The following is a 43009-nucleotide window of genomic DNA, read 5'->3' on the forward strand; positions in this document are numbered from 1 at the left end:
GCCGGAAAGTCCAGTCCCAGATGAAATTTTCAAAGAACGAGCCTGGAAATTTCGAGGCCGTTTTCCATCCCCCTCAGGGGATGGAAACTAACCTATAAGAGCTTTCAAAAGATACTATACGAGGAGGTTAAAGTATGTTAAGGAAGAGTACGAATTCAGGTAGAAGGTCTGCGGTAATTACGGGGGTGTTATTAATAGCCGGGTTGGTTACAGGCATGTTTAGTGTTGTTCCTGTTATAGATGGAGCAGACTACCTTGTCAAGGCTTCTACAAATGAAAATCAGGTACTGATAGGAGCGTTTTTCCAGTTGTTAATGGTTGTTGCTTATGTTGGTATTCCTATTGTCATGTATCCGATTTTAAGTAAGCATAATCAAAGTTTAGCCCGTGGATCTGTTGCTTTCGGCATGATTGCGGGTGTGTTCATTATTATTGGTGTCATCATTCTTCTGTCGCTATTGACATTAAGCCACGAATTTGCAAAAGTTGCAACTCTGAATGGTTCGTATGTTCAGACTCTGGGCGGATTGTTGCGGGAAGGACGAGATTTGACGAATCATGTGGCAACGACACTCGCATTTGTTTTGGCTATGTTCTTATATAACTGCATATTTTATCAAACCAAATTAGTCCCACGTTGGTTGTCCGTTTCGGGTCTTATTGGGTCTATATTGTCCATATTGGCGAGCTTATTATTTATGATTCGCTTCATCGGTCTGGATGCAACCTACATGATGTTGAACATTCCAATTGCCTTTCAACAATTGATTCTGGCTATTTGGCTTATCATCGAAGGATTCAACCGGACGAAACAGGATTTTGTATCCAATTAAGATCGATGCCTTAGAAAAGAAGGTGTAACTGAAATGAATAAATCAGAACGTTTTTGGGACAAAACGGCAAGCAAATATGATCGATTAGAGATGAAGGATGAACAGACTTACATCAATATCATAAAAAGGACGAAAACGCATCTCAAAATAAGCGATATGGTTTTGGATTACGGCTGCGGGACTGGATTGATATCCAATGAAATTGCAGAATATGTGAAAGGGATTCATGCGGTTGATATATCTTCTTCTATGATAGCAATTGCGGAAAAAAAGGCAACGGAACGAAATATTGCAAATATAAATTATGCTCACTCGACCATTTTTGATGAAAGGTATAAGAAAGGCTCATTTGATGTCATCCTGGTCTTTCATGTGCTGCATTTGTTGGAAGATGAACATATCGTTCTACGAAGAATGAATGAACTGTTGAAACCCGGAGGATTATTGATTTCTGCGACACCATGCGTAGGAGAAAAAATATTTCTAAGAAACTTGTTACTCTTTGCAGGTAGAGTTGGTCTAGTACCGATTATAAGATCATTTAAAATACGCAATTTAATCGATACCATTGAGGAAGGCAATTTTTCAATTGTCGAGTCGGATTGCTTGAAGAAAAGTTCTCAGGAATATTTCATTGTTGCTAGGAAGATTTGAGGACTTGCTTCTATGAAAAAAAGCAGCTGGTCCTCTTGGCCGGCTGCTTTCAAGCTTGTTGAACTACTAACTAGATATCCTTGGACGGATTGATGAGGGCTAGCACCTGATGATCTTCCCACACCCCGTTAATCTTAACGTTGCTGCGCGCAATACCTTCTTTATGGAAGCCGGCATTCTCCAGAACGCGGATAGATCCGGGATTCCGAGGAGAAACTTCCCCGACGATCCGGTGAAACTTCAGCTCTTCGAAGGCATAGCGAACGACCTGCTTCACTGCCTCCGTCATATAACCCTTGCCGTTATAAGCCTGGTCTAAGTTGTATCCGATCATGCAGCTCTGAAGCGATCCCCGCACCACAAAGGACAGATCAACGTTGCCTATAATTTGGTCGTTCTCCTTGTGGCATATCACGAAGGAATATCTCCGATCCGATTCCCTGTCAGACTGACTCTTCATTATTGCTTGGAGCTGGTGCTCCTCCGTATAAAACTCTTCCGGGTTTTCTGGTGAAAACTTCCCGAAGAACTCCCTGTTGCGCTTGTACATCGCTGCCAATTCTGCGGCGTCCGCATCGTCAAGGAACCGGATGTATATTTGCTGCTCAGACATCTTACACCATCCCAGTTCATTTAATGATATTGTTTCTCGCTCTCTCTATTATGATTTTGGGCAGATCTTTGAATCAGTTTATATGATTTAAATAGAGGACACCCCCGCTCTCTTGAAACGGATGTCCGTCATATGGTGTGAAACGCTTTGGTTTCCACTTACAGTATAGATTCCCGGAGACTCCTGGGAAGATTTTTGACAACCAGATCGTAAGAATGGTCGATCATGTCGAAGATCTCCGACATTGGCAAGGAACCATCGATCGTAATGGTGTTCCAGTGGTTCTTGTTCATATGGTACCCTGGCCGAATAGCCTCATATTGCTCTCTCAAGTTTTCGGCAATCACCGGGTCGCATTTTAGGCTTATGTCAAAAGAATCCCCTTTGTCAGAAATAAGAGCGAACATCTTGCCGGCAACTTTGATCACCAATGGTTCGGGTCCGAAGGGATAATCCTTACTCGCTCCTTTCTTTCGCAAACAGTAATCGATGATACTTCTTTCCAAATCGGCACCTCTCCTTCGCAGATGACAAAGTATTTCACTATCAGGTTTACTTCTTTCGTTCATTCTACTCATAAATCGTAGATTTTTCCAGTACTAGTTTTGCGGCAACGAAAACGGGTTAAACCAAGCTTAACTCTCGTTGTATTATTACAACAACTCCTCTTCAATTTTACCCGAACCAGCACCCGTATGTTGTGATCGTCCGGCGGACGGTAACGGGTTAGGTTAAACTCAGGCGGCATAGGAAAGCGCTCTTCCAACACGGCAAGCTCCGTCATCCGCGACAATCGGAAATGGCGGATACCCCCGCTGCAATAACGTCTACTCGTCCGCTCCGATATTCACGAAAGCTCCCTGCACTCTAGGTTCACCGTCAATATCGCAATCTCCGATTATCGCCCTATCCGTGTATCCTGCATCAATTGCAGGAGATGTCGGCTTCAAGTGGAAATCATTGCCCGTTTCATTGGCAAATTGAGGATCAACGAACAACGAATGCGCATCATTTCCCGTAGCAGATTGATAGGAGGCGAATCCGGTGCGAAGCTTGTTTTTCCACTTCCACAAGCTGCCCGCGCTGCCGGCCGGCCCGAAATACAGGTTATAATCGACCACGTTGCCCCTATTCTTGGTGTACTCGTTATAGATCAGGTAATTGGAGAAGGATGCAACCATAATATTGTTTTTGATCACATTGTTTTTCGTATTGTACTGGAGCAGCAACTGTCCGCCGGTTAACCCTACGATATCATTTTTATACAACGTGTTATTAACGATCTTGCTATTCACAGTGGAACCCAGGCCTGTTTCATACCCGCCCATCGCAATACCGGTATAACGATTCTTATATATGATATTATTGCGAACAGTGATATTGCTGGTTGAGCGATTCTTGTGCTCCGAAGCGATTTCTACGCCAATATCGTTGTTATAGCTGTAGTTCCGCTCAATGACGGTATCTTTACCGCCATCGACGTAGATTCCGCCAGCAGAATTACTATCGTTTGGAAGTTTTATGCCGTACGACGGATTGTTGTTGGATGATATGTTATATATGATATTTCCTTTAATAAGTCCGTTGCGCGCCTGATCGTAGGCCGCGCTGGGCGCTGTGTTTTCAAAGCCGATCACATCGATGCCGATATTATCGTTGTCGTGAATCCGGTTGTTCGTAATGGCAAACGTATCTATGTTGCCGTTCACGACAAGCGATTCGCTGGAGCCGAGCACGAGATTGTACAGTTCATTGCCGTCGATCGTAATGTTGTTGATCGATCTGTTTTCGGTGCCGTACACGGCGATGCCGTGCGCATCCCGTCCCAGCAGTTCCTTGCCCGATGGGGTTGCCGTGTTTTTGATGTTATGCACCTTATTGTTCAAGATGCTGATGTTGCTGCCGCTCCCTTCGACGTAAATGCCGACAGGCACCTTATTGCTAGTCGACGTCGTAAAGTTTCGGATCTCGAAGCCTTTGATCGTAATATAGCCGGCATTGATAATTTGCACGAGTCCTTCCTGGCCGGTGACGGACAGACCGGTACCGTCAATGACCGGCAGCTCCGAAGCATAATTCGTGAATGTAATCGGGCCTGCGGCAGCCGAGCCTGAGCGCGTAATGCTCAGCTTCTTGTTATATGTACCTCCGCGCACATAGACCGTACTTCCCGGCATGGCTACGTCGGCAGCGTGCTGCATCGTTTTCCAAGGAGATTCGAGCGTTCCGGCATTCGAATCGTTGCCGTTCGGAGATACATAATACTCTGCTCCTGACGTCGAAGCATCCGACGGGGCCGCATTTCCAAGGGCAAGCCCTAAAGTGGCGACGCCCAAGGCAATCAACATGAGTCTGCCCAATTTCAACACTAACTATCAACTCCTTCGAATTTTTAAAACAATTGTTTCAACATCCGCCTCCAAAATAATAATTAAATGTAACATATGACCGTGGCGAATACAATTCCTGCAAAAGAGTCGATTTCATCAATACCGCCGGCGGCTGACGACCCGTCGAGTAGGCTATACGAAACGTAAACACGCTAATCGCCTGTAAATCACCTTTTAGCTGGTGTAACGAAACTGAAACAACCTAATGAGGGGAAAAAACCGGTAAAACGGCCGATTTCCAAGGAATAACGATAAGTACTTTCGTTAGGATGGGAACGACTTCATTTTGAATCCAATAAGGATTGTCGGTTTCGTTAGCGCCAAACTAAGCAGCGTAGATCCGAGCGGATCGCCCCATGTGAATCAGGCCCCCCCTTTTTTTGTATTCATCGTCGTATCAATGTTATTCGTTTCAGGATCGAAACGGAAAAATACGTCCCTATCCTCCGTTTCCGTATAAAAGATCAATTTGCCGTTTTCCCAGAAACGAACGTGCACCGCCTGAGGTGCAATCCCTTGAATTTGCCGGGATAATATTGTTTTTTGTCCACGATGCAAATGATAAACGACAGTATCCTTATTTCCGTTTATTTCCATATCAATCGCAACGTATTTTTGTTCGTCATCGATGATCATCATACTTGAACTTTGGGCTTCATGAAATGTATCTATTTCTTTAAATTGCTTTTCTTCAATATCGTAACTGAGCAAGCTAAGCGCAGTCACAGCGTCTTGTTTCCGTTTTAAGGTAAACCATAATGTTTCTGTAGATTCTTGATATACGATGTTGCAGATTTCCTCATCCGTCCATTTATCTTTCTTGGGCAAATCCTTCAGCTCCAGTAAAGGCTGCTGTTCTCTGACGCCATTTACAGTCTTGTATATGGCCTCTCCCCACATACTAATTTCGATATCGACTTTTTCTTCCATATTGTCAATCCTATACCCTTTCGGACCATCTGAAAGAAAATAACGCGTCTTGATAATTTGATAATAAGGGTCGGCATAAGATAAATAAGTTTCGGCATCAACAAATGTTTCTCCATCAAGCTTGCCGCTGTCTATCAGTTTGTACCCGATTTGCCGCGGGCTCGTTCCTTTTAAATATCCTGGATCATAGCTGAAAAAGGAATGCGCGTAATCTTCATCCCGATAAATAAGCGCTTGTATCGATCCTTTTACAATATCTTCCGGTTCCGGTTTCGCTGTTGTAAGTTCGAACCGCATCAGTTTCTTCCATACCTCATTCGTATGAAAAATTTTATACACAAACAAGGTCCGATCATCCCGGCTCCATGTCGGCTGTTCAAAAGTATATCGAGCCTGCTGCTTCCCTTCGATCATCTCGCCTGTCTGCCGGTCCCAAGCTTCAGCAAGCTGGTTCTCCGTCAGCTGTTTTTTTGTTTTAAAATTCGTATCCGCGATCCATACGTCTTCAAGCAATGGCTCGCCTTGCGATTTGACATAGGCCACATAAGAGCCGTCGTTGGAGACAGCAGGATATTTTCCGGCATCGAGCACAGTCTCCTCTCCGTTATTCAAATTTCTTGAAATGATCTTATTATTTCTTTCGAAAAACAGAGTATTTCGGCCTGACACGTAAGAGGGATACATTCCCTCCGCTATATAGTCGATCTCTCCCTTTTTTACGTCTAACTCCGCAATTAGGCCTGGGAGATTTTCCTCGTCATGTTCATTGAATTCCATCCTTTTGACAAAGGCAATTCGTGTTCCGTCCGGCGACCAAGAGGGCGTTTCATAGAAGCCCTGTTCCTTCCCTCCTTGAAGGAGAAGTCGGTTTGTCTTGAGATCGACCTCATACAAATACAAGCTTCCCTCCTGAACATATACTAACTGTTTTCCATTTGGAGATACGCGAACAAAACGGATATCCCCGTCCGCCAATTTATGAAAACCATGATTCCCGTATGCGTATAACCCTTTTTCTTGTAATGGAAAATAGATCGTTCCTTCATATTCTGCTACCCCTGCACTATTTTCTTTACCTAATTGTTCTATAAGAGAAAATTGATTGGATAATTGCAGGGAAGCTGCTTCTACTTTCGGTATACTCTGTTCTGACTGCCATACCGTATTCAACATAACAAGACAAAGTAATGCAGCCGCAATAACTGTCCAACGTAATAGGTATTTCTTCTTGCGATTACGCATAAACGAGTTACGAAGTTGTTCCTTCAATTCTTCGTTAACGGGAAGACCCTCTTTAAGCCGCTTAACCGTATCATTCCATTGTAAGTCGTTCATCTTTCACCCTCCATGCACTGGTTAATCCATAGAGCCATTTTTTGTCTAATTCGTTGCGATTTCATTTTTAACCATTGCTCCGCTTTGCCGACAATCTCACCTACTTCCGCATATTTCAGTCCGACAATATATTTCAGATTAATCAGTTCTCGCTCATCCGGAGTAAGGGAGAGCAATGATTCTTCTAAACAGCCGTTCCTCCTGTCCGTTTCTTGGAAAAACAGCGAAACCTGCGTATAGCCATATACCTCAGGATCATGTCCATAGGCTATTTCTTTTCTTTTCCGGTAATAATCAATCACCGTATAGCGGGAAATGGTTAGCAACCATGATTTCTGGTTAGATGCTTCTTTGTTTAGCATATGAAATTTCTGGAACGCTTTTCGGAATATTTCGCTAACGAGATCATCCGTATCCCATCGGTTCCCTGTTTTAAACAGTACAAAGCGATAAATATCATCAAAATATTGATCATACATCGCTACAAACTTTTCGTGCACAAAAAAATCCCCCCTTTCATGAACAATAAACGTTTTGCACCCATAAAAGGTATCACTCGCCGGGAAAATTACGCAAAAATTAATTTCTAGGACAATTCTCGAGTCGAATCAGGAAGATCCGAAGAAGAACGGCCGGATGTAAGTCATTTCGAAGAATTTATAAGAAATAAAACGGAAGAGCAGCCCTTGTTATAGGACTGCTCTTCCTTTAGCTGATCTTTCCAATTCATTTCTTTCCGCTGTGTCTAACGGCCTTCATTCGCTCGGTCCATAATCTCCTGAACGATCGCAGTTTTGGCATCCGCGTAATGCTGCACGTGCCGCCATACACGCTGGGCCAGGTCACGCTTGGCGCGTGCGTAGTGATCCCGGTCGGTGTCGTTTGACCGCAGCCAATCGCGGAAGCGCAGCATTCGTTCGATCTCAGTCGCGCCCGCACTGAACACGTGAAGATTGAGGTCGGTATCGGGACCCTTAAACATACGGTGCTCGAACCACTCGGGCTCCCGCACCCGCAGCGTGTAACCGGCCGCTTCCAGAGCCGGGACATAGGCCGTCTCGTCGGCGGAGTCCGCTACGACGAGCAGCATGTCGATGATCGGCTTGGCACAGAGCCCCGGCACAGAGGTCGAGCCGACATGCTCGATCCGTAATGCCTTATTGCCGAGCGCGGAACGAACACGGTCAGCCTCCCGTTCGAACAGTTCAGGCCAGCGCGGGTCGTACTCGACGAGAGTGATCGTCGCGTTATGAGGTTTCCGTTCTCCCACCGTGATCTTCTGAAGATCCTCATCGCTGATCGGCGCTGCATTGGAACCGTCTTGCATCGATGGCATCTAAATCCACCCCCTCGTTATCCATTTTCGGTAAACATAATCGTGCAATCTTCGAAATTGCTAAGCCTTTCATTATACCATGTCAGAATAATTGTAACAATAGCCAATTTTCACACGCATCTATGCCGGATTTGACCACTCATATAATTAGCCGTTTACAGCCGGAATAATGCATTCCTTAATCAAGTTCCACCGATCGCGCGGATTCATGATGAATTCCGATGCAATGGCTATGACCAGGTCCTGTCCCGGAATGCAACAAATGATGTTCCCGCCATCGCCTAGCGCCAAGTATGCGGAAACTCCATCCTCTTCGCGCAACCACCATAGATAGCCGTAATGATTCGGGTTCATAGCTACGGATTCGTCAACCCACGTTCCCGGAATTACCTGATGATTGTCCCAATTGCCGCGGTGTAGATATAGAAGCCCAAAGCGCGCCATATCGCGGGGAGTCAGCGTAAGCCCCCATCCTCCTGTGGAGTTGCCGTTCGGATCATGAACCCATCCTTTCACGTTTTTTCCGAACAGATCGTCAAACCCAAACGATTGCATTGTAACATCCGGGATTTCTTTCATGCCGATGGGCGAAAATAAGCGTTCGTTGGCAAACTCGCGTGCGCTCTGCCCGGTGCTGCGCGTAATAATGGCTGATAGCAGGTGCGCGCCTGCGGTGGAATATTTGAAGGCTCCCAGATTGCCTCCTTGCCCCAGCATATCCAGCGTATACCGAACCCAATCAGGCTGCATGCACATCTTGTCCAACGGTTCGCGCCAATCCTCAAACGGATAAGGAGCCGTCATCGTAAGAAGATGGCGCACGGTGATTGCTCGTTTCTGCCGATCGGCGGCATCGGAAGCATATTCGGGGAAAAAATCCAGCACCTTTTGATCTGCATTTTGAATATACCCTGCATCGATAGCAATGCCAATGAGAGCGGATAGGATACTTTTCGTGACGGATGCGACATGATGCGTATCATCCGGGCCATGGCCGCGATAATATTTTTCATAAGCGATAAATCCGTTTCTCACTATAACAACAGCACTAATATTGCTGTAATCGGACTGGATCGCAGGCTCAAGCTTTGACAGCTTGTCTGCGTCCATTCGCAAGCTTGCCGGGTCGGCGGATTGCCAATCTGTCGTTGGCCAATCGTTTCTAACCATGATCGACACCTCTCTATAGACTTTTTTTGGATTTACTTTGCCAGCGTAAAGATAATTGTTATTTTTTCTTCACCGGAAAATACACTTCGGTAACAATCTCCTCTGCAGCCGCAGCTTGGTCGGGATTGGTTGCATATACTTCATAGGGTGAATTGATCAGTTCGTATCCTTCGTTTTCTACCCATTCCCGTAGCTTGGCATATACCGACGATAATCCCGAATAAGAACCATGAAACACAGACTTGGCACAAAGGCTGCCGGGCAAATCTCTCGTTCCCTTGACATACTCCTGAATCGGGATGGCAAACTCCGTGTCGTTGCCGGCCGGATTGTATTCAGCGCTGTGATATATCGTCATCGGCGTGCCAAGCAAGGTGAGTTGTTCCGTCGCAATCTTCTCATATAGCTTGCCGATATGCTTTCCATATCCGAGAGCATAATCGTCCTTGCTCATCATCTTGCGTATGGATAGGATATTCATTGGCCGGGTCTCAACCAGTTGCACTTCGATATGATCCAGGAATGACATCATGGGTATCCCCTGCTCCAAATTTACAAGATCACCGCTCAACTGGTTCAGGGTAGATTCAAGCGCATGCAGCTTTTCCTGTATCTCTTTTCTCTTGCGATGAAGAGCGGAACAAAGCTTCTCCTCCGACTGATCCTCCTCCCATTCCAGCATGGCTTTAATTTCTTCCAGAGAAAAATGATACGATTTCAAACGGTTGATGTAGAGCATTGTTTTCAGTTGCCGGATGGAATAATATCGATAACCGTTCTCAGGATGAATCTCGTCGGGATGAATTAATCCGATTTCGTCATAATATCGCAGTGTTTTGGCAGATACTTCGCATATCTTCGAGAATTCTCCAATCGAAAGCAAGGGGTCGCCTCCATTCTACATTTTTAAAATCTCCTCATACGCTGATCGTTTGCTAGCTTCCATTCCACTGTACATCTTCCCCTTAGGGTAAAGTCAACGGCATTTCTATTCAGAAAAAAAAGCCGACCATTTTGGACGACTTTTCATCATAGACAGTTTTTACTCTTGGGAGGCTTCCTCCGGCAGCGGCATGCCTGCTTCGACCAGTCGCTTGTTGCCGATGAAAAAGGCGGTCATTACGAGCATGAACAGTCCGGTACCGATCAGCAGCCATTCGATCTTGATCATATCGGCCAGCGGTCCGAATATCAACATCCCGATCGGCATCATGGAAGTCGAGATCATCCCGAAGACGCCGAATATGCGCCCTAAATAATTGGCGTCCACCTTCTCCTGGAGCAAGACGGTCGTCGGCGTATTGAAAATCGGCATCGCGAATCCGAACACAGCCATCACGGCCAAATAAATCCAGAAGACATGCATCATGCCGAGCAAGAATGTGCACACGCCCATAATAAGGCTGGCGAACGTCATCGTGTACACTTTATTTTTGAAACCGCCCCACGACGCGATGATGCCCCCGCCCGCCATCATGCCGACGGAAAACGCAATCTCGATAGCGGTCAGACGCCATACCTCCTCCCCGAAGCTGCGCGTCACTTGCAATGGAGTCAAAAAGGCGGCAGGCGCCATGAACACGAAGAAAAAGGCGAAGAAGATAAAAAATGTTTTTAAAAAGGCATGCTGTCTAATATAGGCCAGACCCTGTTTGAAATCGTCCAGGTAGCCCGTCGTTTGCGTATCGGCCGCCTTTTCATGCAACGGAATGTTGAGGAAGAAAAATAAAGTAAAGATCGCGATCGCCGCTGTAACGACGTCGATGAAAAAAATCATCTCGATCGTCGCCATCGTAAGCAGCGCCGCGCTGACGATGGGTGCAACAAACATGATGAGCGCTTGAAGGCTGCCGTTGATGCCGTTTACTTTCGTTAGCTTGTCTTGCGGCACGATTTGCGGCAAAATCGCCCCGACCGCTGGCGTCTGAATGCCTGCCCCTAGCGCGCGTACCGCAGCGATAATGAACAGCAGCCAGGTCGCTTGGTAGCCGAGCAAAAACGTAACGGCCAATATAAGCGTAACAACGGCAATCATGGCATCCGCAATGATGATGAGCGATTTGCGGTTGAACCGGTCCGCCCAAACGCCCGCGAACGGCGATAACAAGAACGTCGGAATGAATCCGCAAATAATATACAACGTCATCATGATGCCTGACTGCGTAGTTAGCGTAATATACCACATAATGGCATATTGCACCAGGGAAGAACCAAACAACGAGAGCGTCTGGCTGCTTAGAAAGAGAATGATGTTCCTTTTCCAATGCATCTTCTTGTAATCTTCGGTTTGTGACATCGTTTCTGACCCCTTTTGTGCCGATTACCCGAAAGAAAAGGTTTATCGATCGGCCGATTCGTGATAAACTATCCCTTGATTTAGTTTTACCATAAAATGAAGCGGGCCATTTCTTCTCTATTGCTCAATATTTCTTCATCCCTTAATTCATCGGATTAATGATACCGTAAAGAACCATATCTTCAAAAGAGCCCTCTTTGCAAACATGCTCTTTTAGAGTGCCTTCGTATGTCATTCCGCACTTTTTCATTACATTTCCGGATGCGGGATTAGATTTAAAATGACGTGCATAAACGCGATGATAATTCTTTTCTTTGAAAACAAATTCAATTATTGCCTTGGCTGCTTCTGTCGCATATCCGTTTCCCCAGTGTTCTTCACCTATCCAGTAACCCATTTCGCCGTTATAGTCTTTTTTATGATTGGAAATACCAATGGCACCATATAACTGTCCGCTATTTTTGTCTGTTATCGCGAATTCATACATTCGGTCCAATTCAAAGTTCTGCTCATGATCGGCAATCCATGAAAGAGCGCATTCCAAAGGGTAGGGATATGGCAAACTCAATGTGCTTTTGCATACATTGTAATTATTACACAATATGGTGACATTTTTTGCATCGGATTCATTAAATAGACGCAGAAGCAATCGGTCCGTTACGATTGTTCTTTCAGTTTGACTATAAATCATGAGTTTCTCTCCATTCAAAAATAAATTAATTTTGCCCCTTGACGGGATACGCCATGGTTGACATAAGTGCGTTCTCCGCTTGCGTTGAATCCAATCGACTGTATTGAACAACGATGGGGATATTGCTTTGAATTTGCATGGCATAGGGGACGCCGACCGGGATCGACATGCCGCCTTTATGAAGTGAAGAGGTTCGGATATGCTTGGTGCGTCTTCCGGGGACAACGTAAGGAATTTCCGGGATCGGCTCTTGATCTTCGAAAAAAATGGTGATGTGCATCGTTGCTTCTTCAGAAGAGCAATTGACTACGCATATTGATTCATGGCTAGTTAATTTGCCGGAGCTGTCCGGCGGAATGAAACCGTCGGGAATGATCCACTGGGTTTCGCCTATCGCTTTATGCATCGATTTGGTGCCTCCTATCAATCTATGGTTTATTCAAACATATATAAATCTTTTTGATGACCTAATCCATCGCTTTTCGAATGTCATAATCGTTAAGATCGATATCAATAGGCATTCCTAGCGCCATCCTGGCGAGCTGGCTTCCGAGAAAGGGGCCCATCGTCAATCCGGACGCTCCGAGTCCGTTGGCAGCGATCAGGCCGTCCCAGCCGGGAACAGCGCCGAGTACCGGCAGAAAATCGGCTGTAAACGGGCGAAAGCCGACTCGTACCTCCTGAAAAGTACAATTTGCTAAACCAGGCGCATATTCCAATCCTTTATTCAGGATTTCCTGCATGCCGCCAGCTGTCACTCTTGTATCATAGCCTTCGATTTCATTTTCGTGAGTCGCCCCTATCACGATCTTTCGCCGATCAAACGCCAACAAATATTGATCGGACGGCGGCATCACTACCGGCCAATCGCCTGTATCCTCCCTATCGGGAATCTGTAAGTGCATGATTTGCGCTTTTTGATAACGAACCTGAAAATTGATGCCTAAAGGCTGCATCAGTTGATTGGCCCATGCACCCGCGCAAACGATGATAACGTGGGCCGCGAAGGTTTCCGTACCGACAGCGACTCCGGTTACACGGTTCGACTGAACTTGAAGCACGGCATCCCCGTCCCTAAGGACAGCCCTGTTTCTCTGCGCCGATCGCAGCAGCGCTTCGCGCAGAGCACGGCCGTCAACCCGGGCGGCTCCGCTAATATGAACGGAATGATAACCTTCCGCGAGCAGAGGAAACAACGTTCGGGTTTCTTTTTCATGAAGCCGCGTAATGTCGCCGATTTCCGGCGCATCCGCTTTTCGCAGGTTTGCCCTCTCCTCCATCTTATCGATTTTCTCCAAATCGTCATGAATGCTAAGAGCGCCCACTTGGGCATAGCCGGTTTCCGTTTCTCCTTCGCTTTGGAGCTCTTCGATCAAGCCGGGGTAAAAACGAGCGCCGGCCTTTGCCAGCCGGTACCAAGCCTGGTTGCGTCTTTGCGACAGCCAAGGGCATATGATGCCGGCGGCGGCATCCGTTGCCTGTCCGTTATCTTTTCGGTCTATGATCAGGACATCCGCCCCCATTTTTGCCAACTGGTATGCTGTCGATGCCCCGAGAATTCCCGCTCCGACGACAATGACTTTTTTCATCATTTCTTTCCTTTCATTCAATCGCTGTATTCATTATAATTTTTCCGGATCGGTTTCGGCTTGCCTCCCAGGATATTTTTCTAGGCTATTAGCGTGTATACGTTCGTTAGCCCGAATGACGGGTCGTCAGCCGCCCGCGGTATGACGAAATTGACTCATTACGTCAATCTTTTCTTGAGCAGCAACTCATCGTCTTTCTCATAATTGCAGCGCTCATACGTTTTGATCGCCGTCTCGTTATCCATGCCGGTCAATACTTTAATCTCCGCAACGCCGCGAGAAGCAAGATGTTCTTCCAAGCATGAAAGTATGGACGCGGCCGCTCCCTTTCTTCGCGCGGACGGTTCAATATACAATTCCGTTATTTCTCCTTGAAGCTCTTGGTAACAAAACGATTTGAAACTTTGCGCGCAACCAAACCCAACCACTTGGCCGCCCATCTCGGCGACGGCGATCAATTCATCGCTATTGCGCATACTGTCCGTAATTTCGGCTGCGCATCTTCTGTCTCCCCCGTTAAAATCTTGATTCAATCTCGCAAGCGCTCCCGCATCTTGTTCCGTTGCCAGCCTTACCTTGATTTCCAACTCTGAACACCTCTCCAGACCAACAAAATCTCGTTCATGAATACTCTAATTATAGGACATTTTGATTGCGAGCGGCAATTTGGCAGCGATATTTCCACCTGGTTAAAAACATGGCAACAGCCATCATGACGCAACCTGTTTTTGATTTGATTGAGAATGAAAGCGCTGCACATTACAATAAACTCAGTCGCCGGATGCGAATCATCCTTCCGGCCAATACTGAATATGGGGGTTCCAAATATGAGTAAACAGGCATCAGAACAAGCGGCTTCAGGCGGCGTCAAAGTTTCTGTGCAACGCTTCGGTCGGTTTCTCAGCGGAATGGTCATGCCGAATATCGGCGCCTTCATCGCGTGGGGACTTATTACCGCTTTATTCATCCCTACCGGCTGGATACCGAATGAAAGCCTAGCATCGCTGGTCGACCCGATGATTAAATATTTGCTGCCGCTTCTGATCGGTTATACCGGCGGCCAGATGATTCACGGCGTACGGGGAGGCGTCATCGGCGCAGTCGTGACGGTCGGCGTGATCGTCGGCGCTGGTATTCCGATGTTCCTCGGCGCCATGATCGTCGGTCCGTTCGCCGCTTGGGTATTGAAGAAGTTCGACAAATCGATCGAAGGCAAAATCCCTGCCGGCTTCGAAATGCTCATTAACAATTTCTCGTCGGGCATTATCGGCGGCGGATTGGCATTGCTCGCTTTCAAAGGAATCGGGCCCGTCGTCGAAGCGATCAGTAAAGTGCTCGCGAGCGGCGTTGATTTTCTGATCAACACCGGCCTGCTCCCTTTGGCCAACATTTTGATCGAGCCGGCGAAGGTATTGTTCCTGAACAATGCGATCAACCATGGCATTCTCGGGCCGCTCGCCCTTGAACAGGCGTCCAAAGCGGGCCAATCGATCATCTACATGCTGGAATCCAATCCCGGACCGGGACTCGGCATCCTGCTTGCTTACTGGCTCATCGGCAAAGGATCGGCGAAGCAATCGGCGCCGGGCGCCGCGATCATCCATTTCTTCGGCGGGATTCATGAAATTTACTTCCCGTACATTCTGATGAATCCGCGCCTTATTCTTGCGGCAATAGCAGGCGGCGTCGCGGGCACGTTCACCTTCTCAGTCTTGGGCGCAGGTCTTGTAGCCGCTCCATCGCCGGGAAGCATTATCGCCTACTTTACGATGACGCCCAGAGGCGGCCATTTTGCCATGCTGGCAGGCGTCGCGGTTGCCACGATCGTCTCCTTCTTCGTCGCCGCGCTGCTGCTCAAAACGAGCAAGCAAGCGGATAACGATAGCGACGGGCTGGAAGAAGCAACGAAGAGAATGAAAGAAATGAAAGCGACAGCGAAAGGCGAGGCTGCGCCCGCAGCTGAAGCGGCTGAAGCGGTACGGAAATCGAAAGATCAGGTGAGCAAAATTGTATTCTCCTGCGATGCGGGCATGGGTTCCAGCGCGATGGGCGCTTCCATCTTGCGCAAGAAGATTAACGCCGCAGGCCTTCCGATCACGGTCGTCAATACGGCGATCAACGATATTCCGGGCGATGCCGATATCGTCATCACCCATAAGACGCTGACTGACCGGGCCCGTCAGAAAGCGCCGAACGCAGAACATATATCGATTGACAATTTCCTGAAAAGTCCTGAGTACGACACGCTTCTGGAAAGACTAAAAGGCTGATCTATTTACGCCCTGCTTAACGCTGTCAGATATCTGTCGGCGTTAAGTTTATTTCTAGTCAAGGTGGTGATCTCGATCAAAGCGTCAACGAGGCAGCGCCGCATTATAGAACTGCTGCTTGATCGGAAACAGGAAATTACCGCGGCGGACATTGCCGCTATCGTCGGCACGAGCACAAGGACAATCCATCGCGAACTGCTCGAGATTGAGCCCATGCTCGAAGCCGGCGGTATCAAGCTTCACAAAATCGCCGGACTTGGCATTAAAGTCGAGGCCGATCCCGAGTCGCTGGCCAGCTTCAAGGCGGAAATCAACCGCAACGACCCGCTCGAATATTCGGCCGATGAGCGGAAAATTCTCATTCTTTGCCGCCTGCTCGATCATGACGAGCCGGTGAAACTGTTTGCGCTGGCGGCCGGGCTGCGCGTCACGATGCCTACCGTGACGCATGATCTGGATGAGCTGGAAGAGATGATTGCGAAACAAGGCTTGATTCTTGTCCGAAGAAGAGGCTACGGCGTCGAAATAACCGGACCCGAGACGGCTAAGCGCAGCCTGATCAGCTTGCTTGCACACAATTATTTGGACGATTCGGATGTGTTCGGACAATTCAAGGATCAAACGGTTGTCCATCCGGTTACGGCAGAGCTTTTGCGTATGGTCGGCAAAGCAAGTTTCATGAAGCTGGAACAAGCTTTGTGGGAGCTGAATGACGAGTGGCGAAGCACTTTATCCGAATCCGCTTATACCAGGCTGCTTATCAAGCTTTCGGTGGCGCTCACCCGCATCGGGCGCGGCTATCTGATTGCCTCGGGAAGCGACATTGGAGACGCTCCCCGCGATGACCGCTTTTTGAACCGGCTGCTTGCGGCATTGAAGCTGCAGCTTCCGGAGGAAGAGAAGCAATATTTCGCAAGCCTGATCGCTCAGGCGGAAGAACCGGACGATGCTCTTCTGATCTATCAGGGCGATATGCCCGTGATCGAGACCGTGACTTTGCTGATCCGTTATGTGCAAGAGCGAATCCATATGCCCTTGCTGCAGGACAGGTCGCTGGCCGAAGGGCTGATTCAGCATATCAAGCCGGCCTTCCAGCGCATTCGCGACGGCATTGCGATACGCAATCCGATGCTGGTGCCGATCAAGAAGGATTACGGACGTTTATTCTCGATCGTTCGCCAGGGCGTCAATGAACTCGTGCATCATCTCGAAGTGCCCGACGAGGAGATCGGCTATATCGTTATGCATTTCGGCGCCGCCTTGGAAAGATTAAAGCAATTTCCGAGAAAAATTCGCGCGGTTCTCGTCTGTACGAGCGGAATCGGCTCCTCCAAGCTGCTCGCCGTCCGCATTGCGAAGGAATTGCCCCAGATCGAACTGATCGGACATTACAGCTGGTATGAAGCGGCGAGACTGCCTTCAAGCCAATACGATTTGATCGTTTCGACCGTCGATCTGCCGTTGGAACCGGATCAATACATTAAGCTTAGCCCCCTTCTCACCCGGGAAGAAACGAGCAAGCTTCGTTCCCATATCGAAGGAACGACGCTCAAGAAGCTTGCTCCGGCGGACAACGGCGAAGGGGACACGGGCGAGCAAACGCCGCTCGACCGCCTCATGCTGCTGCAGTTGTACAGCGCGGAGATTTTGCGGCTTCTGGATGGGTTCCGCGTCCACGATTTGACTGTGAAACGGGACGAGACGAAGCTGGAGAGCCTGCTGCCGGAGATGATCGCGCTGCTCGGCCGGCAGGATACTTCGGAGAACGGCGATAAGATCGCGGCTCAACTGCTCGCCAGAGAGCGGCAAGGAAGCTTAGTTATCCCGGACACGGAATTGGCGCTTATTCATACCCGGAGCGAATGGATACGGGATCCGCTCCTGGCGCTGTACCGCTATAACGAGCCTCTTCTGATGAGCGAAGACGGATCGTCGGCCGCCAGACAGATTCTCATGATGCTCGGGCCGTTAAATCCGGGCAAATACGCTCTCGAGATTCTAAGCGAAATTAGCGCAATGCTGCTGCTGCCCGACACGGTTGAGGCGCTGACAAGCGGCGATACGTCAAGCATCAAAGCATTCATCTCCCACAAGCTGGAGCTATATATAAAAACAAAATTGGACTGGAGAGATTAAACCATGACGATGTTAGCCAAAGAAACGATTAGACTGAATGTGAACGTGAAGGATAAATACGAAGCGATCCGTTTTGCCGGACAACTGCTTGTCGATGCAGGACATGTGCCTGCGGAATATATCGATAAAATGATCGAGCGCGAAGAAGCTCTATCCACCTACATCGGCGGCGGCCTCGCCATGCCGCACGGCACTAACGATTCCAAGGCGATGATCCGTTCGACCGGCCTTGCGATTCTCGTCGTGCCGGACGGCGTCGAGTTCGGCGGCGACGAGCCCGCCCGGCTTATTATCGGTTTGGCGGCGGTCGGAGACGATCATTTGAATATTTTGACGAATGTCGCTATGCTTGTATCCGAAGAAGAAGATATGGAGCGAATTATGAACGCTTCTACGGAGGAAGAGCTTATCTCGATTTTCGCAGAGGGGATGCAAGGATGAGGGCCGTTCATTTCGGAGCCGGGAATATAGGTCGAGGGTTCATCGGTCTTCTCCTTCATCAATCGGGATACGAGATCTCATTCGTGGACGTCAATGACGCCCTCGTATCTCTCCTGCAGGAGAAAGGGCAATATACCGTCAAGCTGGCTAACGAACAGGCCGACACTTACCTCGTCGAGCATATTGCCGCCATTAACGGCAACAATATTCCGTCCGTCGCCGAAGCGATTGCCGATGCCGATCTCGTCACGACGGCAGTCGGCGTCTCGGTATTGAAGCATATAGCGGGCGCAATTGCCAAAGGAATTGAGCTGCGGCTCGCCGGAAGCAAACGCACGCAGCCTTTGCACATCATCGCATGCGAGAATGCGCTTGGCGGCAGCACGACGCTGAAGCGGCTCGTAGAAGAGCATCTTCCTGCGGAAGCGAAGGCGAAAGCCAAAGAGGTTGTCGCATTTCCGGATGCGGCCGTGGATCGCATCGTCCCCGTTCAGCAGCATGAAGACCCGCTGCTCGTTACGGTCGAGCCGTTCTACGAATGGACCGTAGACCGCTCCGCCGTTCTGCCGGGACACCGGGAAATCGCCGGCGTTCATTATGTCGACCGGCTTGAGCCCTATATCGAACGCAAGCTGTTTACCGTTAATACGGGACATTGTTGCGCCGCCTATCACGCTTATTTGAAAGGTTATACGACAATACAGGAAGCGATGAAAGATCCGTCCATTGTTACCGAAGTTAGAGGAGCCTTGCATGAATCGGGAACGGCACTTATTCAAACTTATCATTTCGATGAGGCGGCGCATGCCGCATATATCAAAACCATTCTGCATCGCTTTGTAAACCCTTATCTGATCGATGAAGTCGTGCGCGTCGGGCGATCTCCGATCCGCAAGCTCTCGCCGAACGACCGTCTCGTCCGCCCTGCCCTGCTGGCGCAGAAATGCGGAGTAGATGTCGCATATCTCGCCTCCGCGATGGCAGCCGCTCTTCGCTTCGATCCTGCGGACGACCCGGAAGCGGCGGAAATGCAGCAAACGATTCAAGAGCTTGGCGTACGGCAAGCGATAACGAAATATACGGGCCTCAGCGTTTCGAATCCTCTGCATCGGCAAATCGAGGACCAATACGAGAAGCTGGGACGGCTTCATTCGTAAACGGAAAGGAATGATCGAACGATGAAACAATCATTACAAGGCATTGGAGCGTCGCCGGGAATCGCGATCGCCCGCGCCTGCTTCCTCTCGTCCGAGCGGTACGTTCCGGAGAAGAGAACGATAACCGACGCAGCGCGGGAAGTTGGCCGATTTCGCGAAGCCATCGCCGTCGCGCAAGGGGAAATCGAAGCGGTCCGGGCTGCCGCCGAAGCGAAGCTAGGCGCCGAGAAGGCGGAAATTTTCGAAGGCCATCTGATGATATTGGAGGATCCGGACCTTGTCGATGCGATCATCGAGAAAATCGAAGGCGAATGCGTTAGCGCCGAGTTCGCTCTGTATGAAGTAGCGCAATCTTTCATAGAGTTGCTGCAGTCGATGGAAGACGAGTTGCTGCGCGGCCGCGCGGCAGATATCGAAGATGTATCCGGCCGCATTATGAGCCATTTGCGCGGCGTTCCGCATACGGATCTTGCAAATCTATCGGAGGAATGCATTATTATCGCGAGAGATTTGACGCCTTCGGATACGGCTCAGCTTAATCTAAACGTCGTTCGCGGCTTTATTACGGAAGTTGGCAGCCGTACGTCCCATGCCGCCATTATGGCCCGGTCTTTGGAAATTCCGGCTATTGTCGGCGCCGGCGCTTCCGTTCGCGCCATTCCGGAGCGTGCCGTCGTTGTCATGGACGCGAATGAAGGCATCGTCATTGCGGATCCTGCCGCCGAAGTGCTCGAACAATACCGGGAAAAGAAGCGAACGGACGACCTTCGCCGATCCGAATTGGAGAAGCTGAAGAATCGGCCTACCCTTTCGAAGGATGGCAAACAGGTAGAGCTCGCGGCCAATATCGGGAAGCTCGAAGACATTCAGCGGGCGATCGACAACGGCGCCGAAGGAATCGGGCTCTTCCGCACCGAATTCCTCTATATGGGCCGCAGTTCCTTGCCTTCGGAAGAAGAGCAATTTGCCAGCTATAAGTATGCGTTGGAGAAAATGAATCCGAAGCCGGTCGTCATCCGGACGCTCGACATCGGCGGCGATAAGGACCTTCCGTATATGGAACTGCCGAAGGAAACAAACCCGTTCCTCGGCCAGCGCGCGCTGCGCTTATGCCTGGAGCGGCAGGACCTGTTTCGCACACAGCTGCGGGCGCTGCTTCGCGCTAGCAGGTACGGCAATTTGAAAATTATGTTCCCGATGATCGCAGTACTCGAGGAACTTCTGGAAGCCAAGCGGCTGCTTGACGAGGAGCGCCGGAAGCTTCTTGCCGAAGGCGTGGAAGTGTCGGATACGATTGAAGTCGGCATGATGGTCGAAATTCCGGCCGCCGCCATATCCGCCGATTTGTTCGCCCCTGAGGTCGATTTTTTCAGTATCGGCACGAATGATTTGATACAATATACGATGGCGGCCGACCGCATGAACGAGACTGTCGCTTATCTATATCAGCCTTGGCACCCCTCCCTGCTGCGCTTAATTCGTCTTGTGATCCAAGCCGCGGCGAAGGAAGGCAAGCGGGTCGGCATGTGCGGCGAGATGGCGGGCGATTCAACCGCGATACCGCTTTTGCTCGGCCTCGGCCTGCATGAGTTCAGCATGAGTGCGGGTTCGATCCTCTCCTCGCGGGAACTGATCGGCCGGCTAAGCCGAGCGGAATGGTCCGATCATGCGAACAGGGCGCTCGGCATGCGCAGCTCAAAGGAAATTGCGCAATATGTAGAAACGATTAGAAACGGGGTGACCACATAATGGTTCGACAAACTTTCACGATGATCAATCCGACGGGCTTTCATGTCCGTCCGATCAAAACTTTCGTACAAACAGCCCTCTCCTTTCCTTGCAAGGTGAATGTCATCAACAAAGGCAAGCAGGTAAACGGCAAAAGCTCTTTAAGCATGCTGACGCTAGGAATCGCCGCGAATGAAGAAGTAACGCTCGAGATCGACGGCGAGCAAGAGGAGGAAGCGCTCGAAGCGCTCGGCAAATTGTTGACGGAAATTCACGAATAAGTTTTAAGGCGCCGGTACGATGCGGCGCCTATTTTCTTCTTTTGATATCAAAAAACGCCATTACGGCAGCGCATCATCTTATCTATCATTGCATCGTTCCAAATTTTCCGCAACGTACCTTCATCTCCGATTTTCCGCTTGCTTTCATTTGACGTATTTGTTACGATAAACTGACGAACGTTCGTTAAAATTAGGGGGTCGTTATTTTTGAAAAGCGATGAAATTAAAGAGGCGGCGCTCAAATATTTTACTATTCATGGTTATGAAGGAGCCTCCCTCTCTCAAATAGCCGAAGAAGTCGGAATGAAGAAACAATCCATATACGCCCATTTCAAAGGCAAGGACGATCTTTTTTTGCAGGTGCTGCGCGATGCGAAAGAGGCTGAATTAAATTCCAAGCTGCAATATTTCAGTCAAGTCGATTCGCAACATCCCGAGCAACATTTATACGGTTTTTTGCAATTGATCATCGATCTATTCCAAAAAAATGAGCAGTTGAAGTTTTGGCTGCGGATGTCTTTTTTCCCGCCGGCACATCTTGCGAAAGCGATCGGAGAGGAAGTTATCGATATCGATGCGAAGGTTCAGGCCGTACTGGAAAGCAAATTCCAGGAATGGATCGATGCCAAAGCGATATTCGGCGTTGCGGCGCAAACGCCCACCCTCGCCTTTCTAGGGGTAGTCGATTCCATCATGCTGGAGCTTGTATACGGAGACGATGAGAAACGGCTGCATCATAAATTAGAAGCCTCTTGGTCCGTATTTTGGAGAGGAATATCATACTCGTGATTTGTACAGAAAGAGATGTTGATCTATGAAGAAAACAATCAAAGAACAAAAAGCTGTCTTACTTATTCTACTAAGCAATATTTTCATTGCATTTCTAGGCATCGGTCTGATCATCCCCATTATGCCGTCTTTTATGAATATTATGCATTTGTCGGGAAAAACGATGGGCTATCTCGTCGCCGTCTTTGCGGTGTCTCAGCTGCTGATGTCGCCGATCGCCGGGCGTTGGGTCGACCGTTACGGCAGAAAGAAAATGATTATTATCGGCCTATTTTTATTTGGCGCTTCCGAGCTTATTTTTGGCGTTGGTACGAATGTATGGGTGCTGTATATAGCCAGAATTCTGGGAGGAATTAGCGCAGCTTTCATTATGCCGGCCGTTACCGCCTATGTGGCGGATATTACAACGATTGAGGAAAGGCCGAAAGCGATGGGCTATATTTCCGCCGCGATTAGTACCGGCTTCATCATCGGTCCCGGCATCGGCGGTTTTATTGCCGAATTCGGTGTTCGCATGCCTTTCTTCTTTGCGGCGGCCATCGCCTTTTTGGCATGCGTCTCGTCCATATTTATTTTGAAAGAGCCGCTAAGCAAAGATCAGCTTGCTGAAATTGCCGCAAATGCGATGAAAACGAACTTTATCGGCGATTTAAAAAGATCGCTTCAACCGCTTTACTTTATCGCTTTTATCATCGTATTTGTGCTTGCTTTCGGATTATCGGCGTACGAAACCATTTTCAGCCTGTTTTCCGATCATAAATTCGGCTTCACACCGAAGGACATTGCAACCATTATAACGATTAGCTCCATCTTCGGCGTCGTTGTACAAATATTTCTATTCGGTAAAATGGTGGAAATGCTCGGCGAAAAGAAACTGATCCAATTATGTTTAATTGTAGGAGCAATATTGGCAGTGGCGTCCGTCTTCATCTCCGGTTTTTGGCTGGTACTGGCCGTAACATGCTTCATCTTCCTCGCATTTGATTTGCTTCGCCCGGCATTGACGTCATTTTTATCGAAGGCTGCCGGAAAAGAACAAGGATTTGTCGCAGGAATGAATTCCACGTATACGAGTCTAGGCAATGTCGTCGGACCGGCGATGGGCGGCATCTTGTTTGACATCAACATTAACTACCCTTATCTTTTCGCTGCCGTCATTATGGCGATCGGCCTCGGCATTACATTGATGTGGAAAGAGAAGCAAATGGCGGAAAGCTTACAATCATAGAAGTAGCTCCTGCAAAAAGGACCGACCTGCGTTGATTAGCAGATCGGTCCTTTTTCGTTAATTTTTATGATCTAATCCTTTTTGATCGACAGGGTTCGTATGGTACATTTTTTTGGCGAGCAACGTTTGCAGAATGACGAACATTCCTCCGATCACCCAGTATAACGGCACGGCGGCCGGAGCGGTAAAAGAAAAGACGGCCATCATGATCGGCGACAAGTAGCCGATGAAAGCAAATTGCTTTTGCTGCGCGGGGTCGGTATCGATCTGGGATACTTTATATTGTACGAAATAAATGACCGCCGCGATCAACGGCAGTACGGCGTCCGGTCGTCCCAGCTGAAACCATAAGAACGAGTGATCCGCTAGTTCCGGAGTCCCTTTAATCGCATAATACAGTCCGGACAAAATCGGGATTTGAATCAGCATCGGCAAACATCCGACCGCAAGCGGATTCACCTGATGCTTTTGATACAATTGCAGCGTCTCTTGCTGCAGCTTGGCCTTGGATTCCGTATCGTTCTTGTCTTTATACTTGTCCTGAAGCGACTTCAGCTCCGGTTGAAGGACATTCATCTTCTGCTTCATTCGATGCTGGTTGCGATATTGTCTCATCATGAGCGGCAGCAGGACAAGCCTGACCAGCAGCGTTAGCAAAATCAACGCCACACCGTAGTTTCCAGCGAAAAAAATGGCGAAGCGCTGAATCAAATAGGTGAAAGGATAAACGATGTAATGATTAAAGAAGCCTGGCGTATTGGCATCAATAGCCGCGTTCGTGCCGTTTGTTCCGCATCCGCTTACCAGAAGCAAGGCGGCGATAGCCGCAAACGGCATATATTTCTTACAGAAGGCGAATGCTCTGCTCTTCCCCATAGTAGTCCTCCTCGTTCGGATAGATTCGCTATTCCAAACGAGGGAAGGCACTCTCCAGAATCGTCATCCGGCGCTTCCTTTCTCTTCACTCTTCTGGTCAGCCAGCGGTGAATTTCAATCCGCCCCGCCGTTCGCTTCGGCTGCGCAAGGGGCAGGGCTCCGTCGCGAAGCGCGGGAAATAACTGATCTCCGGCCGATCGATGCAGATGAGCCGCATAAGCGCAAGTAAACGAGCATATGAACCCGATCGAAAGCAGATACAGCATCAAATCATGGACGAGGATATCTTGAATCTCGAACAATAGCATTCACCCCCTTCTTTCACTAGAAATACAACAATTACATTGTACCAAGGTTAGAGGGATATTGCTACGCCCCCCTCCCCCGTCTCGCGATGGACGCGCTTTTCCTTTCGTTAACGAAAATACGAGTTGGGACAATAGCTATCTCTCTTTAGCGGAATTTTCTAGAGTAGCCTTTTCATAGTTTAATATACAGTCAACATTCCCTTGCTAGTCATAAGATAGACTATCTATGAAACTAGGAGGGAAATGTATGACGACTATGACTATGCCAAGCGCGCTTTGTTTACAATTTGCTAACATTCTAGGAGGCTCTGCGGAGGTAGTTAACGGCGTATGTACGGTCACTCGCATTCGCAACAACCTTCAACCCCTCATCCAGGGAAGAAGAACAAGATCGGCCTTAGCAATAGCTGCGTTATTTTCTTTCGAAGATTTGGATAGACACGGAAATGCTCTTAATCTTGGTGAAACGGTAATCTTGCAAGAGGAAGTAAATCCTTTTATATCCGCTCTTCGTGCACGCGGGCTTGAAGTAACGGCGTTGCACAACCACTGGTTATTTACGAAACCCGTTCTTATGTTTATCCATTGGAAATCAGTCGAACCTCCGCTCCTTTTTGCGAAAAAAACGGCTGAAGCGTTTCGGGTATTGACGACTCGAACGATTCATCCTTGCAAATCAAGCGGCTCAAGCAAATCCGGAGGCAGATCCGGCGGTTCGTGCAGCTCCGGCAACAAATCGCACTCATCGCATAAATCATCGCATAACTCATCGCATAAATCGATGTCGATGAAATCGGGCAGATCATGCGGGTGCAAATCCCTTTCTCATGTCAGCGGAATGAGCCGCTCCAGCAAATCCCGTCATAGATCGTCTTGCAAAGTCCGCGCGTCCGGCAAACTGAAAGGTTCGATAAAGTCCCTTAGCAAAGGAAGACGTTTGCGAAGCGGATTGCGATCCAAATATAAGAAGCGGTAATCGTTATGTAGGCGGCTCTCCCTTTCCGCCGCTAACGGATATTTTCATATCGCTAATAGAGGAATTAGCCACATCTTATCGAATAGGTTCCCTGTATGGAAAAATAATGATCGCCATGGAGGTTACCTATGAAGGTCAAACGAATCGTTGCCAATATCGATACGCGCAATTTGGAGGCGGCCAAAAATTTTTACCAGGATGTACTCGGACTTGAAATATTGATGGATCACGGCTGGCTCGTCACTTACGGGTCGCGCGAACAGATGGGCGTCCAGGTCAGCTTTGCTTCGGAGGGCGGCTCCCGTACGCCTACGCCCGATCTGTCGATTGAAGTCGACAATGTCGACGCTGCGTTTGAGCGGATGACGAGCGCCGGATTTCCGATCGAATACGGGCCGGCCGACGAGCCTTGGGGGGTTCGGCGCTTCTACGTCCGCGACCCGTTCGGCAAGCTTGTCAACATCTTGGCCCATCTATGACGGCCGGCAAGCGAGGCAGCCAAGGACGTTTCCTAGTCCACGGCTGCCTCGCTCTTTCTCCCGCGTTTTTGTTTATTTAATCGACATCACTTGTCCTCGGGTCATGGCAACTAATTCATCGGGCTTTAAGGCCATGACCGCCTTAGGGTGTCCTGCGGCCGCCCATACCGTTTGGAATTGAAACAGATCTTCGTCGACGATCGTAGTGATCGGTTCCAAGTGGCCGATCGGCGCCACTCCTCCGATCACAAATCCCGTTCGTTCCCGAACATAGTCCGCATCGGCTTTGAGCAGCTTGTCTTGCAATCGGCTCGAAATGCTCTTCTCATTGACCCGGTTCGTGCCGCTGGCAACAACGAGAAGCGGCGAACCTGAGCCGCTCAGGCGGAAAATGATCGACTTCGCGATTTGCGCGACTTCGCAGCCGATCGCCGCGGCCGCCTCTTGCGCGGTTCGCGTGCTTTCCGGCAATTCCCTCACCTTCGTATCATACCCCGATTGAGCCAAAACATCTTGCACCCGCTGGGCGCTATCCTTCAACGCACTCATTTCGCTCTCGCTCCTTCCTCCATGCTCTCTTGCGTTTTCTCCAGCAATGCGGCATTGATGCCGTTCAAGAAAGCGATGGCGCTCGCTTTAATAATATCCGTATCCATGGCGCGGCCCGAATACGTTTTGCCGCCGTATTCGATCTGAATATTGACGCGGCCGACGGCTTCCTTGCCTCTCGAAATGCTGTTGATTTTATAATGTTTCAAGCTGACGTCCAATCCTGACAAAGATTTAATGACACCGTACAGGGCATCGATCGGTCCGTCCCCGACCTCGCTTCCTTTCAGCACTTCGCCGCCTCTTTTCAAGGCGACCGTTGCGGTCGGGGACAGATCGTTCGTGACGACCTGGAACGATTCCAATTCGTATAGCCGGCTGTCGCTGACGGCTTCCGCGCGATGTCCGGCAACAAGGTAGAACACATCGTGGTCGTACACTTCCTTCTTCAAATCGGCCAATGCGATAAATTTGGCGAACAACTGCTCGAATTCGTTTGCATCGCCGATTTCAAAGCCCATCTTCTCCACCGCGTTTTTGAAGGCATGCCGGCCGGAACGGGCGGTCAAAATGAGCTCCATGCTCTCTACGCCCACTTCCTCCGGCGACATAATTTCATAAACATTTTTATCCTTCAGCAATCCGTCCTGATGAATGCCCGATGAATGGGCGAAGGCGTTCTCGCCGGTGATGGCCTTGTTCACCTGCACATCCAGTCCTGTCAAATGCGTCAAAAGCCTGGACGTTCTGACCAGTTCCGTCGTTTGGATACGGGTGCTGCAATGATAGTAATTCTCCCTCACTTTAAGCCCCATGACCACTTCCTCCAGCGAAGTGTTGCCGGCCCGCTCGCCCAATCCGTTGATCGTACACTCGACTTTCTCGGCGCCGTTCTTGATCGCGCTGAGCGTATTCGCCGTTGCCAGACCGAGATCGTTATGGCAGTGGACGCTAAGGATGACCTTATCGTTTAAGTTCTTCAACCGCTCGTTAATTTTGCGGATTAATTCGCCGAACTCCTCCGGAACCGCATATCCGACCGTATCGGGAACGTTGATCATCGTTGCTCCTGCTTTGACGACGGCTTCGATCGTTTTCCACAAATATTCGAAATCCGACCGGGAAGCGTCCTCCGTGGAATATTGCACGTGAGGCAGCAGCGTCTTGGCATACTTGACCGCTTCGACGCCCATTTCCAGCACCGCATCTTTGGAGCGGTTGAACTTCTTCTCCACGTGAATGTTCGAAGTGCCGAGCACAATATGGATGAACGGGTTTTGCGCGATTTTGATACTTTCATACACGGCTTCGATATCGCTTTTCACCGCTCTGGCGAGCGCGGTAATGGTTACGGTATCCCCCATGGCGCGCGCGATTTCTTGTACCGCTTGAAAATCCCCCTTGGAAGAAGCGGGAAAGCCCGCTTCGATGATATCGACCTGAAGCCGCTTAAGCTGCTGGGCAAATTCGATTTTTTGTTGTACGTTCAATTTCGCGCCCGGAACTTGTTCCCCGTCGCGCAAAGTCGTGTCAAGCACAATAATGTTGCGGTTCATATGGAAGCTCCTCCTCAAATAGCACATGTACTGTATGTTTATATATAAAGCGGGGCGGATCAAACCCGGACTTTGATCAACACAAAAACCCCGTCTCTGCAATAGAGACGGGGTTAACCCGCGGTACCACTCTAATTCATTTCGCAAACCGAAGCGAAACGATCTCCTTCGATGGCCGACACCATCTATCCTTGTAACGGCGGAATCCCGGCTTACCCTACATTGTCAGGCAGCTGTTCATAGACGAGTTCAAAGTGATCAACGCTGCCGTTTCGCACCAACCAACGGCTCTCTGAAAGGTTATTTTCACTTCTACTATTTCTAATCAACACATTTGGATATTGAAATTATTCACTATTATATGGGAACGTCGGCGAATTTGTCAACAACCGATTTCAACGATCCGATTCGGCGTAGTCAATGACTTCGCTCCAATTCCACCTCTCGTAATCATTGGTTGCCGGCGTCAGTTGGCGTATCCAACGCTTCGCATGCTTCCCGTCCGGTTCCGCCGCCATCGCATCCGCCGTCTTGCGGTTCGTTCGCACCCAAGTAAGCTTGCTTCCGTCTTCTGCGAATAACGGGTCGAAATCCCCCTGTCTGGCAGGCGGCGAGGTGATCGGCTTCTCTTGACCGGAAGCCAGATCGATCCGCATCAGCTTAGGCATCGGCCGTTTCCGCTCCTCGACGGACCATTCGGCTTCTTTGGCTCTCGCAACGACGACGGTTCGATCATTCTGCCATGTGAACCCTCTATCGGCAAATCCTGCAGGCGTATACGACGTTTGCCTAAGCGACGGCAAGCCCTCCACAACCGTCAGCCGCTTGTTTCGGACCGCCTCTCTGCCGGTTCCTTCGATGTAAGCGAACAAACCGCCGGCCGGCGCCCATTGGAACCAATCGAACTGATCGAGCATTTGCCCCGCTTTGACAAACGACCTGGCATTGGACGCCAAGAAACATAATGTGTTGCCGTCCGCCGACAACGACGCCGTCGGCTTTGCGAGGAATGCGATCCATTTCCCGTCGGGCGACCATTTGAACGGGCTCGTCATGACGGCGAAGAACTGTTCCGATTGGCTTGGAATCCGGTAAAATAACCGCGTCGTCGGCTTATTCGAACCCTTCTCGAATTTCACGGTATACAATTCGATATCCGACCATCGGCCGCCGGACAACATGGACAGCGTTGAGAATAGAAATCCGCTGCCGTCCGGCAGCCAGGAATAATTGCCGACTCGTTCCGCGACGCGGTTCGCTTCAAGCTTATCCGGATCGCCCGCGCGAATCAGGTTGAGCGTTTCGCCGGTTTGAAAGGCAAGCTCGTTGCGTGCCGGGGCCCATTGCGCGTTATTGCCCGGGCCCGCCAAACGCAAGCTTCCGGTAACGACATGATAGAGCCAAACTTCGGTTTGTTCCGCTCCTTTCGTATAAGCGATCCAATTCCCGTCATAAGACCATCGCGGGTTTCGGACGTATTCTCCATGCGTGACTTGCGCTTCTTTCTTGTCGATTTTGACCCAAAGATCGTTATTTCTGACAAAAGCCGTTTTTAGGGAAATTTGCTGCTTCGCCGCGCTGACCGGCGTAACCCAAACCGCGAATAGAATGAATACGAGAAGCAGCATGATCGTTTTTTTCATAACGGGAACACCTCAATTCTGATGGATTGGATCGATGGGAAGGGCGAGCATAGTATCTGTTCGCGAATGCGACGGTTCCAGCACCCGGCGCAACGAAGACGTTACATCGGACAATTGTTGGCAGTACTGATCCATATTTTGTTTCATGCGCTGCAACGATTGTTCATCCTGCCACATCGCGATCAACCGGTTTTCGATATCTTTAAGCTTTCTTCCTCTTAAGTGGAAAATCAATTGTTGGCTCAACAGCCGCTGCAAATTGATTTCTTCTTGTCCGGGCAAAGCATGGTACACAAAAACCGGAATTTTTTTATATAAACATTCGCTGATCGTCACCCCTCCAGGTTTCGTAACAATCGCATCGATACGATTGTACAAATTGTTCATTTCCTCTTTGGATTCGATATACGGCATCGGTGCGACGCGCGGATGTTTTCTTTTTTGGAGTTGCCGGTACAAGGCGTTATTTTTGCCGCATAGTACGATGTAATGGATGTTGCCGGTCTTCCCGATATGTTTGACAATCGATTTGATCGCTCCGGTTCCGAGATTTCCGCCTGTAATCAAGACCGACAACTCCGGATTGGAACGCTCCTGATTCGGATCGGAATGAGCGAATTCGGGATGGATCGGAATCCCTGTCACGATAATTCGTTCTTCCGGAACCGCTCTTTCGGTCAGCCATTGCTTAACTTGCGAATCCGGAACCAAATGGTAGTCGATTCCTTGCCTCCCCCATACGTCATTGATGAAATAATCCGTATATACGTTGATTACCGGGATGTTCAGAAGCCCTCTGCTTTTCAGTTGGCCGAGCAAATAGGAAGGCAAAGCGTGCGTACAAAAAATATAGTCGGGCCTTTTCTCGCGTATTAATTTTTGCATATTTCTTAAAAACAAAAGTTCGTATAACCGATACCGTCTCGCCCTTTGAAAATTGCCGCAGCTTTTGCGGTAAATCCAACTGTATGCGAAAGGAAGGTAATGAATCCATTTCAGGTAGACGGAGGAAACGACCGCTTCCATCTTCCCGTAACTATAATGCAAAATATCGATTTTCTCGCATTCGATGGCCGGATCGATCAAGTTCGTATATTCGATAAGCGCATCGGCGGCTTGATGATGTCCCGATTTGATTTGCAGCAACGGAAGCACCAGAAGTTTTTTACCCATTTCATTCCTCCGACGAAACAGAAATTACATAGAAAGCGGTGAAGAGCAGTTTTTGTTAATATGCGCGGGCCGGGCGCCAATCATTCATGTACGGGCCGTCCGTCGGTACGCTCCATGAATTACCGCTGACAAGAGCCCCTCCGTCCATCTATACTGGTATATAGAGTACGTCATTGAAAGGAGTTGATTGGATGATTTTCATTGCAATCGGAACGATCGTCATGACATTGCTGTCATGCTTGCTATATAAAGCGCATCTCAATACACGGCAAGCAGCCGTGAATCGAGTGGAGATAAACGCCGGCCGCGAACGCCCGGGATCTTCATTCAACGTGTTGCATATATCGGATATGCATCTTGAGCATATTTCCGTTACGCCGGAGCAATTGTATGAGCAGCTTAAGGAGGAAAAGATCGATCTGATCGCCTTGACCGGCGACTATCTCGATCGTAAGCGGAGCATCCCGAAGCTCGTCCCGTATCTGCAGGTTTTCAACCAATTGCAGCCGACCTGCGGCATATTTGCGGTATTCGGCAATCATGACTATGTATTAAAGGACGAAAGCTTCGCCGCATTGAAGGAGACGCTGGAACGCAACGGCTGTCGAACGCTGCGGAACGAAAATGCCTTTTTTGTGAAGGACGGAGCATCAATCAACGTCATTGGAATCGACGATTACAGTACGAATCGCAGCAATATCGCGGCCTCGTACAAAGGAGTCAAGGAAGGCTATCGCCTCGTGCTGACGCATGATCCGAATATCGTTCTTGCTATGAGAAAGGTTCATTACGATTACTTGCTCTCCGGGCATTTCCATGGCGGCCAAATTCATTGGCCCAAACCGTATCATCTTGCGAAAATGGGAAAACTGGTCGGGATGAACATGATCAAAGGGCTGCATGTATACGACGGCAAACCGTTCTATATTAGCGAAGGATTGGGACAGACCGGAGTGAATATCCGAATGGGCAGCCGGCCCGAAATTACGCTTCATCGATTGCCCTTGCATTCGGCCGCTTCCAAGGCGGAACAACAAAAGACTCTGGCGGCCATCTGACCGTCAGAGTCTTTATGCGTGTCGGATTGGTTCGCGTAAGGCCGTATCGGCGCCTCCCCCTCCGTATTTTTGCATAAGAACGTTTTTGGACATAAATAAATAGGCTGGAGATTGTTTTTTTACATGTTTCAACGGTTGGTTCGCCGATAAGAAATAAATGGGAATCATCGTCACGTATTTTACCCATTTATATAACGAATTGGGAATCGGAATCGCTTCGAAACCTAAGCCGCCCACCCCTTTGTTTAACATCGTAATTCCGATTATCCCCTTGATATCGTTGATTTTCGGGTGATGTTGCAAATAAACGGCAAGATCGGGGAGCGATTGTTCAATGGCGCGATATAGAAATTTCCCTTTCTTAATTTCATTTTTTATGGAAAGCATATCTTTCAGCAAAATAACGTTGTGCAAATGAATTTTCAACAACGTATCGCCTTTTTCGATCACCGATCCATCGGATAAATGTACATTTCGGCCTTTGAAAGAAGTAAGTCTGACTCGGAACGTGCTGTTTTTCCGGTCTTGCCCGACGCACCGTAATCTGGTACATGCATAATAAATCGGATCCACCATATTCCAGACGGATAATGCGAAGGATTTCAACCTCATGAACCTTTCCCCTTTATCGAATGATATAGGGTTAGTGTATCTTGCAATCGCGTAATTCATGGGTGGGAAGTTGCAGCGCAATTACTAACAATTGCTTTCCTTGTCGCATAGTTCAAGAATAAATTGTTTCAAATCGACCAGTCTTGGAGGCTCTTGGACCGCATGATCCGTACCCGTTACGATCAACGGGATGATGGAATCGTATTTATGCAAGGAACCGTGACTGCCCCCGTTCATATGCATCGGGAAATAGCGGCTCTTGAATTCGTACCGCGGCCTGGCGGTAATGGCGATCATCGGAATGTCCTGGGAATATAAAGCTCCGTATAGTCTGGCCAGGGCATCCGGATAATCTCCGTAATGAATGATTCCTTCCTTGATCTTCAGATCGAGCACCGATTCTTCGCCCACCACGGTCCATTCGGACCCGTAAATATCCGTAAACGGCCCGTTGCGCCGGAAATACATTTTCCTTCCCGATCCGCCTTCTCTGACCGCCACTTCGCGCTGTTCTTTCCAGGCGATGATATCGATTCGCGGTTCGCTCAGAAGCTGCTCGATCAGCTTCGGCTGGATATCCGCTTGCAAAGGATAAAGATAAGCCATCCGTTCGTTATTGCAAACGACAACATCGTGCCTGCCGATTTTCTCCCCTAACTGCAATACGCGAAACGATTCCAGCAACCGATCCAGATCGATGTTAAACCGTTCTTCGTTCCCGATTCGCGTTTGCCCGTGATCGCCGGTTACGATAAATATGCATTGCTTCACGGCTTCCTCCCACGAACCGAATGCATACAAAATGTCCTGGATATGCTGGTCCACACGGATTAAAGCTTCTTCCGCGTGAGCCGGATTTTTTTTATGCATCTCATGATCGTTATCCGGAAAATACACGAGCGTAAAATCGGGCTGTTTCTCCGATTGAATCAAAATTTTGGTTGCATGTTTCGCGAAATCGTCGTTAATGCCGCACATTTCCTCGTATCCTTGCATCGGCCGGGGAATATCTTGCAGAATGTCCGATTGAACGAGCGAGCCTAAAGTCATCGTCTCCGGCCCGGAAATGCTGCTTTTGCGAAACTGTAACCCCGACATCATATTCATGAGAGCGGGAAGCTTGATCATATGCCGCTTGACGCTGCGGTGGACAATCGCATTAATAGATGCGGATGTCTTCCCTCTCCGGCTTAGTTCTTCGAAGACGGTCGTCACATGGGCGCTTAAATGTTTTTCGTTCAAATTGTAGAGTACATGTTTGGCGCATTTGCCCAGGCCGAGCTTGCGAACGCAATTCCATCCGTTAATATAATTTACGATTTCTTGCTGCTCCGGATCGTACCAGATGAGTCCCGGGATCCGGTGAACGTCGGGATACGTTCCCGTCACTAACGAGCTGTCAACCGAAGCCGTCATCGTTGGAAACACCGTCGCGCAGTTCGCCCAATATCGACCCCGGTCCATAAGAAACTTCAGTCCCGGAACCGTTCGATGGCGAACGCAATCTTCCAGAATCGTTGGCATGAACGAATCAATCAGGAGAAAAATGATTTTTTTCATTATTCATTACCTTTCAAACCGTAGTAAAACATCATATAGTATGTTCCGAAACGATTGCGATTATGAAACCAAGATGGGAATGACCAGCTTGATACGACCGGGATATCCGGTGCATAATACGGGTAGGAATACGTCGAACAAAGGCGGAACAAGCCATGCTGTTAAAAATTGTAACGTTTAATATTCATCATGGAGAAGGAATCGACAGGATTGTTGACCTGGAACGCATCGCCCGCGTTATCGAAGAAAGCGACGCCGATATCGTCGCCCTGAACGAAGTCGATAACCGTTATTCGAAAAGAAGCAACGACATCGACCAGCTTGAATGGTTATCGAAGCGGTTAAAGACGAACCATGCCGTATTCGGACCGGCTATCGTATCGGGAACGCATCGAGACTTTGATACGACCGTGCGCCAATTCGGAAATGCCCTCTTGACCCGGTTTCCTATCGTATGCAAGCATAACCACATTTTCAAAGCGCCGGCTGCCATTGAAAATCGGGCCTTATTGGAGGCCCAACTGGATATGGACGGGCACCCGCTCAAATGCTATGTGACCCATTTAAGCCTCTCCCCCTTATTGCAACGGAAACAAGCGCGATTTATCCGCAACAAAATAATGAACGACGGCGGTCCAGTCCTTGTCATGGGCGATTTCAACGTAAAACCGGGATCAAAGGTATGGTCCATCCTAACGCAACAATTAACGGACGTAAGTTGGAATGCGGCTCCTTCCCTCACATATCCTTCGTTCCGGCCAAAGATGCAATTGGACTATATTTTCGTCAGCCGTCATTTTCAAATCGTTTCGTCGGGCGTTATTTCGGATCGTTACGAAGCGTCGGATCATTTGCCTCTGCAAGCTGCGGTCGTCTTATCCGATCCTTCCCTTCTTCCTGATTAAAAACGGAGGTATAGGGAAATATTATAAATGTTTCCAATCGGAACTACATCATGAGAGATCTGGTGATTTTATGTTTGCACGGCGAATCGTTGCAACCGGATGCGCTAGCCTGCTGCTGGCAGCCGTTATGTTGGCGTCGACTGCTGCGTCGACAGGCGCAGACCCGGCTTTTCAAAATGTGCGGGAGAAATACGCTATTGTCGTCATCGACGATTTCGGCAATAACGGACGCGGAACGAAGGAAATGATGGAGCTCCCGTTTCATTTGACCGTAGCCGTCATGCCTTTCCTGCCTACCACCAAGCGGGACGCGGAACAGGCATATCGCGTCGGACACGATGTAATCGTTCATTTGCCGATGGAACCTTTCTCCGGCAGAAAGACATGGCTCGGCCCCGGCGTCGTTTCGACCGATCTATCCGAGGAGGAAATTCGCAAACGCGTCCATGCGGCGATCGACGACGTCCCCCACGCGATCGGCATAAATAATCATATGGGCTCGAAAGCGACGACCGATCCGAGGGTGATGCGCATCGTGCTGGATGTATGCAAAGAACGCGGCCTCTTCTTCTTGGACAGCCATACAAGTTATCATAGCATTGTGGCCAAGGTAGCAAACGAGATGGGTGTGCCGAGCATCGAAAACCATCTGTTCTTGGACAATCGTCGTACGAAGCCCTTCATGAGAAAGCAGTTTGAAACGATGCGCAGTCATCTGAACGCACATACGCCCTGCATCGCGATCGGCCATGTAGGGGCCGGCGGCGTGATCATGGCGGAAGTATTGCGGGAACAGTATGAAATTATGAAAAAAAACGATATTACATTTCTGAAAATTTCCGATTTGCTGCTTTACAAGGACCCGACGAAACATTTGTGAACAAGTAGGAGGAACGAAGATGGCGAAAACAGCAATCAAATGGTTTTTAGCGTGCGGATTTCTGCTCGCTTCGATCGGCGCCGGCGCATCGCAAGCGTTCGCCGATGAAAGCATGACCAAAATGAAAGTGAACATCATCGACGGCAAAGGAACGAAAATCGGGACGGCCCGACTTACGCAGGCCGGCGCCGAAGTGAAAATCCATATCGAAGCGTCCAAACTCCCTCCGGGCGAGCACGGCATTCATTTCCACGCTGTCGGACGTTGCGACGCTCCCGATTTCAAAACGGCGGAAGCGCATTTCAATCTGCAAAACAAGCAACATGGCTTTAAAAACGCGCACGGGTTTCATGAAGGAGATTTGCCGAATTTGAAAGTCGGCGCAAACGGCAAAGTAAAAGCGGATCTCGTTACGACAACCGTTACTTTGCAGAAGGGAAAACCGAATTCATTGCTGAAGCCGGGAGGTACGGCGCTCGTTATCCATGCCAATGCCGACGATTACACCACCGATCCTTCCGGCAATTCGGGAGACCGAATCGCTTGTGCGATCATCAAGCCATAACTGTCCGTTTATGCAAAAAAGACTGGGCGACCATGACGGACGCCAGTCTTTTTCTTTTGCGAATTATTGCGAAACGGAGAAATAAGCGGCCTGGATGCAGACCGGCTTGGACGCTTCGATGGAATGACCGGTAAACTGCAGCTTCCCCGTCGTCTCGTCCACCCGGAATGTAGCGATATTGTTCGTATCCCGGTTCGCGGCGAGTAAGAAACGGCCTCCCGGCGTTAACGCGAAATGTCTTGGATGGCGTCCTTCTGTCGAAACATGCTCCACGAACGACAATCGGCCGCTATTCGAATCGATCGCGTATACGACGATACTGTCATGTCCGCGGTTCGAGCCGTATAAGTAGGTTCCGTTTGCGGAAACGGCAATTTCTGCGCAAATATTCTCGCCTGCGAACCCGGCCGGCAGCGTCGAAACGGTATCGAAAGTGTGCAATGCGCCTGTCTCCGGGTCATAACGGAATGAAGTGACGGTGGAATCGATTTCGTTAATGACATATGCAAATTTCCCGTTCGGATGAAATACCATATGTCGCGGTCCCGCCCCGGCATGCAGTACGGTATCGCCATGAACATGGAGCTTTTGGCGTTCGGCGTCAAGCGTATACGCCCGGATCCGGTCAATGCCCAGATCGGGAACGTACAAATAGCGGCAATCCGGACTGAAGAACGATGAGTGCGGATGAGGCTGCGTTTGCCGCTCGGGATGCGCTCCTTGGCCTTCATGCTGCCGAACGTCAAGCGTTTCGCCGATGCGGCCGTCCTCTTCAAGCGCCATTAGCCCGACCATTCCCCCATGATAGCTCGTCACGATTAGAAAACGGTCCGAATCGTCTTTTTGGATATGGCATGTCGTAGCGGGAACTGACATTCGGCGGTTGATTTCGGTCAGAGTGCCTTGAACCGGATCAATCCGGAACGAGACCGCTCCCCCCGCTTTCCCGCCGTCGGCTTCTTCTTCCGATATCGAATAAAGCTTCAGCTTCTCGGCGTCCAAATGTAAAAAAGTCGGATTTTTCAAGCCCGAAACCTGATGCAATAACGTTAACGCTCCCGTAATTTCATCTAACGAATAAACGTATACGCCAAAATCGGAAGCTTCCGCATAGGAACCTGCAAATACTAGCATACGATCTTTCATTCGACTAAAACCCCTTGCCACATTATTGTAATGATACTTATCACTTTAATGCAGTTTCTATGAAAGTGCAAATCGATTGGATGATTTCGGCTCAAGATAGGGTTGTTGATCGTGACTCTCGCGTTATTGTTCGAGGAACCGATGTTATGCTATGATCAAGATACTGCATCATCCTATGTTTGGAGGTTTTCATATGGAATTGCAAAAACCTGTCCGTTCGTCTTTGGCGAAACAAGTCTCTTCTCAATTGGAATCGCTGATCGAATCGGGCCAATGGCCCGTCGGAACAAAAATTCCCGCGGAACCCGAATTGGTGGAGCAGCTCGGTGTTAGCCGCAATACGATCCGGGAAGCCGTCCAGGCCTTAATCCACGCAGGCATGCTGGAAGCGAGACAAGGCGACGGTACGTATGTGCGAGCGTCGAACCATTTCGAAGCATCCGTTTTGCGACGATTGCGTGGAAGCAGCATTGCCGACACGTTGGAGGCGCGGTATTGCTTGGAGAGGGAATGCGCACGGTTGGCGGCGATCCGCCGGACTCCCGCAGATTTGGAAAGAATCCGCGCCTGTCTGGACAAACGAAATGAAAAAACCGAACATTTGGACGCCTTCGTCCGTGCGGATGTCGAATTTCATATGTCGATTGCGTCGGCCGCTCATAACGATCTGTTGTATGAACTTTATCTTTATATGAATGAACATTTGCGGTACGCGATTAGCAGCACTCTCGGCAATCTCGAATTGTTGAATGAATTGACGACGCTTCATAACGAGCTTTACAATACGATTCGGGATCGCGATCCCGTTGCGGCGGAGAAGGTGGCATCGGATATGATCAACCTCCTCTCCTCTCGTTCTTAGATCGAGCATATCGCCGTTTAAAGTGGCGCAGTTCGCTGGGGAGAATAGCTTAACTGCCCATCGACACCCTTTCATTGCGTTGTCTTGCGCTCGGACGTCGGCGGGACCAAATGACGACCGGAATCAGCAGCAAGGACATGATGCCGCCGGCCAACGAGAGCATTGCATAGCTTGAATTCGCGACTACCATGCCGGAAAGCGCGCCGCCGGAGGCGCCGGTCAAAGCGATGAGAACGTCGATCGAGCCTTGTGTTTTCGCGCGGGTAGCCGCCGCCGTAGCATCGACAATGATCGCCGTCCCGCTGATCAAACCGAAGTTCCAACCAAGGCCAAGCAAGGCGAGCGCGATCATAAGAAGCGCCATCGAATCGGCCGGCACCCAAGCTGCCATCAGCCCGGATAATAGCAATGTCACGCCCGAAGCGTAAGCCATTACCGTCCTTCCCCATTTATCGACCAATATTCCGGTAATAAGCGAAGGAAGATACATGGCCGCGATATGCACGCCGATCACGAGCCCGACCTCCCCTAGACCGTGTCCGTGATGCTGCATGTGGATCGGGGTCATCGTCATAATGGCGACCATAACGACATGGGTTAAAATCATCACCGTCGCCCCCACCGCAATTTTCCGGTTATCGTTTGCCCGCGGCTGCTCTCCGCCCGTAACGAACTGTTTATCCGCGAGCTTATCTTGCGCCAACGCTTTGGCCACTAGGAACGGATCGGGCCTTAGAAACGCCAGCAGCACCACACCGGCAAAAAGAAAGGCGACCGCAGCGAGCAGAAACGGCCCCGCCAGAGGGGGAACGCCGAGAGACGCTGCAAACCGTCCCATCGCGTCCACCAAATTCGGGCCGGCAACCGCCCCAAATGTAGTCGATGTTAGAATAACGCTGATTGCCTTGGCCCGCTCGTTCGGTTTGGCCAAATCGGTGCCCGCATAACGCGCCTGCAAATTGGAAGCGGTGCCTGCGCCGTAAATAAACAGCGAAACGAACAGCAGCGGGATATTCGGCAGGACCGCCGCGAGCACAGCGCCGACAGCCCCGATCCCGCCGGCCATGAAGCCTGCCGCAAGTCCCATGCGGCGGCCGAACCGTTGCGACATCCGCCCGATCAGCAGCGCCGCGGCGGCGGAACCTAGCGTAAAGAGCGCGGAGGGAACGCCGGCAAAGCTGTCGGTCCCTAGCATTTGTTGTGCCAGCAAACCGCCGATCGTAACACCTGCCGCCAACCCCGCACCGCCCAAAATTTGCGCAAGCACAACGATCAACAACGTCCTGCGCTGGAGCCGCCTTCTTTTTTCCGGAGAATCGCCGTAGATCTGCCAACGATTCGCCTGATTCCCGGATAATGGGATGTTATCCGTTATCCCTTTTTGTTCATTCCTCATCTTCGAATACGCCTCCTTGGCTATTATTGTAATCCGTATGATCCTGTTTCGCATTATATCTTGCCGAAGTGGTCCGTACGATCTTTATTCACCCTCCCAATGAAGTTTTTAAAGATCCTCAATATCCCTGATTATTCAAAAATAACGGCGTTGATCAATTCGCGGTTATACTCGCGGCAACCATTCCGGCACGCGGTATAACGGCATTCGAACATGAAGGGCCCGCTCTTAATCGAAGACTACACAGGTCTATAATAGCCGCAATCACACCGTTATGTCAACGCATTATTTTAATTAACATCATTAATATTATATAATATTAATATATAGCCTAGTTTATAATATAGTCAATTTTATGATGAGAACGGAAGCTCACTTGGCGTCATGGAATATGATCCCGAGTCCGTATCGTGTGCCTGAGAGAAAATTACTGACGCCATGGCGCACCGTATGTTGTATAATCCCCCCTCTTCCCTTCCGTATATTTCAAAATTAAAGGAGTCGGGCGAAGCTGGCCTTTAATGTGGCAACTCGCCAAAAATTCATCCAGCGCAGCGGGATATCTCATTTCCTTGCCTAGTCGTGCTAACCAACGATTCGCCGCTTGGGCCAGCTCGGGGTAGAACGAAGCACGCAGCTGCTGCACGAGTGATGGCAAAGGGGACGCGAAATATTTATATTCTCCTTCTCCGAACCGATATCGGCTCATTTCGATCTTGCTTCGGTACAATTCCTCCCGTTCGTACAACCCGATCAGGTGAAGGCATTGCCCGCTATCGAGCAATGGGGGCAGCTTCGCAAATCCTTGCCGGTCCAACGTCTGATGGATCCGCTCCCATGCAAGCGAAGCGATCTTCGTCTCTATCGTTTCATGCATAGCTGCCCCCTCCAATTAGTATAAATAATATATATTATGTAAATAATAATCAAGGACATAAGCTCCATCACGATTTTAAGGTTTAGTGACAGAGTTCTTGCTGCATAAGCGCCCTTTAGTTGAATAAAGACAAAATCGACTTGACAAAAAAAGTCTAATTAAACTATACTCTCAATAGTCTAATTAGACCATCGCAAACAAAGAAAGAAGGTTTATCTATGAAATCTATATTAATAATCGGACAATCAAATATGGCAGGCAGAGGATTTATTGAGGATGTCCCGCCGATTTATAATGAGCGTATAAATATGTTGCGAAACGGTAGATGGCAAATGATGGCGGAACCTCTTAATTTTGATCGTCACGTATCTGGTGTTGGGCCGGCAGCCTCTTTTGCTCAGGCTTGGACAGAGGATCATCCGGGGGAGTCCATTGGGGTAATAGCATGTGCCGAGGGAGGAAGCTCTATTGATGAGTGGGCAATTGACGGACTATTAACAAGACATGCGATTTCTGAAGCAAAATTCGCTATGGAAACAAGTGAATTAGTGGGAATTCTGTGGCATCAAGGAGAAAGCGACAGTCACGGAGAACGTTATAAGACGTATGAGGATAAATTGATTTCATTATTTAAACACTTGAGGGAAGAATTAAATGCACCAGATATCCCAATTATAATCGGTGAGTTGGGACATTACCTTGGAGAGGTCGGATTTGGAAAAAGCGCTGTAGAATATAAACAAATAAACCAAATATTATCTAAAGTTGCTCATGCCGAAAAAAATTGCTATTTTGTAACATCAAAAGGCTTAACAGCAAATCCCGATGGCATTCATATTGATGCTATCTCCCAAAGAAAATTTGGATTAAGATATTATGAAGCTTTTTCAAAACGAAAGCATGTTTTAGATATTTTGGACAAAGAGCATGAATGGATTGAGAAGGAAGCAAAACGTGAACTAACTAAAAATGAACGTATATTTGTTCAAAGTATGAAGTTTGCCTTGGGACAATTGAGTTTTGAGGAGTTTTCTATTAATCTCTCCAATATTAATGAAAGTAAGTAAAACAACATTAATCTCATTTTACGAGGAGAGATCAATCAATTGATTCCACTCTTAATCTTAGGTTTGTTAAAAGAAAAACCAGGTTCATATGGATATGAACTTTTGGCAATAATGAATGAGCGAAATTACGAGTTTGTAGTCAATTACACCAAAGGTTCATTTTATTACAACATTCAACAGTTAGAAGAAAAAGGACTGATTGAACGTATTTCCGAAGCGAGGAATTCAGAATCGAGAGAAAAAAATAAATACATTCTTACTGAGTTAGGAATTACAGAGTTTAATCGTTTAATGACTAAGTATGGGACAAAAACGGATTATGTAAATCTTTCCTTTTATGGTGCTATGCTTTTTGAAGATGAATTCGACAAAGAAAAGATGAGGGATTTAATTCTTGTTCAGATTAAACAAACAGAGAAAAAAATTTCTCTCATAGAGGATGCTTTAGCAAACAGATCAACTCTCACGAAGAGTTTTGTTCGTATGTTAGAAAACTCCATTTCACACCATAAAGTTAATGTAAATTGGTGTTATTGCTAACGCATAATGTCCGGAGATTGATGGTGTAAGTTATCCTGCTATTGACGGTTAATCTGACCGCATCCGGATATACGAGAGGGGGAATTATGATAATTCTCCCTGAATGACGCGTTT

At 48.9% G+C, this 43009-nt stretch carries 42 protein-coding genes, 3 pseudogenes and 1 other annotated feature; of the genes and pseudogenes, 19 read left to right on the forward strand and 26 right to left on the reverse strand.

Going from position 1 to position 43009, the window contains the following annotated elements; translation table 11 throughout:
* Positions 1-134: 134 nt before the first annotated feature.
* Positions 135-833, forward strand: coding sequence for a DUF4386 domain-containing protein (locus tag LQ229_RS22110; RefSeq protein WP_216541416.1), 699 nt, complete (start codon positions 135-137; stop codon positions 831-833).
* Between the two features lie 33 nt (positions 834-866).
* On the forward strand, positions 867-1487 hold the full coding sequence (locus tag LQ229_RS22115) for a class I SAM-dependent methyltransferase (RefSeq protein ID WP_216541417.1): 621 nt from the start codon (positions 867-869) through the stop codon (positions 1485-1487).
* Between the two features lie 70 nt (positions 1488-1557).
* Here LQ229_RS22115 and LQ229_RS22120 read toward each other — a convergent pair whose 3' ends face one another.
* From LQ229_RS22120 to LQ229_RS22185, 14 genes and pseudogenes are all read right to left on the reverse strand, one after another.
* Positions 1558-2100, reverse strand: a complete 543-nt coding sequence (locus tag LQ229_RS22120; protein ID WP_216541418.1) for a GNAT family protein — start codon at positions 2098-2100, stop codon at positions 1558-1560.
* 158 nt (positions 2101-2258) lie between these two features.
* Positions 2259-2606 (reverse strand): MmcQ/YjbR family DNA-binding protein, encoded by a 348-nt coding sequence (locus tag LQ229_RS22125; RefSeq protein ID WP_216541419.1) that lies wholly within the window; start codon positions 2604-2606, stop codon positions 2259-2261.
* Positions 2607-2776: 170 nt separating this feature from the next.
* Positions 2777-2908, reverse strand: a pseudogene (locus tag LQ229_RS22130) (WYL domain-containing protein); the annotation flags it as partial.
* Positions 2909-2927: 19 nt separating this feature from the next.
* Positions 2928-4469, reverse strand: a complete 1542-nt coding sequence (locus LQ229_RS22135) for a choice-of-anchor Q domain-containing protein (protein WP_216541421.1) — start codon at positions 4467-4469, stop codon at positions 2928-2930.
* 384 nt (positions 4470-4853) lie between these two features.
* Positions 4854-6755 (reverse strand): hypothetical protein, encoded by a 1902-nt coding sequence (locus tag LQ229_RS22140; RefSeq protein WP_230192936.1) that lies wholly within the window; start codon positions 6753-6755, stop codon positions 4854-4856.
* Positions 6752-7234, reverse strand: coding sequence for an RNA polymerase sigma factor (locus tag LQ229_RS22145; RefSeq protein ID WP_230192937.1), 483 nt, complete (start codon positions 7232-7234; stop codon positions 6752-6754). Before LQ229_RS22145 ends, LQ229_RS22140 begins: the two co-directional genes overlap by 4 nt.
* 266 nt (positions 7235-7500) lie before the next feature.
* Complete coding sequence (locus LQ229_RS22150) at positions 7501-8091, reverse strand: GrpB family protein (protein ID WP_216538986.1); 591 nt, start codon at positions 8089-8091, stop codon at positions 7501-7503.
* Positions 8092-8238: 147 nt separating this feature from the next.
* Positions 8239-9261, reverse strand: coding sequence for a serine hydrolase (locus LQ229_RS22155; protein WP_230192938.1), 1023 nt, complete (start codon positions 9259-9261; stop codon positions 8239-8241).
* Between the two features lie 58 nt (positions 9262-9319).
* Positions 9320-10144: a MerR family transcriptional regulator gene (locus LQ229_RS22160; protein ID WP_216538984.1), complete on the reverse strand. Its 825-nt coding sequence runs from the start codon at positions 10142-10144 to the stop codon at positions 9320-9322.
* Positions 10145-10303: 159 nt separating this feature from the next.
* Positions 10304-11557, reverse strand: a complete 1254-nt coding sequence (locus LQ229_RS22165; RefSeq protein WP_216538983.1) for an MFS transporter — start codon at positions 11555-11557, stop codon at positions 10304-10306.
* A gap of 142 nt (positions 11558-11699) precedes the next feature.
* Positions 11700-12248, reverse strand: a complete 549-nt coding sequence (locus LQ229_RS22170) for a GNAT family N-acetyltransferase (RefSeq protein WP_216538982.1) — start codon at positions 12246-12248, stop codon at positions 11700-11702.
* Between the two features lie 25 nt (positions 12249-12273).
* Positions 12274-12654 carry a sensory rhodopsin transducer gene (locus tag LQ229_RS22175; protein ID WP_216538981.1) on the reverse strand — a complete coding sequence of 127 codons (381 nt, stop codon included), beginning with the start codon at positions 12652-12654 and terminating at the stop codon, positions 12274-12276.
* Between the two features lie 61 nt (positions 12655-12715).
* Positions 12716-13837 (reverse strand): FAD-binding oxidoreductase, encoded by a 1122-nt coding sequence (locus LQ229_RS22180; protein WP_230192949.1) that lies wholly within the window; start codon positions 13835-13837, stop codon positions 12716-12718.
* Between the two features lie 158 nt (positions 13838-13995).
* Entirely contained in the window at positions 13996-14424 is a 429-nt protein-coding gene (locus LQ229_RS22185; protein WP_216538980.1) for a GNAT family N-acetyltransferase, read from the reverse strand.
* A gap of 240 nt (positions 14425-14664) precedes the next feature.
* Between LQ229_RS22185 and LQ229_RS22190 the strand changes: the two genes are divergently transcribed.
* The 8 genes from LQ229_RS22190 to LQ229_RS22225 all read left to right on the forward strand — a co-directional run bounded on the left by LQ229_RS22190 (position 14665) and on the right by LQ229_RS22225 (position 23867).
* Positions 14665-16107 carry a PTS mannitol transporter subunit IICBA gene (locus LQ229_RS22190; protein ID WP_216538979.1) on the forward strand — a complete coding sequence of 481 codons (1443 nt, stop codon included), beginning with the start codon at positions 14665-14667 and terminating at the stop codon, positions 16105-16107.
* 66 nt (positions 16108-16173) lie between these two features.
* A complete protein-coding gene (locus tag LQ229_RS22195; protein WP_230192939.1) occupies positions 16174-18243 on the forward strand; it encodes a BglG family transcription antiterminator in 2070 nt (689 codons plus the stop codon).
* Positions 18244-18246: 3 nt separating this feature from the next.
* Positions 18247-18684 (forward strand): PTS sugar transporter subunit IIA, encoded by a 438-nt coding sequence (locus tag LQ229_RS22200; protein ID WP_230192940.1) that lies wholly within the window; start codon positions 18247-18249, stop codon positions 18682-18684.
* A complete protein-coding gene (locus tag LQ229_RS22205) occupies positions 18681-19841 on the forward strand; it encodes a mannitol-1-phosphate 5-dehydrogenase (protein WP_216538976.1) in 1161 nt (386 codons plus the stop codon). Before LQ229_RS22200 ends, LQ229_RS22205 begins: the two co-directional genes overlap by 4 nt.
* Before the next feature lie 21 nt (positions 19842-19862).
* Positions 19863-21590, forward strand: a complete 1728-nt coding sequence (ptsP, locus tag LQ229_RS22210; RefSeq protein WP_230192941.1) for a phosphoenolpyruvate--protein phosphotransferase — start codon at positions 19863-19865, stop codon at positions 21588-21590.
* Positions 21590-21850, forward strand: a complete 261-nt coding sequence (locus LQ229_RS22215; protein WP_230192942.1) for an HPr family phosphocarrier protein — start codon at positions 21590-21592, stop codon at positions 21848-21850. The genes ptsP and LQ229_RS22215 overlap by 1 nt, the downstream gene beginning before the upstream one ends.
* A gap of 207 nt (positions 21851-22057) precedes the next feature.
* Positions 22058-22639, forward strand: a complete 582-nt coding sequence (locus LQ229_RS22220) for a TetR/AcrR family transcriptional regulator (RefSeq protein WP_216538973.1) — start codon at positions 22058-22060, stop codon at positions 22637-22639.
* 25 nt (positions 22640-22664) lie between these two features.
* Positions 22665-23867: an MFS transporter gene (locus LQ229_RS22225; protein ID WP_216538972.1), complete on the forward strand. Its 1203-nt coding sequence runs from the start codon at positions 22665-22667 to the stop codon at positions 23865-23867.
* Between the two features lie 57 nt (positions 23868-23924).
* Here LQ229_RS22225 and yidC read toward each other — a convergent pair whose 3' ends face one another.
* Positions 23925-24743, reverse strand: coding sequence for a membrane protein insertase YidC (gene yidC, locus LQ229_RS22230; protein ID WP_216538971.1), 819 nt, complete (start codon positions 24741-24743; stop codon positions 23925-23927).
* Complete coding sequence (locus tag LQ229_RS22235) at positions 24668-25045, reverse strand: hypothetical protein (protein WP_216538970.1); 378 nt, start codon at positions 25043-25045, stop codon at positions 24668-24670. Before LQ229_RS22235 ends, yidC begins: the two co-directional genes overlap by 76 nt.
* A 268-nt stretch (positions 25046-25313) precedes the next feature.
* Here LQ229_RS22235 and LQ229_RS22240 point away from each other — a divergent pair.
* Positions 25314-25679 (forward strand): annotated as a pseudogene (locus LQ229_RS22240) (DUF1259 domain-containing protein); the annotation flags it as partial.
* A gap of 35 nt (positions 25680-25714) precedes the next feature.
* On the opposite strand, the gene LQ229_RS22245 reads toward LQ229_RS22240, so the two are convergent.
* A complete protein-coding gene (locus LQ229_RS22245) occupies positions 25715-25867 on the reverse strand; it encodes a hypothetical protein (RefSeq protein ID WP_230192951.1) in 153 nt (50 codons plus the stop codon).
* Between the two features lie 288 nt (positions 25868-26155).
* Here LQ229_RS22245 and LQ229_RS22250 point away from each other — a divergent pair, with 288 nt between their 5' ends.
* Complete coding sequence (locus LQ229_RS22250) at positions 26156-26506, forward strand: VOC family protein (protein ID WP_216538969.1); 351 nt, start codon at positions 26156-26158, stop codon at positions 26504-26506.
* A 72-nt stretch (positions 26507-26578) separates the two neighbouring features.
* Here the strand turns inward: LQ229_RS22250 and LQ229_RS22255 are convergent, their stop codons facing one another.
* The 4 genes from LQ229_RS22255 to LQ229_RS22270 all read right to left on the reverse strand — a co-directional run bounded on the left by LQ229_RS22255 (position 26579) and on the right by LQ229_RS22270 (position 31427).
* Positions 26579-27055 carry a YbaK/EbsC family protein gene (locus tag LQ229_RS22255; RefSeq protein WP_216538968.1) on the reverse strand — a complete coding sequence of 159 codons (477 nt, stop codon included), beginning with the start codon at positions 27053-27055 and terminating at the stop codon, positions 26579-26581.
* Positions 27052-28611, reverse strand: coding sequence for a 2-isopropylmalate synthase (locus LQ229_RS22260; protein ID WP_230192943.1), 1560 nt, complete (start codon positions 28609-28611; stop codon positions 27052-27054). Before LQ229_RS22260 ends, LQ229_RS22255 begins: the two co-directional genes overlap by 4 nt.
* A gap of 100 nt (positions 28612-28711) precedes the next feature.
* Positions 28712-28949 (reverse strand) — a binding site (T-box leader).
* A 57-nt stretch (positions 28950-29006) separates the two neighbouring features.
* Positions 29007-30254: a hypothetical protein gene (locus tag LQ229_RS22265; protein ID WP_230192944.1), complete on the reverse strand. Its 1248-nt coding sequence runs from the start codon at positions 30252-30254 to the stop codon at positions 29007-29009.
* A gap of 12 nt (positions 30255-30266) precedes the next feature.
* Entirely contained in the window at positions 30267-31427 is a 1161-nt protein-coding gene (locus LQ229_RS22270; protein ID WP_216538965.1) for a glycosyltransferase, read from the reverse strand.
* A 191-nt stretch (positions 31428-31618) separates the two neighbouring features.
* Here LQ229_RS22270 and LQ229_RS22275 point away from each other — a divergent pair, with 191 nt between their 5' ends.
* Positions 31619-32485 (forward strand): metallophosphoesterase, encoded by an 867-nt coding sequence (locus tag LQ229_RS22275; protein WP_216538964.1) that lies wholly within the window; start codon positions 31619-31621, stop codon positions 32483-32485.
* A 12-nt stretch (positions 32486-32497) separates the two neighbouring features.
* Here LQ229_RS22275 and LQ229_RS22280 read toward each other — a convergent pair whose 3' ends face one another.
* Positions 32498-33097 (reverse strand): hypothetical protein, encoded by a 600-nt coding sequence (locus LQ229_RS22280; RefSeq protein WP_230192945.1) that lies wholly within the window; start codon positions 33095-33097, stop codon positions 32498-32500.
* A gap of 84 nt (positions 33098-33181) precedes the next feature.
* Positions 33182-34657, reverse strand: a complete 1476-nt coding sequence (locus tag LQ229_RS22285) for an alkaline phosphatase family protein (protein WP_216538963.1) — start codon at positions 34655-34657, stop codon at positions 33182-33184.
* Positions 34658-34812: 155 nt separating this feature from the next.
* Here LQ229_RS22285 and LQ229_RS22290 point away from each other — a divergent pair, with 155 nt between their 5' ends.
* From LQ229_RS22290 to LQ229_RS22300, 3 genes are all read left to right on the forward strand, one after another.
* Positions 34813-35562, forward strand: a complete 750-nt coding sequence (locus tag LQ229_RS22290) for an endonuclease/exonuclease/phosphatase family protein (protein ID WP_216538962.1) — start codon at positions 34813-34815, stop codon at positions 35560-35562.
* Between the two features lie 127 nt (positions 35563-35689).
* Positions 35690-36442 (forward strand): divergent polysaccharide deacetylase family protein, encoded by a 753-nt coding sequence (locus tag LQ229_RS22295; protein ID WP_230192950.1) that lies wholly within the window; start codon positions 35690-35692, stop codon positions 36440-36442.
* 19 nt (positions 36443-36461) lie between these two features.
* On the forward strand, positions 36462-37007 hold the full coding sequence (locus LQ229_RS22300; RefSeq protein ID WP_216538960.1) for a superoxide dismutase family protein: 546 nt from the start codon (positions 36462-36464) through the stop codon (positions 37005-37007).
* A 63-nt stretch (positions 37008-37070) separates the two neighbouring features.
* Here the strand turns inward: LQ229_RS22300 and LQ229_RS22305 are convergent, their stop codons facing one another.
* Positions 37071-38153 (reverse strand): lactonase family protein, encoded by a 1083-nt coding sequence (locus LQ229_RS22305; RefSeq protein ID WP_216538959.1) that lies wholly within the window; start codon positions 38151-38153, stop codon positions 37071-37073.
* Positions 38154-38346: 193 nt separating this feature from the next.
* Between LQ229_RS22305 and LQ229_RS22310 the strand changes: the two genes are divergently transcribed.
* A complete protein-coding gene (locus tag LQ229_RS22310) occupies positions 38347-39015 on the forward strand; it encodes a FadR/GntR family transcriptional regulator (RefSeq protein WP_230192947.1) in 669 nt (222 codons plus the stop codon).
* A 49-nt stretch (positions 39016-39064) separates the two neighbouring features.
* On the opposite strand, the gene LQ229_RS22315 is transcribed toward LQ229_RS22310, so the two are convergent.
* Positions 39065-40411: an MFS transporter gene (locus tag LQ229_RS22315; RefSeq protein WP_216538957.1), complete on the reverse strand. Its 1347-nt coding sequence runs from the start codon at positions 40409-40411 to the stop codon at positions 39065-39067.
* Between the two features lie 372 nt (positions 40412-40783).
* Positions 40784-41288: pseudogene (locus LQ229_RS22320) on the reverse strand (2OG-Fe(II) oxygenase).
* A gap of 218 nt (positions 41289-41506) precedes the next feature.
* On the opposite strand from LQ229_RS22320, the gene LQ229_RS22325 reads away from it, so the two are divergent.
* On the forward strand, positions 41507-42355 hold the full coding sequence (locus LQ229_RS22325; RefSeq protein ID WP_216538956.1) for a sialate O-acetylesterase: 849 nt from the start codon (positions 41507-41509) through the stop codon (positions 42353-42355).
* 39 nt (positions 42356-42394) lie between these two features.
* Positions 42395-42895 (forward strand): PadR family transcriptional regulator, encoded by a 501-nt coding sequence (locus tag LQ229_RS22330; protein WP_230192948.1) that lies wholly within the window; start codon positions 42395-42397, stop codon positions 42893-42895.
* Positions 42896-43009: the final 114 nt, after the last annotated feature.

The organism is Paenibacillus sp. CECT 9249 (assembly GCF_918697855.1).
Lineage (GTDB): Bacteria > Bacillota > Bacilli > Paenibacillales > Paenibacillaceae > MSJ-34.

Excerpts from the sequence above, each read along its gene's own strand:
- LQ229_RS22115 (WP_216541417.1), top strand. The coding sequence starts at position 867 with ATGAATAAATCAGAACGTTTTTGGGACAAAACGGCAAGCAAATATGAT.
- LQ229_RS22260 (WP_230192943.1), bottom strand. The coding sequence starts at position 28,611 with ATGAACCGCAACATTATTGTGCTTGACACGACTTTGCGCGACGGGGAA.
- LQ229_RS22140 (WP_230192936.1), bottom strand. The coding sequence starts at position 6,755 with ATGAACGACTTACAATGGAATGATACGGTTAAGCGGCTTAAAGAGGGT.
- LQ229_RS22290 (WP_216538962.1), top strand. The coding sequence starts at position 34,813 with ATGCTGTTAAAAATTGTAACGTTTAATATTCATCATGGAGAAGGAATC.
- LQ229_RS22180 (WP_230192949.1), bottom strand. The coding sequence starts at position 13,837 with ATGAAAAAAGTCATTGTCGTCGGAGCGGGAATTCTCGGGGCATCGACA.
- LQ229_RS22200 (WP_230192940.1), top strand. The coding sequence starts at position 18,247 with ATGACGATGTTAGCCAAAGAAACGATTAGACTGAATGTGAACGTGAAG.
- LQ229_RS22310 (WP_230192947.1), top strand. The coding sequence starts at position 38,347 with ATGGAATTGCAAAAACCTGTCCGTTCGTCTTTGGCGAAACAAGTCTCT.
- LQ229_RS22145 (WP_230192937.1), bottom strand. The coding sequence starts at position 7,234 with ATGTATGATCAATATTTTGATGATATTTATCGCTTTGTACTGTTTAAA.
- ptsP (WP_230192941.1), top strand. The coding sequence starts at position 19,863 with ATGAAACAATCATTACAAGGCATTGGAGCGTCGCCGGGAATCGCGATC.
- LQ229_RS22255 (WP_216538968.1), bottom strand. The coding sequence starts at position 27,055 with ATGAGTGCGTTGAAGGATAGCGCCCAGCGGGTGCAAGATGTTTTGGCT.
- LQ229_RS22120 (WP_216541418.1), bottom strand. The coding sequence starts at position 2,100 with ATGTCTGAGCAGCAAATATACATCCGGTTCCTTGACGATGCGGACGCC.
- LQ229_RS22175 (WP_216538981.1), bottom strand. The coding sequence starts at position 12,654 with ATGCATAAAGCGATAGGCGAAACCCAGTGGATCATTCCCGACGGTTTC.
- LQ229_RS22270 (WP_216538965.1), bottom strand. The coding sequence starts at position 31,427 with ATGGGTAAAAAACTTCTGGTGCTTCCGTTGCTGCAAATCAAATCGGGA.
- LQ229_RS22305 (WP_216538959.1), bottom strand. The coding sequence starts at position 38,153 with ATGAAAGATCGTATGCTAGTATTTGCAGGTTCCTATGCGGAAGCTTCC.
- LQ229_RS22295 (WP_230192950.1), top strand. The coding sequence starts at position 35,690 with ATGTTGGCGTCGACTGCTGCGTCGACAGGCGCAGACCCGGCTTTTCAA.
- LQ229_RS22225 (WP_216538972.1), top strand. The coding sequence starts at position 22,665 with ATGAAGAAAACAATCAAAGAACAAAAAGCTGTCTTACTTATTCTACTA.
- yidC (WP_216538971.1), bottom strand. The coding sequence starts at position 24,743 with ATGGGGAAGAGCAGAGCATTCGCCTTCTGTAAGAAATATATGCCGTTT.
- LQ229_RS22250 (WP_216538969.1), top strand. The coding sequence starts at position 26,156 with ATGAAGGTCAAACGAATCGTTGCCAATATCGATACGCGCAATTTGGAG.
- LQ229_RS22300 (WP_216538960.1), top strand. The coding sequence starts at position 36,462 with ATGGCGAAAACAGCAATCAAATGGTTTTTAGCGTGCGGATTTCTGCTC.
- LQ229_RS22285 (WP_216538963.1), bottom strand. The coding sequence starts at position 34,657 with ATGAAAAAAATCATTTTTCTCCTGATTGATTCGTTCATGCCAACGATT.
- LQ229_RS22215 (WP_230192942.1), top strand. The coding sequence starts at position 21,590 with ATGGTTCGACAAACTTTCACGATGATCAATCCGACGGGCTTTCATGTC.
- LQ229_RS22325 (WP_216538956.1), top strand. The coding sequence starts at position 41,507 with ATGAAATCTATATTAATAATCGGACAATCAAATATGGCAGGCAGAGGA.
- LQ229_RS22315 (WP_216538957.1), bottom strand. The coding sequence starts at position 40,411 with ATGAGGAATGAACAAAAAGGGATAACGGATAACATCCCATTATCCGGG.
- LQ229_RS22265 (WP_230192944.1), bottom strand. The coding sequence starts at position 30,254 with ATGAAAAAAACGATCATGCTGCTTCTCGTATTCATTCTATTCGCGGTT.
- LQ229_RS22150 (WP_216538986.1), bottom strand. The coding sequence starts at position 8,091 with ATGCCATCGATGCAAGACGGTTCCAATGCAGCGCCGATCAGCGATGAG.
- LQ229_RS22275 (WP_216538964.1), top strand. The coding sequence starts at position 31,619 with ATGATTTTCATTGCAATCGGAACGATCGTCATGACATTGCTGTCATGC.
- LQ229_RS22190 (WP_216538979.1), top strand. The coding sequence starts at position 14,665 with ATGAGTAAACAGGCATCAGAACAAGCGGCTTCAGGCGGCGTCAAAGTT.
- LQ229_RS22165 (WP_216538983.1), bottom strand. The coding sequence starts at position 11,557 with ATGTCACAAACCGAAGATTACAAGAAGATGCATTGGAAAAGGAACATC.
- LQ229_RS22280 (WP_230192945.1), bottom strand. The coding sequence starts at position 33,097 with ATGAGGTTGAAATCCTTCGCATTATCCGTCTGGAATATGGTGGATCCG.
- LQ229_RS22170 (WP_216538982.1), bottom strand. The coding sequence starts at position 12,248 with ATGATTTATAGTCAAACTGAAAGAACAATCGTAACGGACCGATTGCTT.
- LQ229_RS22205 (WP_216538976.1), top strand. The coding sequence starts at position 18,681 with ATGAGGGCCGTTCATTTCGGAGCCGGGAATATAGGTCGAGGGTTCATC.
- LQ229_RS22110 (WP_216541416.1), top strand. The coding sequence starts at position 135 with ATGTTAAGGAAGAGTACGAATTCAGGTAGAAGGTCTGCGGTAATTACG.
- LQ229_RS22155 (WP_230192938.1), bottom strand. The coding sequence starts at position 9,261 with ATGGTTAGAAACGATTGGCCAACGACAGATTGGCAATCCGCCGACCCG.